56 protein-coding genes (2 of these 56 only partly in view) are annotated in these 57671 nt (G+C 43.8%); 35 read left to right on the forward strand and 21 right to left on the reverse strand.

What is annotated here, in order from left to right; all coding sequences use genetic code 11:
• From JUB15_RS23930 to JUB15_RS23945, 4 genes are all read left to right on the forward strand, one after another.
• On the forward strand, positions 1–839 hold the 3' portion of the coding sequence (locus JUB15_RS23930; RefSeq protein WP_207515180.1) for an acetamidase/formamidase family protein. It extends 217 nt beyond the left edge of the window; the window shows 839 of its 1056 coding nt (coding positions 218–1056); its start codon lies off the left edge, out of view; its stop codon occupies positions 837–839.
• Between the two features lie 26 nt (positions 840–865).
• Positions 866–1891: a sialidase family protein gene (locus JUB15_RS23935; RefSeq protein WP_207515181.1), complete on the forward strand. Its 1026-nt coding sequence runs from the start codon at positions 866–868 to the stop codon at positions 1889–1891.
• Positions 1892–2042: 151 nt separating this feature from the next.
• The gene (locus tag JUB15_RS23940; protein ID WP_207515182.1) at positions 2043–2849 is read left to right on the forward strand and encodes a hypothetical protein; all 807 of its coding nucleotides are present in this window, start codon (positions 2043–2045) and stop codon (positions 2847–2849) included.
• A gap of 244 nt (positions 2850–3093) precedes the next feature.
• Complete coding sequence (locus tag JUB15_RS23945) at positions 3094–3519, forward strand: small multi-drug export protein (RefSeq protein WP_207515183.1); 426 nt, start codon at positions 3094–3096, stop codon at positions 3517–3519.
• A gap of 81 nt (positions 3520–3600) precedes the next feature.
• Here the strand turns inward: JUB15_RS23945 and JUB15_RS23950 are convergent, their stop codons facing one another.
• A complete protein-coding gene (locus tag JUB15_RS23950) occupies positions 3601–4362 on the reverse strand; it encodes an MbnP family protein (RefSeq protein ID WP_207515184.1) in 762 nt (253 codons plus the stop codon).
• A gap of 120 nt (positions 4363–4482) precedes the next feature.
• On the opposite strand from JUB15_RS23950, the gene JUB15_RS23955 reads away from it, so the two are divergent.
• The 6 genes from JUB15_RS23955 to JUB15_RS23980 all read left to right on the forward strand — a co-directional run bounded on the left by JUB15_RS23955 (position 4483) and on the right by JUB15_RS23980 (position 8358).
• Positions 4483–4860 carry a hypothetical protein gene (locus JUB15_RS23955; protein WP_207515185.1) on the forward strand — a complete coding sequence of 126 codons (378 nt, stop codon included), beginning with the start codon at positions 4483–4485 and terminating at the stop codon, positions 4858–4860.
• Positions 4861–4912: 52 nt separating this feature from the next.
• Positions 4913–5056 carry a hypothetical protein gene (locus JUB15_RS23960; RefSeq protein WP_207515186.1) on the forward strand — a complete coding sequence of 48 codons (144 nt, stop codon included), beginning with the start codon at positions 4913–4915 and terminating at the stop codon, positions 5054–5056.
• Between the two features lie 143 nt (positions 5057–5199).
• Positions 5200–6003 carry an MbnP family protein gene (locus tag JUB15_RS23965; RefSeq protein WP_207515187.1) on the forward strand — a complete coding sequence of 268 codons (804 nt, stop codon included), beginning with the start codon at positions 5200–5202 and terminating at the stop codon, positions 6001–6003.
• Positions 6004–6008: 5 nt separating this feature from the next.
• Positions 6009–7034, forward strand: coding sequence for a cytochrome-c peroxidase (locus JUB15_RS23970; protein ID WP_207515188.1), 1026 nt, complete (start codon positions 6009–6011; stop codon positions 7032–7034).
• Between the two features lie 9 nt (positions 7035–7043).
• A complete protein-coding gene (locus JUB15_RS23975) occupies positions 7044–7694 on the forward strand; it encodes a DUF2911 domain-containing protein (RefSeq protein WP_207515189.1) in 651 nt (216 codons plus the stop codon).
• Between the two features lie 46 nt (positions 7695–7740).
• On the forward strand, positions 7741–8358 hold the full coding sequence (locus JUB15_RS23980; protein WP_207515190.1) for an SCO family protein: 618 nt from the start codon (positions 7741–7743) through the stop codon (positions 8356–8358).
• Positions 8359–8426: 68 nt separating this feature from the next.
• Here JUB15_RS23980 and JUB15_RS23985 read toward each other — a convergent pair whose 3' ends face one another.
• The 4 genes from JUB15_RS23985 to JUB15_RS24000 form a co-directional block, all read right to left on the reverse strand.
• Positions 8427–9203 (reverse strand): isocitrate lyase/PEP mutase family protein, encoded by a 777-nt coding sequence (locus JUB15_RS23985; protein WP_207515191.1) that lies wholly within the window; start codon positions 9201–9203, stop codon positions 8427–8429.
• Positions 9204–9547: 344 nt separating this feature from the next.
• Entirely contained in the window at positions 9548–9943 is a 396-nt protein-coding gene (locus tag JUB15_RS23990) for a hypothetical protein (RefSeq protein WP_242696493.1), read from the reverse strand.
• Between the two features lie 12 nt (positions 9944–9955).
• Entirely contained in the window at positions 9956–10405 is a 450-nt protein-coding gene (locus tag JUB15_RS23995; RefSeq protein ID WP_207515192.1) for a hypothetical protein, read from the reverse strand.
• Entirely contained in the window at positions 10405–10569 is a 165-nt protein-coding gene (locus JUB15_RS24000; protein WP_207515193.1) for a hypothetical protein, read from the reverse strand. Before JUB15_RS24000 ends, JUB15_RS23995 begins: the two co-directional genes overlap by 1 nt.
• 244 nt (positions 10570–10813) lie before the next feature.
• Here JUB15_RS24000 and JUB15_RS24005 point away from each other — a divergent pair, with 244 nt between their 5' ends.
• Positions 10814–11374 carry a helix-turn-helix domain-containing protein gene (locus JUB15_RS24005; protein WP_207515194.1) on the forward strand — a complete coding sequence of 187 codons (561 nt, stop codon included), beginning with the start codon at positions 10814–10816 and terminating at the stop codon, positions 11372–11374.
• Between the two features lie 256 nt (positions 11375–11630).
• Here JUB15_RS24005 and JUB15_RS24010 read toward each other — a convergent pair whose 3' ends face one another.
• On the reverse strand, positions 11631–12515 hold the full coding sequence (locus JUB15_RS24010) for an alpha/beta hydrolase fold domain-containing protein (protein ID WP_369411596.1): 885 nt from the start codon (positions 12513–12515) through the stop codon (positions 11631–11633).
• 83 nt (positions 12516–12598) lie between these two features.
• Between JUB15_RS24010 and JUB15_RS24015 the strand changes: the two genes are divergently transcribed.
• From JUB15_RS24015 to JUB15_RS24030, 4 genes are all read left to right on the forward strand, one after another.
• Positions 12599–13882: a hypothetical protein gene (locus JUB15_RS24015; protein WP_207515196.1), complete on the forward strand. Its 1284-nt coding sequence runs from the start codon at positions 12599–12601 to the stop codon at positions 13880–13882.
• 11 nt (positions 13883–13893) lie between these two features.
• Positions 13894–14592, forward strand: a complete 699-nt coding sequence (locus tag JUB15_RS24020; protein ID WP_207515197.1) for a DUF6320 domain-containing protein — start codon at positions 13894–13896, stop codon at positions 14590–14592.
• A 128-nt stretch (positions 14593–14720) separates the two neighbouring features.
• Positions 14721–15626: a YihY/virulence factor BrkB family protein gene (locus tag JUB15_RS24025; protein ID WP_207515198.1), complete on the forward strand. Its 906-nt coding sequence runs from the start codon at positions 14721–14723 to the stop codon at positions 15624–15626.
• 97 nt (positions 15627–15723) lie between these two features.
• Positions 15724–16620: a bestrophin family protein gene (locus JUB15_RS24030; protein WP_207515199.1), complete on the forward strand. Its 897-nt coding sequence runs from the start codon at positions 15724–15726 to the stop codon at positions 16618–16620.
• 30 nt (positions 16621–16650) lie between these two features.
• Here JUB15_RS24030 and JUB15_RS24035 read toward each other — a convergent pair whose 3' ends face one another.
• The 5 genes from JUB15_RS24035 to JUB15_RS24055 all read right to left on the reverse strand — a co-directional run bounded on the left by JUB15_RS24035 (position 16651) and on the right by JUB15_RS24055 (position 19726).
• The gene (locus JUB15_RS24035; protein ID WP_207515200.1) at positions 16651–16983 is read right to left on the reverse strand and encodes a hypothetical protein; all 333 of its coding nucleotides are present in this window, start codon (positions 16981–16983) and stop codon (positions 16651–16653) included.
• Between the two features lie 156 nt (positions 16984–17139).
• On the reverse strand, positions 17140–17442 hold the full coding sequence (locus JUB15_RS24040) for a hypothetical protein (RefSeq protein WP_207515201.1): 303 nt from the start codon (positions 17440–17442) through the stop codon (positions 17140–17142).
• A gap of 223 nt (positions 17443–17665) precedes the next feature.
• Positions 17666–18118, reverse strand: a complete 453-nt coding sequence (locus JUB15_RS24045) for a hypothetical protein (RefSeq protein WP_207515202.1) — start codon at positions 18116–18118, stop codon at positions 17666–17668.
• A gap of 226 nt (positions 18119–18344) precedes the next feature.
• Positions 18345–19199, reverse strand: coding sequence for a helix-turn-helix transcriptional regulator (locus tag JUB15_RS24050; RefSeq protein WP_207515203.1), 855 nt, complete (start codon positions 19197–19199; stop codon positions 18345–18347).
• A 170-nt stretch (positions 19200–19369) separates the two neighbouring features.
• Positions 19370–19726, reverse strand: a complete 357-nt coding sequence (locus tag JUB15_RS24055; protein WP_207515204.1) for a VOC family protein — start codon at positions 19724–19726, stop codon at positions 19370–19372.
• A 380-nt stretch (positions 19727–20106) separates the two neighbouring features.
• On the opposite strand from JUB15_RS24055, the gene JUB15_RS24060 reads away from it, so the two are divergent.
• Together JUB15_RS24060 and JUB15_RS24065 are read left to right on the forward strand one after the other, a co-directional pair.
• Positions 20107–20961, forward strand: coding sequence for an NHL repeat-containing protein (locus JUB15_RS24060; protein ID WP_207515205.1), 855 nt, complete (start codon positions 20107–20109; stop codon positions 20959–20961).
• A 343-nt stretch (positions 20962–21304) separates the two neighbouring features.
• Positions 21305–22291, forward strand: a complete 987-nt coding sequence (locus JUB15_RS24065; RefSeq protein ID WP_207515206.1) for an FHA domain-containing protein — start codon at positions 21305–21307, stop codon at positions 22289–22291.
• Here the strand turns inward: JUB15_RS24065 and JUB15_RS24070 are convergent.
• Positions 22278–22427 carry a hypothetical protein gene (locus JUB15_RS24070; protein WP_207515207.1) on the reverse strand — a complete coding sequence of 50 codons (150 nt, stop codon included), beginning with the start codon at positions 22425–22427 and terminating at the stop codon, positions 22278–22280. The genes JUB15_RS24065 and JUB15_RS24070 overlap by 14 nt on opposite strands.
• A gap of 219 nt (positions 22428–22646) precedes the next feature.
• Between JUB15_RS24070 and JUB15_RS24075 the strand changes: the two genes are divergently transcribed.
• The 4 genes from JUB15_RS24075 (at position 22647) to JUB15_RS24090 (ending at position 31121) form a co-directional block, all read left to right on the forward strand.
• Entirely contained in the window at positions 22647–24149 is a 1503-nt protein-coding gene (locus JUB15_RS24075) for a PP2C family protein-serine/threonine phosphatase (protein WP_207515208.1), read from the forward strand.
• 3 nt (positions 24150–24152) lie between these two features.
• On the forward strand, positions 24153–25916 hold the full coding sequence (locus tag JUB15_RS24080) for a serine/threonine-protein kinase (RefSeq protein WP_207515209.1): 1764 nt from the start codon (positions 24153–24155) through the stop codon (positions 25914–25916).
• A 136-nt stretch (positions 25917–26052) separates the two neighbouring features.
• Positions 26053–30063: an FtsW/RodA/SpoVE family cell cycle protein gene (locus JUB15_RS24085; RefSeq protein WP_207515210.1), complete on the forward strand. Its 4011-nt coding sequence runs from the start codon at positions 26053–26055 to the stop codon at positions 30061–30063.
• Between the two features lie 185 nt (positions 30064–30248).
• Positions 30249–31121 carry an FHA domain-containing protein gene (locus JUB15_RS24090; protein WP_207515211.1) on the forward strand — a complete coding sequence of 291 codons (873 nt, stop codon included), beginning with the start codon at positions 30249–30251 and terminating at the stop codon, positions 31119–31121.
• A gap of 315 nt (positions 31122–31436) precedes the next feature.
• On the opposite strand, the gene JUB15_RS24095 is transcribed toward JUB15_RS24090, so the two are convergent.
• Positions 31437–31844 (reverse strand): nuclear transport factor 2 family protein, encoded by a 408-nt coding sequence (locus JUB15_RS24095; protein WP_207515212.1) that lies wholly within the window; start codon positions 31842–31844, stop codon positions 31437–31439.
• Between the two features lie 566 nt (positions 31845–32410).
• On the opposite strand from JUB15_RS24095, the gene JUB15_RS24100 reads away from it, so the two are divergent.
• On the forward strand, positions 32411–32839 hold the full coding sequence (locus tag JUB15_RS24100) for a response regulator (RefSeq protein ID WP_207515213.1): 429 nt from the start codon (positions 32411–32413) through the stop codon (positions 32837–32839).
• Here JUB15_RS24100 and JUB15_RS24105 read toward each other — a convergent pair.
• Together JUB15_RS24105 and JUB15_RS24110 are read right to left on the reverse strand one after the other, a co-directional pair.
• Entirely contained in the window at positions 32836–33807 is a 972-nt protein-coding gene (locus tag JUB15_RS24105; RefSeq protein WP_207515214.1) for a Gfo/Idh/MocA family protein, read from the reverse strand. The two genes, JUB15_RS24100 and JUB15_RS24105, sit on opposite strands and share 4 nt — an antisense overlap.
• A gap of 2218 nt (positions 33808–36025) precedes the next feature.
• Positions 36026–37195, reverse strand: coding sequence for an IS4 family transposase (locus JUB15_RS24110; RefSeq protein WP_207515215.1), 1170 nt, complete (start codon positions 37193–37195; stop codon positions 36026–36028).
• Between the two features lie 1300 nt (positions 37196–38495).
• On the opposite strand from JUB15_RS24110, the gene JUB15_RS24115 reads away from it, so the two are divergent.
• From JUB15_RS24115 to JUB15_RS24170, 12 genes are all read left to right on the forward strand, one after another.
• Entirely contained in the window at positions 38496–38903 is a 408-nt protein-coding gene (locus JUB15_RS24115; protein ID WP_207515216.1) for a helix-turn-helix transcriptional regulator, read from the forward strand.
• Positions 38900–39241, forward strand: coding sequence for a HipA N-terminal domain-containing protein (locus tag JUB15_RS24120; RefSeq protein WP_207515217.1), 342 nt, complete (start codon positions 38900–38902; stop codon positions 39239–39241). The genes JUB15_RS24115 and JUB15_RS24120 overlap by 4 nt, the downstream gene beginning before the upstream one ends.
• Positions 39231–40184, forward strand: a complete 954-nt coding sequence (locus tag JUB15_RS24125; protein WP_207515218.1) for a HipA domain-containing protein — start codon at positions 39231–39233, stop codon at positions 40182–40184. Before JUB15_RS24120 ends, JUB15_RS24125 begins: the two co-directional genes overlap by 11 nt.
• Before the next feature lie 276 nt (positions 40185–40460).
• Positions 40461–40856 (forward strand): type VI secretion system tube protein TssD, encoded by a 396-nt coding sequence (tssD, locus tag JUB15_RS24130; RefSeq protein ID WP_207515219.1) that lies wholly within the window; start codon positions 40461–40463, stop codon positions 40854–40856.
• An 18-nt stretch (positions 40857–40874) separates the two neighbouring features.
• A complete protein-coding gene (locus JUB15_RS24135) occupies positions 40875–42542 on the forward strand; it encodes a type VI secretion system Vgr family protein (protein ID WP_207515220.1) in 1668 nt (555 codons plus the stop codon).
• 87 nt (positions 42543–42629) lie between these two features.
• Entirely contained in the window at positions 42630–43427 is a 798-nt protein-coding gene (locus JUB15_RS24140; protein ID WP_207515221.1) for a M35 family metallo-endopeptidase, read from the forward strand.
• Between the two features lie 10 nt (positions 43428–43437).
• Positions 43438–43839, forward strand: a complete 402-nt coding sequence (locus JUB15_RS24145; protein ID WP_207515222.1) for a hypothetical protein — start codon at positions 43438–43440, stop codon at positions 43837–43839.
• On the forward strand, positions 43839–44681 hold the full coding sequence (locus JUB15_RS24150) for a PAAR domain-containing protein (protein ID WP_207515223.1): 843 nt from the start codon (positions 43839–43841) through the stop codon (positions 44679–44681). Before JUB15_RS24145 ends, JUB15_RS24150 begins: the two co-directional genes overlap by 1 nt.
• A 36-nt stretch (positions 44682–44717) precedes the next feature.
• Positions 44718–45119, forward strand: coding sequence for a hypothetical protein (locus tag JUB15_RS24155; protein WP_207515224.1), 402 nt, complete (start codon positions 44718–44720; stop codon positions 45117–45119).
• Positions 45120–45487: 368 nt separating this feature from the next.
• Complete coding sequence (locus JUB15_RS24160; RefSeq protein WP_207515225.1) at positions 45488–45649, forward strand: hypothetical protein; 162 nt, start codon at positions 45488–45490, stop codon at positions 45647–45649.
• A gap of 369 nt (positions 45650–46018) precedes the next feature.
• The gene (gene ku, locus JUB15_RS24165) at positions 46019–46795 is read left to right on the forward strand and encodes a non-homologous end joining protein Ku (RefSeq protein ID WP_207515226.1); all 777 of its coding nucleotides are present in this window, start codon (positions 46019–46021) and stop codon (positions 46793–46795) included.
• A 232-nt stretch (positions 46796–47027) separates the two neighbouring features.
• Positions 47028–47306: a hypothetical protein gene (locus JUB15_RS24170; protein ID WP_207515227.1), complete on the forward strand. Its 279-nt coding sequence runs from the start codon at positions 47028–47030 to the stop codon at positions 47304–47306.
• Between the two features lies 1 nt (position 47307).
• Here the strand turns inward: JUB15_RS24170 and JUB15_RS24175 are convergent, their stop codons facing one another.
• The 6 genes from JUB15_RS24175 to JUB15_RS24200 form a co-directional block, all read right to left on the reverse strand.
• Positions 47308–48675, reverse strand: a complete 1368-nt coding sequence (locus JUB15_RS24175; protein WP_207515228.1) for a RagB/SusD family nutrient uptake outer membrane protein — start codon at positions 48673–48675, stop codon at positions 47308–47310.
• Between the two features lie 31 nt (positions 48676–48706).
• On the reverse strand, positions 48707–52111 hold the full coding sequence (locus tag JUB15_RS24180; RefSeq protein WP_207515229.1) for a TonB-dependent receptor plug domain-containing protein: 3405 nt from the start codon (positions 52109–52111) through the stop codon (positions 48707–48709).
• Positions 52112–52245: 134 nt separating this feature from the next.
• Positions 52246–53544 (reverse strand): FecR family protein, encoded by a 1299-nt coding sequence (locus tag JUB15_RS24185; RefSeq protein WP_207515230.1) that lies wholly within the window; start codon positions 53542–53544, stop codon positions 52246–52248.
• A gap of 145 nt (positions 53545–53689) precedes the next feature.
• Positions 53690–54229 carry an RNA polymerase sigma factor gene (locus JUB15_RS24190; RefSeq protein WP_207515231.1) on the reverse strand — a complete coding sequence of 180 codons (540 nt, stop codon included), beginning with the start codon at positions 54227–54229 and terminating at the stop codon, positions 53690–53692.
• A gap of 309 nt (positions 54230–54538) precedes the next feature.
• A complete protein-coding gene (locus tag JUB15_RS24195) occupies positions 54539–54916 on the reverse strand; it encodes a hypothetical protein (RefSeq protein ID WP_207515232.1) in 378 nt (125 codons plus the stop codon).
• A gap of 20 nt (positions 54917–54936) precedes the next feature.
• Positions 54937–56574 carry a FecR domain-containing protein gene (locus JUB15_RS24200; RefSeq protein WP_207515233.1) on the reverse strand — a complete coding sequence of 546 codons (1638 nt, stop codon included), beginning with the start codon at positions 56572–56574 and terminating at the stop codon, positions 54937–54939.
• A 537-nt stretch (positions 56575–57111) separates the two neighbouring features.
• Between JUB15_RS24200 and JUB15_RS24205 the strand changes: the two genes are divergently transcribed.
• Positions 57112–57671: the 5' portion of an RNA polymerase sigma factor gene (locus JUB15_RS24205; RefSeq protein WP_207515234.1), read on the forward strand. It continues 121 nt past the right edge of the window; only the first 560 of its 681 coding nucleotides appear in the window; its start codon is at positions 57112–57114; its stop codon lies beyond the right edge, outside the window.

Here is a 57671-nt window from a genome sequence, read left to right on the forward strand (position 1 = left end):
TAAAGAAGGGAGAAAGGGGAAATCCGTTGACTGGCCCCTTTTTTATCGAACAGGCTTCTCCTGGTGATATTGTAGCCGTTACCATAGTTAATCTATCGCTCAATCGAAATTATGCAACGACACTTAATGCGTTTATCCCAAAAATTCTTCCCAAAGCTGACGCCAAAAGATTGTGGAGGAACGCAAAGCTTGTGAAATGGAATTTAGATCTAATTAACAATACAGCAAGTCCGGCAAAAGAGTATGAACGTTTGTCCGCATTAAAAGTACCATTGCATCCTTTTCTGGGTTCTATAGGTGTGGCGCCTCCGGGAGCCAGTAGTATATCGTCCGGAGGTTTTGGCTCTTGGGGTGGTAACCTTGATTTTAGTGCAATAACGGCTTTGTCGACGCTTTATTTGCCGGTTTTTCATGAGGGGGCTTTGTTGTATGTAGGAGATGGACATGCAGTACAGGGTGACGGTGAATTAAATGGTGATGCATTGGAAAACTCAATGAATTTTACTTTTACAGTTCGGGTTATCAAGAATGAGGGCAGCCAGTTAAAATATCCAAGGGTAGAAGATTTGCGTCATATTATGGCTTTCGGTCAAGCGAAAAATTTAGACCTGGCATTAAAAGAAGCTACTCTGAATTTACTCAGTTGGCTTCAAAAGGATTATCAACTATCCATAGAAGAAGCTTCTCAATTGATCGGTCCGGTAGTTGAATACCGAATACCCAAAATTGCATCAACGGAAGTTGAAGTAGTTGCGATGATACAAAAAAAGGTCATTGAGGGATTAGTGAAAATAAATGGGACCGCTAACATTCAACATTCGCCTGTGAAGTCAAATTAATTGATAACCTTTCTAACAAATTGAGTATGGCATTGGCTTCAGCACTAAAACATTTGGTTCTGCTTGTTTTAATTATCATGAACGTTTGTTTTGGTCAGACCCGAAACAATACAAAAACCGTTTCGGCAAATGATGTTCCGCAAGTCAACCATTCGGACGGCGTAGTTTATTTTTCTTATGATAACGGATTAACCTGGCATGATAAAGGCTCAGGATTACCATCAACGGTTAATATTGGGTTGGGTGGAATTGCCGTTTCGGAAAACAAACTTGCCCTTATGTCAAAAGATAGCGGACTCTACTTTTTCAATACACAGAAAGACAAGTGGTTCAATATTGCCACAGACAAACAATTAATTGAAAGTAATCCGGGCGCTCTACTGTTTTTTAAAGACCACATATATGCAGGCACACAATCAGGCGGTATTTTTCGCACAGCGGATGAAGGAAAAAGCTGGGAAAAATCAAATGTCGGTCTGAATAACCTGACAATCCGAAGACTTGCCGAAATAAAGAACAGGCTCTACGCAGCAACAAATTCGGGGCTTTATTCCTATAACAATTTACTCAATCAATGGGAGTTGGAATATGGTAACACCACGCTACAGGTCAATGGGATAACGAGTTTTGATGGAAGTATTTTTATTGCTACAAATCAAGGTGCCTTTGCTTCGCCAATAGGGAAGAATGAGTGGAGTGAAATTTTTTCAAATGGTGCTTTACATAACATTAATTCAGATAACAAGGCAATCTACGCAATGATGTATAATGAACTATTTTTATCTTTTGACAAGGGACAAACCTGGCAAAGCATACAAGCCGGATTACCTGCTCAACTTTATACATTTGATGTGGTTACAACCGGCAACACACTTTTAGCAGCACAATGGGACGGTGTTTACAGAAAAGATACAAAAGCGCAAAACTGGAAAATTTCAAGTAATGGGTTACCTAAAAAATCAGCAATTACAAATATGCAGGTGTTTAACAAAATTATTGTCGTAAGTGGAAACCAAAGAAAACTAAGAACGGGGATGACCACAGATAAATAGTTGAACATTACCTGCGAACCGTTCTTATTCAGCCACCAGTTGCTGATGTAGTGGGTGCGGCCGCTATAATATCATCGCCCAAAAAAATATTATTTTTGATGTTAAATCAAATAATTGGAATACCATATACTTTAACCGAACCCTCTTATCAATGAAAAAAATCGCCCTTGTAGCCCTGGTCTGCTTCATTTTCTCTGCTTGTAAAAAAGATAAAGACGCTGCCGGCGTTGGCGTTATCATTTCTGGCGCCCTTGCGAAAGAGTACTACCATAAACAGGTTGACCAGGTACGAATTTTCTACTACAATAAAGACAAAACGCTAAAACAATATGAGTACTCTTTTGACAATAACGTAGCCGAACGAGTTGAGTTTCGTTATGTCGAGGGCCGTCTTGCAAGCCTTGACCTTTATAAAAAGGATAACAATACGTGGAAGCTGGTTAATCAGACAATGCCGGTATATTACAACAATAAACGCCTGTCAGACATTATAATCGTATATCCCGGGGACCCGGTGCCATCATCAGGGATCCTGACATGGCCGGCCAAATATACATTCCAGTATGAAAATGACACGTCGACAAGATTCAGCGCCTGTATAGTATACCATAGGGAAAATAACACACTCATTCCTAACGCAGAATATCGTTTTGAATACGATAGTCTGGGTAATATAACCGTTGAAGAGCAATACACTATTAACAATGGAACAAAAACCAAACAGTCGGTAACGATATATGAGTACCTGCAACAGAAGAATCCGAAATACCAAATGGAGGATATACTCGATTTCCAGGCATATAATTCTCCCAACATCTGGGAGCGAAAAACGGTTGGTTATTTAAGTTCGGGAATGATAGATGAATACAAACGCGTCTATGAATTCAATGCGGATAGTAAGGTGACCACTTTTACGGAACAACCCAGTAACGTTAAAAGATATTACGAATATTATTGATCTTTCCCTTATAACTGGTAAAATAGAACAGGTCAACACATACGATCAGTACAGTTGTTTTATCTGTTGAATCGTATGGGCCTGAACCATTCGTCAGCTATCCGGGCGTTGTATCGAATGATCTTCCGTTCTGTTATTGACATTTTTAAGTTATAATTCACGATTTATTTTGGCCGGAAGACCCTTCGGCAAATATTTATCAGTTAATTTCGCGCACCCTGAAGAAAACAGGCCTTATTTTGACATGTTTCTAAAAGCACTGACCGTAGCCGGCCTCGCCACTTTTGAGATCTATGCCGCCATCCCCGCCGGATTTGCCTTTGGGTTAACGCCATGGACAATTTTCTTTGCCAGCGTTATTGGTGGTTTAATTGGCACTTTTGTCGCTGCATTTTTAGGCGATAAGATCAGGGCTTTTTTTCACAAAAAGAAACCTACTAAAGACGCTGCTGAAAAAAAGCATCCCATGATGCTTCGCCTCTGGAATAAGTATGGCATAATTGGATTGGGATTTTTAGGCACGATGTCAGTTGGCGCACCTATAAGCCTGGCGGTGGGTATCGGGTTAAATGCTAATATTAAAAAACTGGTCACCTGGTGCTGTATCGGTGTCATTACCCGTTGTATTGTATTCACACTGATCGGGTTTTACGGATTAAAACTACTTTAGTGTTATGCAGAAGATACCTGCAGATCCCCAACTCAATTACCTACCAATGCATTAGATCCGTTCACAACGTACAGCAATCTCTCAAAATACATCTGTAACAGAAAACATGCCTTCATAATTGTCGGCTATGTCGTTCGCCAATTGGCCCGGTGAATGACAGGCCGGGTTTTTCGAAATACTTACCGGATGAATGCGGCTAAACCAGGTATTGATATCTGCATTGATCTTTACCGTAATTGAAGTATCCTTAACCACAACCAGGTTTTCAGGTAAGGGCAATCCGATCTGCCGGAAAGTTATGTAGGGCGATTTAAAACCGCCGACATGGAGCGTAAAGGCCTGGCCGCTTAATGGGGAAACGGGGGAATGGCCTTCCAGTTTTGCCATCACATACCCTGATGCCCAAGTCCAGAACATCCCATGTACCGGATCAAGGGCACCGGTTTGGGCGCCGCTGACATTTTTGGCGCTGTCAACACCCAGGATAAATGCAATACTTGTATAGCTGTCTACAGGGGCTGTCAGCCTGATATTCCTGCTTGCGGCATTTTCATGATCTACTAAAAAATAATCCTCGGATAACCCAACAGGTTCATTCCTGCTATTGATGAGTTTGATACCGTGTATATAATATTTGAACCTGTTGACAGTATAGGCTTCACCAAGATCATTGGTATATTGTCGGCCAAATACCAACGGTTCATTAAAAACAGCATGATCAAACGAAAACGTTATGCTGCCGGTTACCGGTTTTACATCGCCCTGGCGGCTTTTATCTTTTTGGCATGCATTCAGTATCCACACAAACGCCACCAGAACCATCCACCCGGCAGTTATTTTCATAATAGAAAGTTTTGACATGAGGAACCCCGTTTTATCCGCAGAAGCATAACCAAATTTCGGAAAAAACATTTTTTTTCTGGCATTTTGTTTATCTGCAATTACCTTTGCCCCGTAATGCACATGTTTATTCGTAAAACGGCAGTTTTCTACCTGTTACTGCTAGTGCTGTTAAAGGTACTAGCGGCGCCGGTTATATACCTGCAATTCGAATGGAACAAGGCTTATATTGCCGCCAATTTGTGTGAGAACAGGAATAAACCAATCATGTCCTGCGGTGGTAAATGTCATTTGAACAAGCAATTATCCAAAGCCACTGAAACTTCAGATCCTCAGACGCAAAAAGGAAATACCACTGTAGTGCTGCTCGACTATTGCGAATCGATCAAAGAGTTTTTATTCGATCCTGATCTTTCACTTTCCCAACCTTTTGAAACCTGGCTGCTCACCAATACTGCCAAAGGCCACTCCGGCAATGTTTTCCATCCTCCCATTGCTTAATGCCTCTATCATCTCGTAACAATTAACAGCGAATTATTCAACAATACACCGTATGGTCCGCCATCAACATGGGCATGATCCATACGTGCTGAGGAAGGTGCGTAAACGCCTCACCATTGCCATCTGGCTGGTACTGGCGCTTATTGTATACCTGCAGCACGATATACTCATGCGCCTGGTTCAAAACTTTTTTTAAAACAAACCGCTTTTAAGGCAGGCGTGACGTGTAGATAAATACTTGCCGCTTGCCCGGGCAGTTCCTCATTTGCATGGTGGCTTATGCCAGCATGGAGGCTGTGCTTTGTCTTCTATTTTTCAATTAAACAATATCAAAATACCATGATCACTATAGCAGCTTTTATTATCATGATGTCGCTTCAAGCTCATAAAGAAGAGCCAAAGGGTGCTGAACCAACTATTGGCGCGAAAGCTATCCTGTCAATAGAATTCGACAATATCGTGGGTGAACAAAATCTCCAATTAAACACCGGCGCCTACACCAACGGTTCCGGTGAAAACTATTCGGTGAGCCTGCTTCAATATTTTATCAGCAATATCAGCGTTAAAAAAGCCGATGGTACGGTGTATACGGTGCCGCAGGACAGCAGTTATTTTCTCATCAAAGAAAGCGACCCAGCAGCCCGCTATGCCAAAGTACAGGTGCCGGAAGGGGAGTATAGTTCCATAACATTCGTATTGGGGGTCGACAGCCTGCGAAGCACCATGGACATTAGCAAACGCACCGGTGTGCTGGAGCCTTCAGGCGGTATGGAAGACGGGATGTACTGGGGATGGAACAGCGGCTATATCTTCTTTAAATTCGAAGGTACTTCTCCACATGCCCCGGTAGATCCAACAGGGCAGCACAAGTTCAGGTACCATATTGGCGGCTTTGGCGGTTATGCCGCGCCCACGATAAACAATATCAGAACAATTACTATTGACCTTACAGCAGCCGGCAATGCAAAAGTCCGCAGCGGCCGCGTCAGCAATGTGCACTTACTGGTTGATCTTGCCAAACTGTTCAATGGCAGTACGACTGTTCGGATTGCTGCCAATCCCACCGTCATGTTCAGCGCTTATAGCGCCAATATCGCCGACAATTTCAATAACATGTTCCGTCACGACCATACCGAAAATTAACCGCTATGAACAAAAAACAGTTGTTGGTAATTGCCTTGGCCGCCGGTGGTTTGGCCTTCTCGAAGCAGGTAATAGATTCTTTTACCGGGTTTAAAAAACCCGGTAATTTTCCCGATGCCATTTATCATTTCAAAACAAACGCCATCACCGAAGCGAAGTTTGAGCTTGGGCGGAAGCTGTTCTATGAGCCGCGGTTTTCCCGCGACAATACCGTCAGCTGCGGCACCTGCCATATTCAATCGGCCGCTTTTACCCACCATGGTCATGATGTAAGTCATGGCATCGATGACCGGTTGGGAAAGCGCAATTCACCCCCGATCATGAACCTGGCATGGGGTAAAACATTTTTTTGGGATGGCGGGGTGTTTGATCTTGACCTGCAACCAATAGTGCCTATTACCAACCCGGTTGAAATGGATGAAACAATGGATAACGTACTTAACAAGTTGCGTAACCATCGGGACTACCCGGGGTTGTTTAAGCAAGCGTTTGGGTCTGCGGTGATCAATGCGGAAAGGGTCATGAAAGCACTCTCGCAGTTTATGGTCATGCTGGTAAGCGCCAATTCGAAATATGACAGCGTAATGCGCAAACAGGGCGTCCGCTTTACAGCTGCGGAACAACAGGGGTATGCGCTTTTTAAAACCCATTGCGGCAGCTGCCACAAAGAGCCCTTGTTTACCGACGAATCTTTCCGCGACAATGGTATCGGCGCCGGCCCCAACAACGATGAAGGCAGATACCTCGTTACCCTAAATGACACCGACAAATACAAGTTCAAAGTTCCCGGTTTACGCAATCTCAGTTATACAGCGCCTTATATGCACGATGGGCGTTTTATTACCTTGCGGGCAGTGCTGGAGCATTATACCAGCCATATCAAGAACACGCCGAACCTTGATCCCTTGCTTAAACCAACAGGCGCCCCCGGGTTAAAACTCACAGCGGCTGAGCAATCAAATATCATTACCTTCCTGTTAACATTGAACGATAAAGATTTTATCACCGATAAAAGGTTTTCTGAACCATAACATGAACCAATGAAAAACAAATCTGTTTATGTGTTGTTCCTGCTGCTCATAACAACCGCCTGCAATAACCAACCGGGCAGCAATAAGCCTGCAACCAACAGCCACGAACATCATAATAGCACTTCCAGAAAGGCCTATGGTGCAACACGCGACTATGCTGACAGTGTAAACGAGGGCATCATTGCAGTGGATACCCTGAAAGGAAGTCCCCAACGGGTCGCGATGGCCAACATTGGCAATGCCCATGTGCATATTGAGTACCATTCGCCCGGCGTAAAGAACAGGGTAATATGGGGTGGACTGGTGCCATACGACCAGGTGTGGGTAAGTGGCGCACACAATGCTACGGCTATTGATTTTTCGAAGGACGTAGTAATAATGGGTAATCCGGTAAAAGCCGGTACATACGCCTTCTTCACCATTCCGGGTAAAGAAAACTGGACGGTGATCCTGAACACCCGGTACGATCAGCACCTGGCCGATGAATACAATCAAAAAGAAGATCTAGCCAGGTACCAGGTAACCCCGGTTAAATTAGATAAACCGGTTCCTCGTTTAACGTATGGCGTTTACCGAGATACCGATACAACCGGTAGCATCGAGCTTACCTGGGAAAAAATAAAACTGGTGCTGCCTGTGACGGCTACGCGAAAACGGTAGCGTTGGGTAAATTAATGATACATCTTTCTTTATTTTAAGCGATACAATGACAAAGATCACTAAGAGTATTATAATAGGGTTCCTCATTCTTACTACGCTTGGACTGGCCGGGTTCTTATACACCCTGGTTATGCATACCAGCAACCTGCCGGTATTGGGCGAACCAGGCCATACAGCAGGCGCTTTTGCATTTTATAATCAGGCCGGAAAAAAGATAACCGAAAAAGACATCGCCGGAAAGGTTACTGTGGCTGAATATTTTTTCACCTCGTGCCCCGGCATTTGCAAAGTTATGAGTCGCCATCTTAAAGAGGTTTACCAGGCATTTAAGGACAGAGAAGATTTTGCCATTCTATCTCATACGGTAGATCCTGAAACCGATTCGGTACCGGTGCTCGCGAACTACGCCAGGCAGCTAAAGGCCGAGGCGCCTGCGTGGCAATTTCTTACAGGTAACAAATATGACTTGTATACAATGGCCAGGCAGGATTATCTCCTGGCAGTGGAAGATACAGTAGAAGCCGGTTCGAAGGAAGATTTTATTCATACGGAGTATGTGGCGCTGCTTGACAAAAAACGCCGCATAAGAGGTTTTTATGACGCCACCAATAAAAAGAGCGTTGATCAATTGGTGAATGATATCAGCGCTCTTTTGAAAGAGTAATTCATAAAAAAAAAGCTGCCATTGTTTGAAGTGTTCCTGGCAGCCCCGTTTTTCATGGCTACTTTTAATTAGTTCAACAATGCTCCAAAATTTTTTGCTTCCTGAACGGAACGCACTAAAACCGGCGCCTGGTTATACACCTTATTAAACAGGAACGGTCCCATACTTACCCGCTTTACACCCAGCTGCTGCAGGATATCGAAATCGGGCAGTCCCGGTATACACATTACATTGATGGGAAGTTTTGTATTCTTTACCGCCGCTGCTATGTCGGCCTCTTTACTGATAAAAGGTAAAAAGATGCCGTCGGCGCCGGAGCTTCCGTATAAGAGTAGCCGTGCAGCCGTTTCTGCCTGCGGGTTCGCCACTTTCAATAAATACGTATCGCAACGAATATTGATAAAGATCTCCAGCCCGTCGGCTGCCAGTTTGTTTTTGATAAAAGCAATCCTGTTGGCAAAAGTTTTCGCGTCCTGCAACACCCTTGCCGATCCTGCCATCATTGAATCTTCAATGTTGATGCCTGCTACACCCGTGTCGATCAGTTTACGGATGTTGGCATAAATAGCTTCGTCCGTATTGCCATAACCCATTTCCAGATCTACCGTCACCGGTATTTGAACCGTGGCGGTTATGCGCCGAATGATCAGTAAATACTCGTCAAAAGGCATAGCTTCGCCGTCGTCATAGCCCAGGCTGTTGGCTACTGCTGCACTGGACGTGGCAACAGCGGGATAATTTTCCTGTTGAACAAGCTGGGCGCTTTTGGCGTTCCAGGCATTGGGTAATACCAATAGCTCGGGTGAATAATGTAATTCTTTGAATTGTTGAAATGAGGATGTCATAATTTTCTGGATAAGTAAACGTATGTATTGTAATATGAAAACGTGCCGGACAATCCCGGTTACTTTCTCCAAAATTAGCCGCAATAAAAATAACACAATTGTATAAATCGGAAGCGTAGCTGCAGGCACGAAAACGTATCGATCACCTTCTGGTAAAAGAAAACGAACCGGGAGAAGTGATCAATGATTTCGTCTTCTCTAAATTGGAAGAGGCATTTGTAATTTGTGAAGGAATGCTTGAGCATTAACTTAGGCCGCACTATGAATACACAGACTATAACTTCCAGTTTGATAAGCCGCTCATTGATCGGCTGATCGGCCGGTATAAATATTACTAAGAAAGATCATTGAAAAAGCACAATACTTTCAGCCAGGAAACTGCTGCTTACTTGGAATGTTGCAGTTTGTTGGATCAGATCGGCATAACCATCATTCCTATGGTTCGTATAAACACCGTATGCATCCAGGCTATAACCTATAACGCCATCCTGGGTGAGAAAGAGATATATTATAGCTTCGTCCGCAGGGTCAGACGCACCCTCAAACCGGTAGGTTTTTATGATCTTAATGTCATGCTGGCTATAAGACTTCCCATTGAGATTTAACTGTCCGGCTCCATTGATGACAAATTCATTGTCCTGGTTTTTTAATTTCAGCTTATTAAGGACCGAACTTATTGTATCCATTTCGCCGGCGGGCATATCATTGACTTTATTAATGGGGTATGTTAAATTTTGCATCTGTAAAATATTTTAGTACGGTATGGTGTCGGTAGCTGTACGTTTGTTCATTCCGTCTCTTATCTGTTTATATAGTTTGACCTCATTGTCAGCGATCCTGTTCTCCAAATGACGGATATCCTTATTTAATTTGTCCAGGTTTTCTGCTTCATTTCTAGCATCCCTCGAATCTCTTTTGGCATCACCGGCTTTGTTCTTCGCTTTTCTGGCCAGTTTCTTATTATTGGGATCATCACTTAATTTATCTGCGGCGCTGGAATTTTTATGCGCAGAATTTTGTGCTTTTTCTGAAGCCATCCGTTTACTGCTTACCTGTTGTTCAAGCTGATTTTGGAGTTTGCCCAATTTTAATTGATCCTTACTTATTTCCGACACCAATGAAAGAGAATCCGTGTTTACCTGGCCTGATATTGACATGCAAAACAGCAAGCCACTCGAGATCAATAGCGATAGTTTTTTCATTAGGTAAAGGTGGCTTTCTTTTTCTTCCCGGTCATTATAAAATTATAAATAAGTATTACATCATTCACACATTTCGAAGCGGCGGCCGGCGTTGCTGCAGTAAAGCTGGTTTCTGCTCTTTGTTTCAGGATAAACTGCCCGGCCCTGGGAATAATTTTTCCCATTAAGTTGTGGCGGGTGCATCAACGATAATTTTTGTTAAAGTTTCTAAAGAAAGCGGTTCTGTGAGGCGATGATCGGGGAGGGTAGAGGCGGATTTGGATGAACTGAATCAGCGTCATTAATTCGCAAAGAGGATAAATAAGGCGGATTTTACGTACATTTAAGTACTGAACGCCGGTATGCCGGGGCTGCCTCTCTAAGTTGGTAAAATGAATACGTGCCTGTAATCTTAGTAAATATGCTTCATTGATCCTGTATATAAAAAATATGGTTTGTATCCGCTGTAAGACGGTCGTAAAAGATGAGTTAGCAAAACTGGGATTCCATTATACTTCAGTTGAATTAGGCGAAGTTGAAGTCATTGAGGAAATTTCAGTAGAACAACACGAACAGATAAAAAAAGCGTTATTGAGATCGGGCCTCGAATTAATGGACGACAAAAAGAGCATCCTGATCCAAAAAATAAAAAATGTCATTATTGAATTAGTTCATTATTCAGAGGAGCCTTTGACAATAAACTTTTCTGAATATTTAAGCCGGAAGTTACACTACGATTACACATACCTGGCCAATCTTTTTTCAGAAGTACAGGGTACCACGATTGAAAAGTTCCTGATCGCCCACAAAATTGAAAAGGTAAAAGAACTACTCGTATATAACGAGTTGAATCTAACCGAGATCGCTCACCGAATGCATTATAGCGGTGTAGCACACCTTTCGGCGCAGTTCAAGAAAGTAACCGGTCTTACTCCTTCCCATTTTAAACAGCTTAAAAATAAACGACGATCCATGCTGGATGAATTATGAATATTAATTTCTCTTCATGCTACTTAAAAGATCTTATATATATATATACCACTTTATTACAACTTTTTTTTGTGCATAGCATTGTCAATCATCTTGTTCATTATTCCGGTAATTATTTATACAACTTCCAGGGATGAAAAGGAAGCGCTGAAATAAAAGGGCCGTGAGCTGCTCATTTTATGAGGAGGCCCGGTTTTGCGGGATGAGGTGTATTATTCGTGTCGTTCGTGCCGGGCGAAAAATGGAATTAAAATTATCAGTGAAGTATAAGGGATATGATGTCCTCTTTAGCTTTTTTTGATTCCCGGAAATTTAAAAACATCCATCCGTGGAACATATTCTCATATTCCTGGTAATTGATCTCAATTTCTTTTGATGCTGCCAGTGCCTTTAATTTTCTTGTATCGGCTACCAGTATATCCTTTGTTCCAATAAAAACTGATATTTTTCCCAATCCTTCAAGCGGCCCGTATATCGGGCTTAATAAATAATGATCAGGGCTTGCGTCCCCGGCATATTTTTTTCCCGCCTGCCGAAGCCCTTCTATACCTAATAAAGGCTCAAAGCCGCTCACCTCATATATGCCCGGGTTGCTGAGTGTTATATCCAGCCAGGGCGACAATAGAATGATTTGGTATGGTTGAACTACCTGCTCATGCTTCAATTTTTGAGCCAGGGCCAGGGCAAACCCGCCACCCGATGAATCGCCCATAAGAATAACGTGGCGGTCGTTCCCCGCAGCAATCAACTGGTGGTAAAGAACGGAAGCTAATGAAAAAGATTCCTTATAAGTATGGTCTGGCGCCAATGGATAATCAGGTGCTGTAACCGTGCAGCCGGTCTTATTTACCAATTCCGCCAGGAACTCCCAATGAAAAATAACAAAGCTTTGCACATAAGCCCCCCCGTGTAAATAAAGGATGTGTTTAGCATTTTCCTTTTTGCTTTTTGGGCTTAAGGTAAACACATTTCGATTATTTATCTGAAATTCGTGAACGTGACAGGATCGTTTAATTTTAGATGGTGGTTTCGGGCAACTGAACAGGCCGGTTTTTCCAGACGCAAATTGCTTTCTGAGAAATCTTTTTTTACTGATGATGCTCAGGAGAAGATTGAATAATTTGCTTTGTGCACTTGCCACTGCTTAAAAGTTAATAGATCTGAATTTGTAAAAAGAATGATAAGATCCGGCCCGCAGGTGAAGATACATACAATAACCCAGCTATGGCGGACAATATTCAGCATACGAACGATTTCTGGCTCCGGCTTGATAATGCTGCCAAAATTTATCCGGCTATAAAAAACCGGGAACTCACTACTGTTTTCAGAATATCGGTTGAATTAAAAGAACGGATCAGGGTAAAACAACTTTTCGAATCGGTTCATGCCATCGAAGAGCGTTTCCCCTATTTTAAAGTAAAGTTAAAAGCGGGGTTTTTCTGGTATTACCTGGAACCTGACCAGGGGCCGATCATGGTAGTACCCGACAAGGGATTGCCCTGCAGAGCATTTAAGAAGGAGGAACTAATGTTCAGGGTACTGGCAAAGGAAAATAAGATCAGTGTCGAGTTTTCTCACATTCTGACGGACGGGACCGGTGCATTTGAATTTTTAAAGACCCTTTTGCTGGTGTATCTCGAAAAATGCGGGTTGCCCATTGCTGAAATCGTTCCTTTTTACCGGGTCCGGGGAATCCCATCAAAGGAAGAGCATGAAGACGCCTTCAACAGGTATTTTAAAAAGATCGATACACATACCTTAAAAATAGCGAAGGCATTTCATTTGCCGTTCAGGTTAAATAAAGCGCCAAGGTTGGGAATATTGACTGCCCTTGTACCACTGGCAGATATTAAGAAAAAAGCAAAAGAACATGAGGTAAGCATTACTGAATATCTCATTGCAGTGTACGTTCATTCACTGCAGCAAATTTACGAGCAGCAATCACCCTTCCATAAACGTATAGCCAATAAAATTATACGCATTCAGGTTCCAATTAACCTGCGCAAGCTCTTTCCCTCTCTTACCATGCGAAATTTCTCCCTGTATGTATTGCCCGGAATTGATCTTCGACTGGGCCACTATACATTTGAAGAAATAGTGAAAACAGTTTACCACCAGGTGCAGCTTGAAACGGATAAAAAACTCATTAGCAAAAACATTTCACGGAATGTAAGCGGTGAAAAAAGCGCATTCATTAAAAGGATCCCGCTTTTTCTTAAATCTTTTATTTTGACAAGACTTTACACGATGGGTACACAACAATACAGTGGGGTGGTCACTAACCTTGGGAAAATTGATGTTAATCCTGAAATAAATAACTTTATTGATAAATTTATATTCATTCCGCCTCCACCCAATAAAATAGTAAAGGTGAATTGTGCGGTTGCCGGTTTTGGTAACAATCTGGTATTGACGTTTGGAAATATAACCGTATCAAAGGAACTGGAAAGGCAATTCCTGGTGTTTTTAACAAAACAGGGTGTACCTGTTAAACTTGTGAAATATTAGCATCAAGGACCATGAGTATCTGTAAAAACTGCGGTGTAGAACTGGAAAATGATATGCAATACTGCCCTTTGTGTGGAGTTGGTGTATCCAGTGTGGAAAATGGTAAAACAACCGATCCTAAGGGACTGCCGGCATTTAACAAAGCAATGAGCCAGCCGCAGAAGAAGTTTACCTGGGAGATCGTTTCCCTGGTACTGCTCTCCTGCCTTGCAACCACCATTATTATTGATCTTATTACAAACAAGCGCATCACCTGGTCTGAATATCCGGTAACCATCAGCCTTGTCATTTTTTCATATGTATCCTTGTTTGCGTTCTGGCATCAGCAAGCGATCATTCAAATGGCTGGTAGTTTTTTACTATCATCCGTCTTTTTGCTAATACTCGATGTTCTCAAAGATGGCATCGCGTGGCCTGTTAAACTGGGAATACCGTTGCTTTTTGCAGGGAATGTAATAACAGCTATGCTCATCATGGTTATACGCTTATCAAAAGTTAAAGGCATTAACCTGATCGCCTATGCTTTTTTGGGTGCTTCTTTGCTGTGTATCTGTATAGAAGGGATATTGTCAATGTTTAAAATGGGAGTGATTTTTTTTAGATGGAGCATCATTGTTGCAGCTTGCTGTGTTCCTGTTATTCTGGTACTGCTTTTTGTGCACTTACGGCTAAAAAAAGGGCGCAGCCTGCAAAAGACCTTCCACATTTGATATTCCGGTTATTCGCAGGCCGGAACCAGCGGGCGAACAGCTCCCAGGGATGAGGATGACCATTGGGCAGGGCAGCACAGGAATGCGATTTGTAGTCATTGTGTTATGAGCTCTGTAATTTCGTCATCATGAAACGCATCCGGCACTTTTTTGCACAACTATGGGGCGCCTTACGGGCTACCCTTAAAACCTTTATTGCTGAAGATTACCTTCGCCTGAGCGCCTCGCTCTCTTATTATACCATCTTTTCACTGGCGCCTTTGCTGATCATTACCATTTCATTATTCGGCTATTTTTTTGGCAAACAAGCCATGGAAGGAAGGATCTTTTCGGAGATCCGCACACACGTGGGAGACGTTGCTGCCATGCAGATCCAGCAAATGATCCAGCATGTTTCAAACCAGGAGTCTTTTTTGGCAAAGGCTGCGGGAATAATAGTGATGGTGATCGGCATTATCGCCCTGTTTACAGAAGTGCAGGATGCCATCAATCAAATCTGGAAGCTGAAGCCGGTGCCAAAACTTAACAGAAAAAAATACTTTATCAAAAGAGTTATATCTTTAGGGATATTCAGCATCATTGGTTTTATACTTGTTTTATCATTAATAATCAATTTGTTGATCGATATCTTTGGTAATTACCTCGAGTTCTTTGCAGGCGGCGTTTACATAGTATTTGCAATTAACCGCATCTTTATCATCGCTATTGTGGCTACGTTGTTTACCTTCATGCTTAAATATCTGCCAGATGGAAAAGTGAAATGGAAAGACGCAATAAAAGGAGCTATATTTACTTCGATCTTCTTTATGCTTGGTAAAACCCTCATAGGCTATTTTGTTGGTCATTTAAATGTAACTTCAACCTATGGTGCGGCAGGAAGCCTAATCGTTCTTCTTCTCTGGATCTATTATTCGAGCGTCATTATCTACTTCGGCACAACATTTACAAAAGTATATGCCTATCTGTATGGCGGAAAGATCATTCCCATGTCCTATGCCGTTCTGGTAGAAACCAAAGAGTTTACGCCGGATTGATTCCGAGGCACTTTAGTAAATAATTTCCTTTTGCTTACCTGCTTTTACAACTGCGTTGTGTTGCCGTTCGCATTAATCATAATATAAATTAACAATCATGATCCTTGAATCTAAATTACCCTTTAAATATTTGATCGGCATAGTTAAGTATGAACTGGCGATCGTGTTGATGGTAGGAATAATAACCCATTTTAGCGCCATCCGGCTTACGGAATTCCTTCCGGTTATGCCGCTTGCCATACCCGCTTTTCTCGGGACCTCTATTTCTGTGCTGCTTTCTTTTAAGATGAACCAGTCTTATGACAGGTGGTGGGAGGCCAGGAAGATCTGGGGTGCAATTGTCAACGATTCAAGAAGCCTGGTCATCCAGTTACAATCGTTCCTGAGTTTTGAGCACACAGATATTATTAAGAGAATATCATACAGGCAAATCGCATGGTGTTATTCACTGGGAAGATCATTGAGGGGCAGCCCTAGGCCGATTGATCATTTAGATCATTTGATCACAACAACCGATGATGCGCAAATTTCAAAACACAACAACTGCAACCTCGCTATGTTGCAATTAACAGCAGCAGACATAAGGGAATTACGATTGAACAATGCCATAGATATGCACGGCCAGATCCACCTGCAGGAAACAATTATCCGTTTGACCGACTCAATGGGGGGCGCCGAGAGGATCAGCAAAACGGTTTTTCCATCCACATACCGTTTGATCCTTCATTTTATAATATATCTTTTCGTTATAACACTTGCTATTTCTTTGAAAGGCACTAATAATGTCTTTGTAATACCGCTGCTGTTACTGATCTCTGCCGGGTTCTTCTGTATAGAAAAAATAGCATTTCATTTACAGGATCCATTCAGGAATCTTCCAAGTGATATACCGGTAACAGATATCGCAAGAACAATTGAAGTAAATATCAGGCAGTTGCTAAGTGAAGAAATAATCCCGGCCGAGAGTAAGCCTAATGATTATTTTGTAATGTAATTGATTGTAAAAGGGTCCTGTATACGGTATCTAATTCCTTCCCGCCAACAATTTCTGGCTGATGTGATCTTCAAGATCATCAAGGAAGGTTTTATTATTTCGGCAGAAGTCAAATAATGATTCCAATTGGGAGGTTTTGAAAAAACCAGTGGTCATCAACCGGGCAAGCCCCGGATTGGCTTCCACCCAGTCTGTTCTCAGGGCATGGTCTTTTAGGTAAGATACAATGATCTCTACCCTGAAATAACGCGGAATATCGGCAATCCCCTGATTGATAACGGAAAGTTCATTCATCGCATCGGGGAAGTTCCGGGGACTGAACTGCTCAAATTCCTTAACAATAGTAGTGGTATTATTTGACATAATAATGTGTGATTAAAATAGCCGGTGATGCATTGACATGAAAGACTCTGATCGCGTTTTAGGGGCAATAATTTGACTGTTTGCTGCTGGTTAAAAAACACCCTGAAGTTTGAATTCAGGGCGGTTTCCCGTTTTCCCTATTGGTTTGCACGGATATTAACTTTCTTTGCTTCTTAATTCGTTCTTGCTGATAGGCACTTTGTGGCCTTTCTTATCGATCCAATAATAGTTTGAACGTTTGTCAATATAAATGGTTTTTCCATTCGGGCCTTCCTTATCCTTATAAACTTTGTCCGTGACCGCATTTTTCCCTTTAGAAGCCAGTTCGGCTGCTTTATTGCCGGTTTTTACTGCACCTTCCTTCACTTTTGTTGTTACCTTTTTAGTTGTATCCTGTGCGTTGGCTGAAGAAAATCCTACCAGCAGTGCCAGGATCGAAATACCTAATAACTTTTTCATATTTATCTTTTTGAGATGTTGCAGCGATTATTGCATGTGATCAATTTTTCTATTCCGCATACAACACAATGCAAAACTGCAGCTAATATTCCAGGTAGCTATTACATAATTACACAATTAAGTTATATCATTCACACATTGCAATTTGGCAGGCTTTCAAACAATGACCCTTACAGCGCAGGAACAAACGGCGCTTAAAGTTGTACGATCTACGAAGTGTAACTTATTTATAACGTTGAGGTGTTGTGGTGTCAGTTCTCCCGTTTTCTATGTACTTATTTAATTTGAATTGATTATCAGCAATCCTTCTTTCAAGATCGTAGATGGCCTTTTTCAAATTATCCAATCTTTCAGATTCTTTCCTGGCATTCTTGGAATCGCTCTTGGCGTCTCCAGCTTTATTGTTTGCTTTCCTGGCCAATTTCTTATTGTCAGGATCATCGCTTAATTTATCTGCTGCATCTGAATTTTCATTCGCAGATTTCTGTGCCTGGTCCAGAGCGTCTTCTTTGTTTTTTGTTTTTTGCTCAAGTTGATTTTGTAGTTTTCCCAGTTTCAATTGATCAGCGCTGATCTTGGCTACTAAAGCAAGGGAATCTGTATTTGCCTTTTGTGCAGAAACAGACGTACAAAGGAATAACAAACCAATCGAGGTTAATAATAATACTTTTCGCATAACGTAATTTTAAATGTCCATAAACCTTTAATGATATTTATCACCAAAGCACAAACCATGATTTTATAACTTAACCGATTGATTAAAACTTTGCGGAGAATAGAAAAAAAGAAGTGGGATAATGATCATTCCCTGTATTGGCAATCTTACTATATTCTGGGAAAATTTTAGTAAAGATACCTAAAAAATGGCATTTGATGTCGGGTAATTCATACCGTTCATATACTTATACCAACGACAACAGGGAGCTTTCCTTTGTGGGATGCTCGGCCTGGCTGGCGGCCAGCGTAACCGGTGAGTTGGCAGCTGAATAACTGGATGGCGTAACACCGGTAAACGTTTTGAATTCCCTGATAAAATGCGATTGGTCGGCATAGCCGCATTCGTATGCTATTGACGTTAATGACGTGTTCCGGGCAGCCACCAACTGTAAACTGTGCTGGAAGCGGCTTATCTGGCTGTATAATTTCGGTGTGAGTCCGGTGGTTTGTAAAAACAATTGTTGCATATACCGGGCGGTAATGCCATACCGCGAGGCAATGGTTTCCATCGTGGTAAATTCACCGGGTTGACGAAGTTCAAACATCAGCTTGTTCACCAGGGCCACTTTGTTCAATCTTTTTCCGGCCCGGGCTACCTGTTGCCATAAAAATGCTTCTACCAGGGCTATCTTTTTATTCCATGACCTGGTTTCCAGTAACCGCGCATGTAAAGTGTTTACGGCGCCACCGCCAATTGCGCCAAAATCGCTCACCTGGTTATTGAACCCGTTTATTTGATCGCTCAATAAACCGGCGGCTGCATGCGGATGGAATCGAATGCCAAACATGGTATTCCGGCCTACTGACCGGATGGGTAAGGGGCGGTTCAGCTGCCCCCATAACTCAATGGCGGGTGTGGTAACAAATGTTTCCCCCGTAAAGGTCTGCCAGTGCCCGCTGCCCAGGTTAAAGATCAGCTCCATACAACCGCTCGGGAACACTGTGTCCTCAAAAGCGGCACTCGTTGCGGACTCATACACATAATAACATTTCACATACGGTTGTAGTGCTTTGCCGGGCTTTATTTCATAGTAGGTCATGGTTGGTATCTTTTAGCGGATCACCGGTTTGCTGATTTAAAGATACAAAAGCCGGTCGATAGGTTTACCCGCACGTCCCTTTGCTGCTCCGGTTACCCGCCCTGCGAATGTAGCTGCGGCCGGCTTACCGGAATTGTATAAATCGGAAGAAACGCCCTTCAGCTTTCAGCCTACCTGGTCACCAGTCCAACCATATTGCCTTCCGGGTCGGAAAACCAGGCAAATTGCTTGTTATTGGGTAGAATAACCGGACCAACCATTTTCCGCCCGCCGGCCTCAATGATCTTTGTCAGGCTTTCGTTAATGTCGTTTACCTGGATATAGAACATCACATAATTCCGCGGGTCATGGCCCAACGAGGTGATCTGCCCCTGAATGCCTTCATCCGTATTGGTATTGATCAGCGAAGCCATGGGAATGCCAATGGGCGTCCAGCCAAACAGGTCCGCGTAAAATGAGGAGGTCTTCGGTAGATCTTTACAACCGATCTCGAAAAAAACAACCGGGTTGGTAATAGGGATTGACATATGCTATATATTTTTTTAAAATAATGTTGTTGGCGTTGTTTGCAGGAGTCGATCGTTGGTCGCGTGAAGGATAATGGAATGGTTGCTTACCTATAATTTACTGAATTTTATGCGATCTGACAATTCTATTATCCCGCGGCTGCTACAGCAGTTTTCCTGCTGTTACCTGAGTGTAAATGGTTTCTGTTTAACCGGCTGCGAATGACCGTATTATTTATGTATGTTTTATTAACAAGACTTTATAAATAACCGTTTTGCCTGTGGCTGTTACCGCTGCCCTTGTCCCGTATTTATCCCTGCTGAAAGTGCAATTTTTGGCGCTTTTTCCGTTATTACAATTGTACTGTTAGAACAGCTTAACGGTATTAAAATTTGTCTTGATGAAAACTATGATCTCCCTGTTGGCTGGTTTGGTGCTGGTGGCAAACGCCATTGCCCAGGAAAACCAGCGGTTGGCGCACCCTGAAAGTGTTATCTCCGATGGCCAGGTCCTGTATGTAACCAATGTTGGCAAACCCCTCGATCCCGCGGCCAAAGACAGCAATGGATACATCATCAGGTTATCGCTCGATGGCAAAATACTCGATACCCTGCTCACTGATGCAAAACTGCATGCGCCTAAAGGAACAGCCATCATCAGGGGCGTGTTGTATGTAGCTGACCTCGATCGCGTCATAGGGATCCTGATGTCCAACGGCAAAAAGATCGCTGAGATCGTCCTGGGCCAGTCGATCAAATTGGTCAACGACCTGGCGGTGAAAGACGATTTTACGCTGTTTGCATCGGCTACCGATCCGGGCAAGATCGTGGAGTTGAATATCAGAACGGGCCAGGTGCGTACCGTGACGAACCTCAAAGGCGCCAATGGCCTTAGTTACGATAAAACCACCAGGAAACTGTATGTATGCAGTTTTGATGCGCAGCACCTGCAGGGAGGCGAAGTAGGGGTGATCTCCTGGAACGGTTATACGCCTTCGTACGAGAAGATGGCAGGCATTCACGGCGCTTTTGACGGCATCGCCCTGGTCGACAGCAATACGCTGGTCGTTTCAGATTGGGTGGCGTTGGATAAAGCGGCCGGGACCATCCAAAAGATCGACCTTTCTACAAAAAAAGCTACTAAACTCGATATGCCCGCGATGTATGGGCCCGCTGATCTTTACTTCGATCGCAGGGAGAAGAAATTGTTCATTCCTGTAATGATGGATAGTAAAGTGGTTATACAACAACTGTAAGGCTGAAGGCTGATAGCTAAAGGCTAAACGCTGAAGGCAAAAGTCAATAGACAATAGGCAAAGGGCAATAGAAGAGCCCTCAGGATAATTGTAGTGACAATAATCCTGAGGGCTTTTTGTATTATTAACTGTAAACTGTAAACTGCGAACAGTTAATTCATAAAGCAACGTTAAACCGCTTGTTTCGATTTGTTAAATCATTTTTGGAACGGTTTTCTCCCTTACAAAGAGCATTCCAAACGGATGCATTTTTATGTTTTCTTTACGAAGAGGACGTTTCCAAATCAATTATTTTTAAATCGTATAAATGTTCGCTGTTTACCATGTAAAATCAGGCAAACCCATGAAGAAAAGATCGGGTGATTTTTTTTCAGCCCTCAAATCAATGATCCTGCCGGATACTAACGACCAACGCGCCGCTACCGGTCCGGTTACCAACAATTATATTTTGAAAGAATTGCTGGATTGCTTCGATAATTCCTGCAAGCGCGAATCGGTTGGTAAAAGTTTATTGTTCAACATGCATTACCTGATCATTCTTCACCCCGAAGTATATGAAGAACGGTTGCCCTCTCTCCCCATTATCGTGAAAGAAGCGCTGAAAGCTTTTTATAACAGGCTCAAATCCTATAAACGGAATTATGATGAATTGTCGCCTGTGTCGTTTCACTGGCAATTCCGTTTTGCACCGGGCACCGATTTCAACCAGGAAAAAATAACGGTAGAAGATGTGCGCGTCATCGGTATGTTAACCGGTGTGAAACCTTTGGGCAGCGGCGGCAGCGACCGCCACAATACGGCGAAAGTAACCATGAAATCAAAAGCCACCAATGTTTTTGATAAAATGGATATCAACCTCGATGTATTGCGGCACCTGCATTTTGCCGAGAACGGAACCTTTACGGTGAAGTTCAACCCTGAGCTGAATGTGACCAATGTAGCAGTTACCAATAATGCAACACAGAAAACAGTGCGTAATGCAGACAATGGGCTCGCCCGCATTGAATATTATACAGCCGATACCAGTAAAGATGCGGTGTACATTATGAAGGATACCGAGATCGTGATCGCCCGCAAGGAGCCGGAGAACCTGGGCTACAGCAATTACCTGTTGATCGAATCGGGTTTTGTTTCCAATCCGCATGCCCGCATCCGCTGGAATGAATCGCAGCAGTCGTTCCAGATCGCTTCCTTCAGCAACAACGAGACCCGCGTGAACGAAACGGTGATCGCCAAAAGCGAAGCCGGCAGTCCCCGCTGGTTCGACCTGCGCGATAAAAGCCAGGTGCTGCTGAATGGCATGGTAACGCTTACATTTAAACAATTGTAAAGGGAAAAATCCCAGGAACCAAATCCCAAGAACCAAATCCCAAGAACGAAATCACAAGAACCAAATCCCAAGAACCAAAAAAGCACCAATAACCGAAGCCTGTGATTTGAGATTTGTTTTGTTTTTGTCTTTCCATTTGCGATTTGAGTTTATTTGTGTCTTGCGATTTGTGATTTGAGATTTATTTGTGCCTTGCGATTTGTGATTTGAGATTTGTTTGTGTCTTGCGATTTGAGATCTGGAATTTGTTAGGTGATTTGCAATTTGAAATTTATGAACACCCTCTCATCCATAGCGCTGTTTGTCTTTGTGATCGTTTTATTAATTGGGCATTTTAAAAACCTGCCACGATAATATGAAAACTATGTTGATCAGTGGCAATACGCATCCCGGAATGCGGCGAACGGACAATGAAGATACCTATACCTGCCGGCAGTTATGGTCGCCCGATAAGGCGCTGCTGCTGGTGGTAGATGGGGTAGGAGGTTATGCCGGCGGAAAACGGGCGGCGGCTATTGCCAGGGAATCCATCGACCAGTACATGCAAACGCCGAAAGGCGATACGCTCACCATGTTGCGCGAAGCGGTGATCTTCGCCAACAACCGCATTGCCGAAGAGCGGGCCAATAATCCGAAGTATAGTGAAATGTGTTGTGTGTTAACGGCCGCCGTTGCAGATGCTACTGCCGGCACAGTATGTTTTGTGCATGTGGGCGACACCCGCATGTACCGGTACCGCAAAGGCGTCTTGCAAAAGCTCACCAAAGATCATTCGTTTGTTGGCCTCCGTGAAGATGCAGGCGAGATCACCGAACGCGAAGCCATGAGCCATCCCCAGCGTAACCAGATCCTGCGCGAAGTAGGCTCCGCCATTCATCGCATCGATGATGAAGATTTCATGCAATATGGTACCGAGGAATTGTTGCCGGGTGACGGACTGCTATTATGCAGTGATGGCCTTACCGACATGGTCACTGCCAAACAGATCGCCGAGATCCTGGCTACCAGTGCGGCATTAAATACCAAGGTCAACAACATCATTGCCCTCGCCAATGAGGCCGGCGGCCACGATAATATAACGGTCGTATTACTGAAGACCAAAAGCAGCAAAACGCCGGCACAACCGGTTAGCGGCGCCAAAGTGAAAAAAACAGTTAAAACAAAGACCGCTACCGCTGAAACCACACCTTCCATTTTACCCACAGAAAAAAAGAACGGGCAATCCGGGCAGCCGGGTACAGCGGCAATGGCTGCTGGTACAACCGAACCTGCAATCGCTGTTAAAAAAACAGGCAACAGTAACAAGTGGGTTCGCTGGAACGTACTGGTGGTATTGCTGCTGGCCGCCAGCTCTTGGTATTTTTTCTCCCGGAAGAATACCGGTTCAGTAATACCTGAAAACAATAACCCCAATCCGCAGGGAATAACCACCGTGGCCGACACTACGACCGCCAAACCGGCTTCCATTTTCAGTGGACAGCATGCGGCGCCTGCCGGACCGGCCACGGCAAAAGCGCCGGATACGCTGCGTTTATCCGCCACCAGGAATATTGTGGATATTCAACAATATGCCGACAGCACCGGTAACCAGTTGCTGTTGCTGCCGGCCAAAGGCAAAACAAATTTGTTTGCTGCGCTGGAAATTAACAAATCATCAGGCAAGGCAGGCGACACAATTGTCATCAAAAACCTGCGGCTGCAAGGTTTTGAGACGGGCATCAAAGTGAGTGTTCCGGTTCACGTAAAGTTGGAGAATACATTTTTTGAAAACATTAAGTATCCTGTGCGAAACTATGTTAAACCCGATTCTACAAACAAAAGTCTCTCTGTACAAATGACCAGTACAGTGATGCATTAATCTATGGCAACATCCATTTTTAAAGAATATTTCAAAGGATACGAGATCCTGGGTGAGATCGGCCGGGGCAATGCCCGCGTGCTGAAAGCCCGGAACCTGGTTGGCGGAAACCTGGTTGCCATCAAACATTTCGCCTTTAACACCGATGCCGATACCCTGCGCCGTTTTCAACGCGAGTCGGAGATCATGAAGAGCATTCAGCATGATCATATTGTAAAGATCGTAGACGTACACCTCGATGCAGAGCTGCCTTATCTCGTAATGCAACTGATAGAAGGTGGCGATGTGCGCCGCCTGCTCAAAGAACGCGGAACACTCGAAGTAGATACCGTGATCCAGCTGGCGCAGCACATGACCGATGCACTAGATGCCATTCATGCCAATGGCGTAGTGCACCGCGACATCAAGCCGGAAAATATCATGTACCGCCGCCTGCCCAATGGAGAACTGCATTTCCTGTTAACCGATTTCGGCATTGCCAAATTGCGGGAGCAAACCAATACGGTCACCGGCTCTTCCATGCTTACCTATGAATATGCTTCACCCGAGCAGTTCAGCCATGCGAAGAAAGTATCAACGCCTACCGATTATTATTCGCTCGGTATCGTGTTGTATGAATGTTTGACCGGCTCCGTTCCTTTTGCCTATAATGATGAAGACCTGTTATGGCATATCAACCGGGTGATCGAATGTCCCATGCCGGAGCCCGTATTACCGGCCGGCCGGTATTTGCCACCCAGCCTGCTGCAGTTGCTGCATGGTTTAACGGCCAAACAGGCGGTGCATCGCCTGAGCGAGTCGGCCCAGGTAAAACAACTGTTGCAACTGGCCGCCATTGAAAATGCACAGGCCCGTTTTCGCCAGCCAACAGCCGGAAAAACAAAAAAGGTTACGCAGGTCTTTACCAAACCATTGGTGCCGAAAGCGGTCGCCAATAAAAAGAAAGAAATTGTTTTCACCATCCTCGGAGTGTTCCTCTTCAGTGCTTTCATGATGGGAATGTGGGCGGTGTTCCCGCATCAGCAGAGTGCAGCGGCCGAAGTAAATGAGGCAGCGGTATTACCTGTCGATTCGGTTGCTGTAGAACAGGTGGCGCGTAAAAGCAATACGGCAAACAACAAATCGCTGGTAACGCCGGTAGCCAATACAGGTCCGGAACCGGTGATGATCCCGGCGGACGAACCGGTTGCGCAGGAAGATGCCGGGGTAAGCCTGCCCAATGGTACGTACTACGATGATTTCAGTGGCGAAGCTGAAAGCATCTGGGATATCGGGAAAGACGAGAACAGCGAATTCAAATTCTCACATGGAAAATATATCATCAAAGGATTAACGGATAGTTTGACCTATCACGCTACGGTAAAATTCGACCTCGATCTGGAAAAGAACTTCAGCATCTCGGCCAGCGCTACCCAATGGGGCAATGAACCCGATGAGGCGTACGGACTTAACTTCTGCGGCAATACCGACAGCGACGCCTACTTCGTGTATTATATCACGGCCAGCGGTTATTACGCTATTGGCGCCATGACCAACGGCGACTGGCATCCGATCATTAACTGGACGCACACGGCCAATATCCATCCCAACAATGAATTGAATACCCTGTCCATTGAAAAAAAGAACAACTCGCTGTTTTTTTACATAAATGATAAAGTGGAAAATGTGTTGCCGTTTACCGGTGGTTATGGCAACTGTTTTGGCCTGCGGGTCGATGGTGCACAAACAGTAGCGTTTGATAAGTTGGTTGTGAAAGGAACCCGCTAGGCCAGTTGCCGGTTACCAGGTACCAGTTACCGGGCTCAAACTTATGGCGGTTTGATTACAGGCGGTCATTCCGCATTAAAGGCCTGGTAACCGGAAACCGGTAACTGGTAACCGTGACCTAAATAAGAAAAGAAACATGGAAGCCCACAGAGATAGTATATATACAAAAGGCTTGATTTTACTATCAGGCGCTGCCGTTTTAATGCTCGTATTGTTCGTTAAACTGTTTTTCACGCTGTCGCCCGGTTTAACCCGTTCAACCGAAGCATTGCAGACAGGGCATGCCATTAAACTGGAAGCCGGTCTCAACAAAGATTCCCTTCGTCATTTGATCAGCGGTGGTAACTATTTTACCGATGACCGCGATGTTGATCTGCTGGTAGACTCTTTATACCAGCGCTTAAGCACTATCGGTACCCCCGATAACCTGGGCGCTGTTAATAAATCGGCATTCGGCCTCGTGGCCCCGCTCGACTGGAAAGCGCCCAACGGCGGAATCGATTTTCAGGGGCGGCTCGAATCATCGCGCCAAAGACTGGGCTTCGATTCCGTTTTGTACAATAAAGAACTGCATGACCCCACCAGTTATCCGGCTTCCGTGACCGTTTCAACAGGTAAACTCGAGATCAAAGGCCGCATTGTGTACGAAGGCGAACCCATGCCCGGCACCCTGGTGCAATTGCGGGAACATATTCCTACGCTCGATGAAGATACCCTGTACGATCACGTGTTGTATGCCCGAACCGACAGCGAGGGGGAATTTCAGTTCACTGGCTTACACAAAGATTCCGGCTACAGTGTATTGCCGCTGAAACCCGGCTTTGAATTCGGTGGCCGGCAGGGCAGCGCCAGTCTGGCGAAGAACAAGTCAGTAATCTTCACCGGCAAACCGCACAAGATCCGGTTGATCGGTCCCATCGCGTATGGCCAGATCAAAGAAGATGGTGTGCTGCTGATCAGGACCCCCGAAGAATTTATCACGGCTTACTGGCTGATCGCCGGCGGTTGTATCCTGGCCTTTTTTCTGGCCCATCTTATTTTATGGCTGCGGAAAAAACAGCCTGATGTTTTTATCTTACCGCTGCTGCTGATGTTATGCGGCATCTCCATTTTATTATTATTCAGTATTCAAAATCCACTCACCGATACTTTACATGCGGCCCAGGCCCTGCAGGGGGTTATTGTGGGACTGGCCGCTTTTGTCGTTTTTGCGCTGATCGATATCCGTAAACTATATACCCGCTGGTGGTTCGATGCCCTGTTCAATTCCAAACATAAAAATGTGTATGGCCTGCGGGGGTGGACCTGGCTCGTGCTCGCCATCAGCATGGCTTTGTTAACCCTGCTTATTGGTACGGGACCCGAAGGCAGTGGCGTTAAAGTGAATATTCAACTGGGTGGCTTTACGTTCCAGCCCAGTGAAATAACCAAATACCTCCTGCTCCTGTTCCTGGCTGGTTTCTTTGCGGCCAATGAAGAGAATATCCGCAATTTATCAGATATCCGCTGGCGTTTCCAGGTAAGCATCGGCGTGCTGCTGGGCACCGGCCTGCTGCTCGCCCTCTACCTGCTCATGGGCGATATGGGGCCTGCGATGGTCATGTGTTTTACGTTCCTGTTCTTCTTCAGCATTGCCCGTGGTAATCTATTGTTGACGCTCCTGGCAGGTGTGGTATATTGTCTGTTATTGACCTGGCTGCCCGGCTGGCTGGCCACTGCTATCAGTTTTGTGGCCGTTATTGTAACCATGATCATCCAGCGCCAGGTAAAAACGGTAAAGTGGTATGGCGCCCTGGCGGTGCTGGCCGATGCGCCGGTGATCGTATTACTGGTGATCGCAGCCTTTGCCTTTGGCGATCAGCTGCCCGGGATCGGCGACCGCCTGGCCGATCGCAAAGCGATGTGGTTAAGCCAGTGGGATAATGACGTTTTTGGCGGCGACCACCTCGCGCACAGTTACTGGACACTGGCCTCCGGCGGTTTAACCGGACAGGGGCCCGGCCGTGGTTTCCCCAATACCATGCCCGCAGCGCATACGGATATGATCCTGCCGAGTATCGGTGAAGAACTGGGCTGGCTCGGACTGGTCGCTGTCTTCCTGTTGTTCGGCATCCTCATCCACCGTTCTTTCCTGCATGCGCGCCGTGCCGGACAACCATTCAGTTTCTATTTATGCGCGGGTATCGCCATCGCCACCGGTATTCAATTCCTGCTCATCGCCGGCGGTTCCATTGGTCTGCTGCCATTGACCGGTGTTACCGTTCCGTTCCTGAGTTATGGTAAGATCTCGCTGATCGTGAACCTGGCCGCCATGGGTATTGTAGCTGGTATTTCTTCCCGGCCCGGCCTGGCCATTCAAACTGAACACCTGCGCAAGTATTATGATTTTGTACTGGGCACCGGCATCCTCTTCTTTCTGGCAGGTATAGCCGTATTAATGGTGAAGCTGTACCAGGTGCAGGTGGTGAATAGTAAAGAGATTCTGGTAAGACCGGCCCGCGTTATTAACCGGAATGGTTTGCCCATCTATAGTTATAATCCGCGCATCGATAAACTCACCCGGGTGCTGGCCGCCGGCAATATCTACGACCGCCATGGCCTGGTCATTGCCACCAGTGAAGCCAATACCATCAAAAGCCAGATGCAGTCGTATCTCGCCGCCGGTATCGATACGATGCAACTGCAAAACCTGGTGCAGAAACGGGTGCAGCGCTTTTATCCGTTCGAAGAAGACCTGTTCTTCTGGACCGGCGATTATAACTCGCGCCTTTTCTGGGGACAAAGCAATGGTTATTTTGCGGAAGCCCGCCACCTCACTGCTTTGCGGGGGTATGCTACCAGCCCCGAGAAACGCGATTATGTAAGCACAGAGTACCGCCCGGACCGGTTTACCAAACCGGTGCAAAAGACCATTAAACTGGTCAGCTATGATTATTCACCGCTGGTAGAAAGCCTGCAATCGGGCATCGACACCACCAATGAAGCGGTGCGAACGATCAAACACAAAGACCGCGATATCCATTTGACCATCGATGCGGCCCTGCAGAAAGAGATCCAGGACTCTTTGCAGAAAAGCAATTTTAAAAACAACCGCATTGCCGTTGTGGTAATGGATGCAGCCAGCGGCGATCTGCTGGCATCGGCATTGAACCCTTTGCCCAACCTGCAGATGCCCGACCTCATGTTATTGCCCGACCGCGAACGCAATAAACTGCCCAAACCGGTTACCGATCGCGACCTGGGTATGACCTATGCCACGGCCCCCGGTTCTACCGCCAAGATCTTGACGGGTATGGCGGCCTTTAACAAAATGGGCGCCGATGCCGCCAAAATAAAATACACCGATATCTACCGCAATGAGATCTTTCGCGATAATCCGACCGAGCAGGAGCCGTTCATTCCCAAAGTAAATTATGTCGACATGCGCGAAGCGATCATCAATTCGAGCAATATCTTTTTTATTCGTATGGCCAATGAGAACAGCCTCGAAGACCAGATGGCTGCCCTGTACCAGGCGACCGGTATGAATATCAATCAACGCGGCGGTTACGATTATGCACCCACGCCGAACAGGGAAAAACAGTCGGAAGACCTGGCCAACTGGCGCAAAGAGGTAATGAACCACGACCGGCGGGCGTATAACAATCCGCGCCTGCAGGGCACAAAGAACCGGTATCGCAGTCCGTTCTCGGGGCTGGCCTGGGGACAAAGCACCCTCACTGCTACGCCGGCTGCCATGGCGCGTATGGCCGGCGCCATTGCCAATAACGGGGTGCTGATGCCTACAAAATATGTCTTGAAAGAAGCAGGCATGCGGCCGCCGGCAGCGCCCGGTGTTGAGCTGGCTGAAGATACCGCCTTTGCGGGCACGCTTACGCGGTATATGATCGATCAGAGCAACCAGCCGGGCAAACAAAAAATTAAGAATATAGTAGTGGCGGGAAAAACGGGTACGCCCGAGCGGGTGATCAATGGCGAGATTGAATCCGACGGGTGGTATGTGTTCTTTGCGCCCACGCCGGATAAGCGGTCGCGCACCGTAACCTGCATCAGGATTGAAAGAGGAAAGGGTTCATCGAACGCGGTGCAGGTAGCCAATGCGATCGCGAAAGTGTTGGAGAAGCGGGGGTATCTCGTTTCGTTTTAACGCTTGCAAAGCTTGAGCACCCTGTGAAGGGTTGCCGGTTCCCGGTTACCTGTTTCCGGGCTTATAGTTCAACCTGCTGACAATTTGCTCGAGCACCGAAGTTCAGGGCCCGGCGACCGGTAACCGGCGACTGGAAACTGCTAAAAAAACGGGATCAATAAAATTAATAAACAACAATAACCGTAATGATAAACTTTTTAAAACGTCTGTTAACCAACCCCACGCCGGCACCGCCATCGGGCAGCGACGCAGCGCCGGCTGCAGGCAATCATCAGCCAGGCCTCAGCATTCCGGCTACCCGCAGCAGGCGGGAGGAGATCATCCGGTTTATCATCAATGCATTAAAACCATATATTGATGAAAAGGCACACACCATTGCGGGTTTGCGGTTATACGTGGTATGTACCGACAAGGAGCAGGAAGAGATCCTGGAAGTAGCGCTTTGCACCGATACGCCCGGCATGTTTAAAAAAGACCACCTGGAACGAAAGCTGGTGAATAACTTCATACAGTTGTCGCCCGACTGGTTCTTTGAATACCATGCGGTAAAAGATAGACTGCCCGACTATTGCATTACGCATGGCACTATGGGCCTGGAAGTGATCCGGCGGGGGCAGGACCTGGTGCAAAATTATTCTGTTGCGCGCCTGCAGGTGCTGGCCGGACAAACAGAGTTTACTGAATATGAGCTGAACCCGCAAAAACAGTTGAAGTTTTCGATCGGCCGCACGCGGCATCCGAAATTATCGTCGGGTAAAATACACACGAATGACATCGTTTTCTGGGGGCAGGATGATCCGCAGTTCGATGCGCAAAAAGCGGCGCCCAACCTGCATGTGAGCCGGAATCATGCCTATATACAATACAATCCGCAGCTGGATAAATTTTTCTTATTTCCCGACAGGGGCGGACTGCCGGAGAATGGCAACAAGACGAGGATCTACACGATCGATGACAAAGTAAAATCATTGAACGTACCCGGCGTGGCGCACGAGCTGCAAAGCGGAGACCAGATCGAATTGGGGGGTGCGGCGATTTTGATTTTTACTCAAGCATAAAATGAATGCTACTGGTACAAAACATGAATGTGCAGATGTGCTAATGGGCTGATGTGCTAATTGAAAGCAAAGCAGGCTGGAACGCCTTGATGATTGAAAAACCTGTTTTTTTCAGTCTATATAAAAAGACCTGTAAGATCTACGTTCACTCGTTTATCTTCCAGATCTTTTCATTAGCACATCAGCAAATTAGCTAATTATATTTCCATTATCACATTATCACATTTTCATTAGCACATTAGCCAATTAGCAAATTAGCTAATTGTCTTTCCATTATCAAATTATCACATCATCACATTATCACATTTTCATTAGCTAATTACTCATGGCTCTCATACATGCCAGCGTATCAAAGCAATCGCGGAAATGTGTGCATTGTCCTTCCTCATTGAATTCATACATCATGGCCCAGGAAGAGGAGAAACGTTTATTGGTATTAAGGGCCATGGCGGTGTAATGACCGGTGGCGATCACCAGGTTGCCGTTCTCCAGGATATGTTCCGGCGTCATTTCAGTGATCTGGAGTGTATTTGCCAGTTTGCCAAAGAATTCTTTGATGTCTTCCCGGCCATGATAAATGCCGGAAAAAGGAATATCAGGCTGCCCCATTACTTCCCAGATGCAATCGTTGCTGAGGTTGTTGAGAATGGTTTCGATGTCGCCCCGGTTAAAGGCGTCATACAATTGACTTACTTTCTGGCCATGGTGAACTAATGTTTCCATACAAGATTTTTTTGCGGTGAATAAATGGCATTACTACCTTTCAAAGGAGTGCGGCTTCCTTTGCCAACAGGAATTGTAAGTATATCAGGATTGGGTAAGAAATAAAAAAGGAGCGTTTATAAATATACTACAATTAAGAGGCGAACGATGCAAAAAAGCAAAGCTTTATTTTTTTGTGATAACGATCAATTCAGTTTCTTTCTGTACATATAAAACTATTGATGCGCAATTGATCAGATCAAACCGGAGTAATTCAAAGGCTTAACTTTAAATTACCGGTTATAGTACCGTAAAAAGACGGGATTTCAAACATTATTTTGTTAAACATTTTTATTTTTCACAGAGAAGATTTAATTTACTTCTTGATTGAGATTAACAACCCAAAGACCACTTTTCAAATAGGATTAAGGTTCTCTCTCTGATTATTAGTATCCTGTACCGGATTAAGAAACACTGTTATCGGAATGTTTTGCTGTAAGGATGAAAAACGCTGATTAGTGCTTCTCGCTGTGTAATTACCTCGTGTACTTACCTGATTTGTATTGTTTACAGTTATTACCAAAAAGATGAGTCAAAAACCTTTTATTTTGATTGCTGATGATGACCAGGAGGACCGTTATTTGTTGCATACTGCTTTTGAAGAGATTGGCCGGTCGAACGATATATACCTGGTTGAAAACGGATTGCAGGTATTCAAATACCTCGATATGTCGACCGAGCAGTCAGGCATGCCCTCATTGATAGTGCTTGATCTTAACATGCCCATCCTCGATGGCATGGAAACCCTTTCACGTTTAAAAGCCCACAAATTATACAAGAACATCCCTGTAATCATGTTCACTACCTCGGTGCATGAGGTAGAAAAGGCAAGATGCCTTGAAATAGGAGCGGTTGATTTCATCAAGAAACCAGCCCGCTTTCAACAGACGATCTCAACAGCTAAATTTCTGCATGAATCAGCTACCGGCAGCCAGCAGGCGGCCCTGAGGGGCTAACGCCCTGCATTGGCGAATACGGCTTCAATGACCTTCATATTGTTGATGGCGTCCTGTAAAGGAGTAGGTACGGGTGTGTCGTGTAAGACCGCCTGCGCAAACAGATCGCCCTGCAAGGTATATTGATCAATGGGTTCAAACTCCATTTCTTCAGCGCCTTCTTTGGTATGCAGCCACAGGCGGGTAGCCAGGTGGGGCGGCGCATTAAAAGGTATTTCAATTTCAACCCGGCCTTCGGTGCCCAGGATCTGCACGCGCTGGTAGGGCATTAGCTGGGTAGAACAGGTAAAGGTGGCTGTTCCGTTCACAAATTCAAGAATGCCCGATGCCATGGTGTCTGTGAGCAATACGGGGTCAATAGTAACATGGCCCAATACGCGAAGCGGCTCGCTGTTGAACAGGAAGCGGGCCAGTGACACGCAGTAGCAGCCGATGTCCATCATGCCGCCACCGCCCGTTTCTTTCTGGTTCCTGATGTTATTGGGATCGGCATTATAATACGAGAAGAAGGAATGTACGGTTTTCAGTGCCCCAATGCGGGCGTCATCAACCAGTTCTTTGGCCAGCACCCATTGCGGATGAAAGCGGTACATAAAAGCTTCCATCACTTTTATAGCCGGGTATTGCTGCGACACTTTAAGCAGCTGCATAGCCTCGAGCGCCGTTAGTGCGATCGGTTTTTCACACAGTACATGTTTGCCCGCCTGTATTGCCTTCGTTGCCCACTCTACATGCAAATGATTCGGCAGGGGAATGTACACAGCATCTACATTGGCATCTTTCAATAGTTCTTCGTAGGAGCCATAGACCGTAGGAATATGTAACCGGTCGGCCGTTTCCTGTGCCTGTGCTTTATTGCGCGAGGCAATGGCAGTTACTTCACAAAACCGGCCGCGTTGCAGGGCTGGTATTACTTTCTCCCGGGCTATTTTGGCAGTGCTTAATATTCCCCAGCGGATCTTGCTCATGATGAACGATATTAAAGTGAAAACTGGCCCGTCTGCAGCTGCGACAAACATCAGCGCCGGAGCACGAAGGCGGGATCAAATTTAAGGGAAACCATTTTTATACTTCAAAGTTGTTGCGCACTACTGGGGATTGGTTAAAGGTTTAACAGTGAAGTAGTATAAGCAGCCGGCGTTTAACTAATTATTACCATTGGTGTGTTGTTGCAACAATGTGATCAATAGATGCCACATTTGTGAAGGAGATTCCACGATGGGTTTTATGTGGATAAATGTTGATGAAGAAAAGGGAAGATCTAAGTCTTTGTGTATTAAAGTACATCCAGGGTTGGTACAGTGATTGTATTCTGATAAGTGCAGATCGTTTAAACAACTGGGTTAAAAGAGGGGCTGGATAGAGATCCGCCCCCGTTTTAATCCAAAAATACTCTTTGAAAAACTAATGTAACATAATTCAAATTACACGCCAATCGTATAATAAACTAGGTTTTGTATATCTAATTCGCATCAATGTGAATTAATTTCCTCATGAACGGGTAATTTTCTTCCTATTTATCATTCTCGCTTTGAACAGCCTGCTCCCATTCGCACAATCCCTGTAGTATACTACAATAACATTACTGTTATAAGCAAGGGGGACCGACCGTATTTTCCACATTATCTGTTGCTCTTGTTGAGGTCGCAGTTACTGCCTGTTACTCATAGACGCAAACAGGTAGAAAGAAGATGCATGACCCGCTATAAATAAAAACAGCTCAAACAGCCGAAACCTTAAGATTTTTTGTAAACAGTTCAGGAATTCACCGCTTTCTAACCGGTTTTTAATAGTCGGTAGTTGTGCTGCTGTACGTTTATTGAATGCGAGAACCATCGATGTTAATAACGTACCGTTCTTACACCATTGGTTAACCGGTGCAGGTAGATGAACCAGCGCATCGATGTTTGAAAGGGAAAGGAAAGACCGGCTTTGAATGGAGTAAAAGCTGCTTGGCGAGGCGCCTTTGGTCAGAGCCGGAACCCGCCGGAAAACCGCTTTTGGTACGAGGCGCAACCGGTTGCGTGAACAGGCCTTTAACGGCCAAATAGCCTTCCCGGGTTGCCTGCAACGGAGAGTAGGGCAGGGAAAAATGCGGCTGAAATGTCAGTTTGAAGGGCGAAAACAGTCAGGCAAATGTTAAAGAAAAGTAAAGGGTGCTACGATTTGACGCGCTTTGGTCACCTGGAATTTACGTTGGAAATCCGAGGCAAATTGGGCTGAAACCCTTGTGTAGCAGGGGTTTTGCAAAAGTTGAGCAGGTTTTGCCATAATAAAACAGTGAAAAACCTGATTATGAAAGGGCCGCTGCAGCCAGTATTTTTGCTTCATCAAACAACGGTAGCACGGTAAAGAAGAGAAAAGGAAAGAGCGCTACCCGAAGCCAAAAGCTTCAATTTAAATTCGACTTACGTTTTTTTTCATATGGCAAGCAATCGTTAGAGGTCGGCTGTTTCTACAGTGGACCTTTTTTTATGCCCCCCGGCCCCATGCCCCCTAACCCCCTAAAGGGGGCATGGGGCCGGGGGGCATAACACCCTTTTCAGCACATACCTCCCTAATAGAATAACTCAGGAACTGAACAACTGAATAACTCAGGAACTCAATAACTGATTTTATCAACGATAGCGTTACGTTATTAGTAATCAAGTTTTATTTACAACTCATGCAACCATTTCAAGGCATGATCGTCCACCAGCATGCAAACAACCGTTCCATCTACATTTAAAATCTTTTTTTCATTGCATTTTAAACGTTACAGATCATAGGCTATTATGCCTGAAGGTCGCGCTGCTTGTGGCTTTTGCAAAGCTGTAGTAACGTTAGAGATAATAATTTGGTGACAAACTGGATTATGATAGATCATGAGCGCGCTGTACTTTTACATCATCAACAACGGTAGCACGGTAAAGAAGAGAAAAGGAAAGAGCGCTACCCGAAGCCAAAAGCTTCACTTTAAATTCGACTTACGTTTTTTTCATATGGCAAGCAATCGTTAGAGGTCGGCTGTTTCTACAGTGGACCTTTTTTTATGCCCCCCGGCCCAATGCCCTCTAACCCCCTAAAGGGGGTATAATACCCTTGGCCATAACACCCTTTTCAGCACATACCTCGCTAATAGAATAACTCAAAAAACTAAATAACTCAGGAACTGAACAACTGAATAACTCCACTAGCGTTTTGATATTAGTCAAACATATTCAATTGGTTATGATTTAGATCTTTGAAATATTGTTTTTGAGTTTGTTGAAATAGTTGATTTATGGGCATTCTTTCAAAAATGGAGATGCTTAAAATTTGTATTATTTCGTAAAGCGATTGATGAAGCATAAATTTCTTCTTAGCAATGGCTACCAGAACATATACAGACACAGCAATCCATACTTGAGTTTTTACCGCATTTTCCGATTGTCCCCAAAACGACTTGATTTTTAAATGCTGTTTAATCCATTTAAAGAACAATTCAATTTTCCATCGATGCTTATAAAGCTGAGCTATCTCAGTTGCTTTAAGATGAAAATTGTTTGTAAGGAAAACAAATTGTATCCCGCTTTCATTATCATAGAATTTTATCCTGCGAATTTTCTCAGGATAATCTTTAGCAACATAGAAATTGTTAAGTAGAACGCTTTGATCACAGAGCACTCCATTGCTTTTGTCAGAAGAATAGGATTTAACCCGCCGACAGTTCATGTTGTCTTTAGCCCTGATGATATAAAATGCCTGACAACCATGAATCCGGTAAAGTCGCTTGTAGTCTACATATCCTCTATCCATTATATAAAAGCTATTGGCCTCATAAGAAATAAAGTCCAGTGCATTCATGTCATTAACAGAGGCTGAAGAAAAATGTATGAACTCTGGGATAGCGGTTTTCAAATCTAACTGTGTATGTAGCTTTATGCCTCCTTGTGTGCTTCGATGAGTTGCCCAATAAAACGTCGACAAGCATAAGTTAATCGTAGTTGAATCTATCGCAAACACATTGTTTTTAAGTTCTACGTCCAGGTTATTATCACCTAAATACAATTGCTTGGCTTGTTTTATTAAGAGCATTGCAAGGTCATAATAAATCAGGTACGAGCGATTTTCATTTGCAGTAGAAAGAGTGCTTTTAGCAACCACGTCACCTATGCCCAAGTGATACATTTTATCTGCATTTGCTTTTAAACACAAAATGGTATCGCTTAAGCTTTCCCGATGAGTGAGTTGCCCAAAAGCCATGCATAAAAACTGTTTCCAACAGCTAAATTCCTTAACCTTATAATCTCCTTTATAGCGCTTAACAAGGCTTTGAAACTGTTTGTGTGAAATTAGGCTAACGACTTGGGAGAAAATATATTTGCCCTGATTCATACTATTTGATAATCAATGAATTGTAAAATTCAAAGATTTCAAAAAACCAAATCGTTTCCAAGTCTATTTCCCCGCAAACTCAATACAGACAATACTTTCAAAGAACTTATTATTAAAACATCAAAACGCTAGTGGAATAACTCAATAACTGAATAACTTAATAACTGAACGATAGCGTTACGTTATTGGTAATCAAGTTTTATTTACAACACATGCAACCATTTCAAAGCATGATCGTCCACCAGTATGAAAACAACTGTTCCATCAACATTTAAAATCTTTTTTTCATTGCATTTTAAACGTTACAGATCATAAGCTATTATGCCTGGAGGTCACGCTGTTTGTGGCTTTTGCAGAGCTATAGTAACGTTAGACATAATAATTTGGTGACAAACTGGATTATGATAGATCATGAGCGCGCTGTACTTTTACATCATCAACAACGGTAGCACGGTAAATGAGGAGAAAAGGAAAGAGAGCGCTACCCGAAGCCAAAAGCTTCACTTTAAATTCGACTTACGTTTTTTTCATATGGCAAGCAATCGTTAGAGGTCGGCTGTTTCTACAGTGGACCTTTTTTCTTTTGCCTCCTAACCCTCAACCCCCCAGCCCCTTAAAGGGAGAGACCCCACGCGCAATACCCATCCGACTGAACAACTTTATAACTGAACAACTGAATAACGCGAGAACTGAACAATTCAAGAGCTGAATAGCTGTTTTATCAACGAAAATAACCTTATTAAATAGTCAGAAGTACGTATTAACGCAATAGGATGCTTATCAACAATAAAGCGTGAGTTTTGCTTGTCATTGTAAATGCCTTGGCTGTTTCTTCTACAAAATAATACTTTGTTGATACCGTCTTTACATAGTCGATGACTGATCAAGAATCCAGATGTGATTAAGCCACTTATGCTCGACGACCTTTTTTTGAACTCGATCTTTGCGGAATAAAGTTCATGGTCCTGCAAGCGGAATGGCGCCATGACTTCGTATGCTTTTCGGCTCAGTAATAATCCGTTTGCATTTATACTGGAATAGGAAGATCAGTCAAAGATGTTTGCATCCATCTGTAGCTGGAATGGTGTCAGGAACTTTTTACCGCCTGGTTCCACAATTGAAGTAAGGGTCAAAATTCCAGCGGAATAAAATTGGAAGAGATTCTGCCGCCCTGAATCCTTCCTTTTAGTAATTATCCCGATCGGGTCCACAGGACGGTTTTTACAAGTTCGTTATACCCGATCGGGACCATATAATCAAAAATTTGCTATATTTAAACCCGAAAGGGTATAAAAACTGTATGGAAAACTCTAGAATATCAACTTTTGTAAAATACAACAGGCAGCGCCTTGGCTTGTCCCAAAAAGATCTTGCTGAACGATCAGGAGTAGGTCTTCGCTTTATTAGAGACTTAGAACAGGGGAAAGAATCCTTACGGCTTGACAAAGTGAATCAGGTCTTATACTTGTTTGGTCATATAATGGCACCTGTACCATCTAAGCAGTTTGATCCATATGATATTCTTTTAAATTACTTGCAGCAAAATGTACGAATAGAACTTCGAAATAAAAAAGTAATATATGGGACTATCATTAGTGCCGTATATGATAACGGTAATATTTCCGGCTGGCGGGTGCATTCCGGGACAACCGAAGAGAAATTTGTTCCGCTTAACGATATTCAAGGAATTAAACTAGGTTTTGAATGAGAAAACAGGGAAAAGTTTTATACAAGAATCTTTATGCCGGAATTATATGGCAGGATGAAAACGGTTATGGCTTTCAGTATGATAAACATTATCTGAATTCACAAGCACCTTTTCCGGTAAGCTTGACATTACCACTAAGGGAAGAACCGTATTTGAGTAATACTATGATTCCATTTTTTGATGGATTGATACCTGAAGGATGGTTGTTAGAAATAACAGTCAAGAACTGGAAAGTAAACAGGAACGACCGGATGGAAATATTATTAATCGCCTGCAAAGATTGTATTGGTGCAGTTAGTATTGAACGTATAAAGGATGTAGCCAGCAATGAAGAATAAACGTTGTTTATATTGTTATCAACTATTGAGTGAAAATGAAATAGATTTTCACAGCCGCTGTAGCAGCAAAATGTTCAGTACCGCTGTTCCGCCCGTACTGGAATACAGCAAAGACAGTATGGAAGAAATAGCCCGGCAAATAATTCTTAGAAGTGTGGCCGTAACCGGAGTTCAATCAAAATTGGCACTGACAATAGAGCCACAACCTGGTGATCCAAAAAGGTCACGATTTACGATTGTCGGGTTATGGGGAGGTTATATACTTAAACCGCCATCGTCCGAATTTCCGAGCCTTCCTGAAAATGAAGATCTGACAATGCATCTGGCAACAATCTTTGGTATTGCAACGGCTGAACATGCATTAATCAGACTAGCATCGAATGAACTCGCTTATATCACTAAGAGGTTCGACAGGGTGGGAAATGAAAAGCTGGCAATGGAAGACATGTGTCAACTTACAGAAACACTTACAGACGACAAGTACAGGGGTTCCATGGAAAAGATTGGTAAGTATATTGAAAGGTTTTCCTCTCAGCCTGGCCTTGATAAAATTACATTTTTTGAAATGGCGCTTTTTTCATTTCTGACAGGGAATGCCGATATGCATTTGAAAAATTTCTCGCTGTTAACATCCAAAGACAATTTAGTACAGCTTTCCCCGGCATACGATATGTTAAACACAAAATTAGCATTGCCAAAGGACACAGAGGAGCTTGCATTGACACTAAATGCCAAGAAAAGAAAATTAAGCCAATCTGATTTCAACCGATTTGGGCTTGCTTTGAATATTCCCGAAAATGTACTGAACCGAACCTATAGCAGGTTTGCTAAACAATTAAATGTGGCAATAAATTTTATTAAGATATCTTTTTTAAGCCCAAAAGAGCAGAAGGCATATACGACATTGCTGCAGGAGAGAGCGGTAAGGGCAGGTATAAGTTGAAATGCTCATGAAGTTATGTCGGTAAATAAAACTACTAGGCTCGGTGCTATTATAACTGTTGACTATGTCTATAAAAAAATTATATAATAACTATTTCATCTAATCGAATAATACATATATTTGATTCAACATACACGACTACGTTAAGCATCTCTGATTTTTGTCGCACTCTACACACCCATTTATCCAGATCCAACCATTTCAGTGGCATTTAAAATAATGTTTATGCAGGACCATGTCTTGCAAATAGTCTTGTAACTGTTTAAAACATTTAATATGTCATTTATTGCCAAGCTGCAATTGCAGAATGAGGACGAGATCAGTGTGCTCAAATGTAGTTATCGTTTTTACCAGAATCTTGATCCCGGCGGAAGGGTTGCCACCTTGCCATTAGGTGGCATCATTAACCTTAGTCTGGTGAGTAGTACCAATCCCAGTTTATTTGAGTGGATGATTGAAAAGCATCAGAAAAAGAACGGGACGATCACATTTATCCGGTACGACACCATGAGTAAATTAAAAACGCTGGAGTTTGTGGATACACTTTGTGTGGAGTATCACGAAACATTCGATCCCACTGCAGAGCATCCCATGGTGTTACAGCTGGTGTTAAACGCTCACGTTATTAAGATGGAAGGGCTCGTTTTTAAAAAGCACTGGGCGCCTTGTTAAGTAAATCACTTATTATTTATGGCACGTACTATTCAAACGATCATTAATATCAATGGGGTTATAATCAGGGATCAGTCAGCACTCCATATCAGCCAGAAAATATTCGAGCATCATACATTTCGGTTTGTTTGTCCAACTGAAGGCAGAGATGAACAGTTGAATAGATTATTAAAGGAACCGCAAAAATTATTAGGCGCGCCCCTTCATATAAAAGTCGTTTTGACGAAAGATAGCCCGGAATTGTTGTTTTCAGGAGTGATAATGGAGGTGGAAAAAGCCAGCAATAATGAACATCCTTCCAATATTATAATCAAAGGGTATAGTCCAACTATTTTATTGGACAATGGCCGGCATTGCCAGTCGTTTGAACGCAAACCAATAAAGAAAATCGCAAATAAGATTTTACAAGAGTACCAGTCTGCGGGATATTCCTATAGCGTTGATCCATCTTACAAGGAAACGTTTCACTACCAGGTACAGTATAATGAAACGGACTGGCAGTTTTTAAAGCGGTTGGCCAGCACCTGGGGTGAGTGGTTGTATTACAATGGACAAAAACTGGTGCTGGGATCTGCAGATCACAAAAAGGTTAAGTTGACCTATAAAGAGCATTTATTCAGGTTTGGATTACAAATGTGTTTAAAGCCGGGCGAATGTAACATGAAGGCATACGATTATGTAGCAGGAGAAGTATATAATAGTCGCCTTGATTTGCAGGCAAATGCTGAGAAAAACGATTTGCGGGCCAACCTATTGGATCAGCGTCAAAAGTTTTATAGCGCAGCAGGGGAGGTCTGGTACAATCATGATGTAAGGAAGATAAGACAGGTCGATAACTTTTTAGATAAGCAGGCAGCTATACAGCAGAGCGATATGGTGCTGTTCAGAGGCAGCAGTGATATGCCCGCCTTTCAACCCGGTGATATCCTGCAGATAGATACCGGAAGCAAAAAAGAGGAAGATCAACCGGACAATGAATACAGGATTATCTCCATTGAACACTGTTGGGATGATGCAGGAAATTATACCAATGAGTTTGTCGCGGTTCCAGCAGCGGAAAAATCTCCGCCCGTTAAACCCGTACCGGAGCCTTATTGTGAAGCACAGCCGGCGGTGGTGGTTGAGAATTATGATAAAGAGGGCTTTGGCAGGATAACTGTGAGGTTCCATTGGATGGAAGGCACAGCGAAGACGCCCTGGCTTCGGGTGGTGTCGCCGTATGCAGGAAAAGGGAACGGATTGTATATTATGCCTGAAATAGGGGATGAAGTGATGGTTGCTTTTGCGGGTGGGCATGCCACGCAACCGTATGTAATAGGTGCGGTTTATAATGGCAGAGCCAAAACCGCCTTTGGGAATGAAGGAAATGATGTAAAGGCCATGCAGTCCCGGAGCGGTAGCCAGCTATTAATGAACGATGATCAGGGAAGTATTACGATGCAGGACAAGCAGGCCAACAGCATACTTCTCGATGGAGAAGGAACCATTAAATTCAAAGCAAAGGATAACATTATATTGGAAGTGGGGAACACAAAGCTTGAGATGAGCAAACATGGGATACGGATCTGTGCCGGCAAAGTCAAAGTCGAAGCGACGGAAGAATTAACAATAACCAGTGGCGCCAGTGCCAATATCAACGCAAAGAAGAATATGGATATAAAGGGGGCAAAGATCAACCTCAATTAATGCATTGTAAATATCTAGCTATAAATTGTAAATTTCAATAGGGTGGGCAAGCCGGCAGCACGAATAGGCGATAAACATGTATGTTTAATGGTGGCGCCAGGAGGTGTGCCACATGAAGGTGGACCGATCACTGGTCCGGGATCTTCCACTGTATTCATTGAGGGTGTTGCGGCAGCTGTAGCGGGGGATAATTGTATGTGTGTAGGAGCTATGGATACGATAATCTCAGGGTCGGGAAGTGTGTATATCGGCGGTAAGCCTGCAGCACGCAATGGAGAGCAATGTGCACATGGAGGTAATGTGTTATCTGGAAGCGGAACCGTATTTATTGGTGGAAGGACGGTGCGGATAACCTTTGAAATTAAGACTCCTGAGTTCGTTGAACCATCAGCAGAGCAAAAGGCGATATTAATAGAACAGGCGATTAAAGATTGTATTGTGTTACTGGAAAAGAAACTCGCTTTAATGGAATGCGGTGATGAAAAGACAATGTTGGCGTTTAAAAAGTGGTTTGGAAGGAATGATGCCGGGGCGGTATATAAAATATTGGATCGGATTAGGAAAGCTTTGGAGGTAAGTAAGGGGTTAACTGTCAATAATTTTAAGGAATTAGTAGATGAGAAAGAAAAAAGAGAAATATTTGCGATTTCATATCAAAATGATAAAGAATACAGAATTATGACCGGTATTGCTTTTTGGAAAGCTGAAGCTATAGGTAAAGATTCTAGAGCTGGAGCAATTGCGCATGAATTGTCTCATTTTGAGTCTGTAGGAAGTACAGAGGATGTAATATATGGAGAAAAGGACTGTTTAAAGTTAGCAGCGAGTGACCCGGAAGGTGCTTTAAATAATGCATCTACATTCGAACTTTTTATAGTAATGTAATATTAATTGTATGGAAAAGACATTTGCAGACGTTCAGTTGGATGTTGAAGTGAGAGGTGAAATCATGCTGGCACATCTAATATTTACTAATAGTACTTCAGATAAAATTTATTTGGATACAAAGACAATATGTACAAGCGGCAAAACGCGCAGAAATATTTTTAAAATTATGAGTGCAGACAATGAGAAGGTTAAATATACTGGTATGATGGAAAAACGGATTGTAGTTCCCGAAGATTTTATTCCATTAGATTCAGGAGATGAAATAAGAACAAGTGTAGAATTGAATCAGGTGTACAAGATAAATAAAGGGAGTAAATATATTATTCAATACTCGGTTTATCATCCAAGCTACTTGGATGAAGGACCCTTAAACAAGTTAGTATCCAATTCTATCGAAGTAATTTATTAATGGGCAAGCCGGCAGCACGAATAGGCGATAAGCATGTATGTTTAATGGTGGCGCCAGGAGGTGTGCCACATGAAGGTGGACCGATCACTGGTCCGGGATCTTCCACTGTATTTATTGAAGGAGTGTCTGCGGCTGTAGCGGGGGATAATTGTATGTGTGTAGGAGCTATGGATACAATAATCTCAGGGTCGGGAAGTGTGTATATCGGCGGTAAGCCTGCAGCACGCAAAGGAGAGCAATGTACACATGGCGGTAATGTGTTATCTGGTAGCGGAACCGTATTTATTGGTGGAAGGACGGTGCGGATAGCAATTGAAATTAAGAATCCTGAATTCGTTGAACCATCAGCAGAGCAAAAGGCGATATTAATAGAACAGGCGATTAAAGATTGTATTGTGTTACTGGAAAAGAAACTCGCTTTAATGGAATGCGGTGATGAAAAGACGATGTTGGCGTTTAAAAAATGGTTTGGAAGCGATGATCAGGGCGCGGTGAAGAAAATTTTAGATAGGATAAGAAAGGCGTTAAACGTTAGTAAGACTTTAAAGATTGACAATTTTTCCGTAATAATAAATGAAAAAGACAGAATGGGGCAGTATGCCAATTCTTATCCAAATGATCCAGAATATAGAATATTACTTGGGGATCGATTTTGGGAAGAAGACATACCAAATAAAAAAACAAAATCAAGTGTCATTATTCATGAGTTATCACACTTCAATGAAGTCGGAGCAACTGAAGATGTGATTTATGGCCACGAGCGTTGTTTAATCCTTGCAAATGATCATCCGCATTTGGCCATGCAAAACGCAGAATCTTTTGAATGTTTTATTATTGCCTGATGATTTAACAAATAAGAAAATTATAAAAGTAAACATATGGATCAGAGCTCTTTGAATATAAAATTAAATATTGAAAAACGTCAAGACTTATTGGTAGCGCATTTACTGTTCTCGAATAATACAACTGATGAAATTTATTTGGATAGACAAACTTTATGCACAGATTCAAAAACTCATAGAAATGTTTTTAAAGTGTTTGATGAAAAAAAGAATAAGGTTGATTATGTTGGTCGTTTTGTAAATCGAGAGGTGAGACCAGAGGATTTTTTTGCACTTAAAGCTGGCGAAAGTGTTCAAACAAGCGTGGTATTAAGTGAAGTGTATAAAATTACTACGGGAAATAAATACTTTATTCAATATTCGGTATTTCATCCGACATATATGGATGACGCTGGATTTACAAATCTCGAGTCCAATATTGTAGAGGTATCTTATTAATAGACGACCAGCAGCATTGTCCATTTACGCTGCTTATCCTAATCGTCATTATGTTAGCGCTCCTCATAATGCATGTAATTTTTATCCAAGAATGACTTCAGGCGGGCATTGCAGCCCTGCAATCAGCACCGAAGTAGATACATCAAGTACAATTCTCATCAACTTTTATTTGAATTAACCCACGAACGGGTAAAAAAATCTACTAATCCACATTACAGACCAAAGAAGTTAATTGTTGCAATGGAAACCATATCGCAAAGCGGTGAGGGTACCAAATTTGCAACTATTCCATTCCCTTACCGGGTGAAATAATTACCCTGCGACCTGACGATTGCCGCGAATGCACCTAAACAAAACGTAATGCGTGTATGAGAAAATATTATTGGGCGATGCCATCTGTGCCATTTGAATACGATGCTTTTACAGCCTGCCTGCCGGCTCCCTGTAATGGAATATCCTGCAGAATCGATACTTCGTTCAAGATCAATAATAGTAAAATCATTAATGGTTTAAAATCCGGCGATGGCTAATGCCGCCGGTATCAGGTGGTCCGTTCCAAACACGGGCGTGGGCCTCAAGGGTCCTGCTACGCCGCTGGCGGTAACCTCCTGGTCGTTGAATCACCTCAATATCCTGGGATCGTTTAAGATATGCCACATCTGTTCAGGCCGCCCTGCGGCAGAATGGTGTGGCATTCTTGTTTCTCAACCGATACTTTGGCTTGAATTCTGTACTATCTTTGGTCTGGAATTGTTCTCAACAATGGTTGCCAAACCGCATCCGTCCCGCGTACCTCCCGTATTTGTATGGCCATTCTATTGCATAGCCTTCAGGGAATCAAACTTATCTTTTGAATTGACGACGCTGTACCTCAAATAATAACATTAAAAGTGTAATGTATGCGTGCGATGTGGAAAGGGTCGATCGGGTTCGGCCTGGTTAACATCCCTGTGCGGATGTATGTTGCTACTGAGGAAAGCTCCATCCCGTTTGTGCAGCTCGACAAAAAGACCAACAGCCGCGTTCGGTATAAAAAGGTCAGCGAGTCCACCGGCAAGGAATTGTTCCAGGAGGATATTGTACGTGCCTACCAGATGGGCGAAGATTATGTGATCGTCGAGGATGCCGACTTCCAGAAAGCAGCTCCCGAAAAGATCGATCACCTCGAGATCACCCAGTTCATCAATGAAAAAGAAATAGACGCCGTCTATTACGAAAAGCCTTACTACCTCGAGCCCGATAAAATGGGAGCGAAAGCCTATGTGCTCCTGCGCGATGCCCTCAAAAAAGAAAACAAAGCCGCCCTCGGCCCCCTGGTATACCATAACAAAGAATGGATCTGCCTCATAAAACCGCTCCGCAAAGTGCTGGTCATGCACCGCCTGCGCTTTACCGATGAAATTCGAAGCGAAGCGGGTATCGTAGTCCCCGATACCGCCATTAAACCCGAGGAATTGAAAATGGCCAGTATGCTCATCGGGCAACTCACCAAACCTTTCAAGCCCGAAGATTATAAAGATACCTACTCGGAGAAATTAATGAAAGTGATCGAAGCCAAAGCAAAAGGCAAACCTACCGGCAAACCGTTGAAGGTGGCGCACAATGCTACCACGGTAGATCTTATGGAGAAGCTGAAGGCAAGCCTGAATGTAAAACATACCAAAAAAGCATCCTGATAACGGCTTACATTACTGAAATACACTTCTTAAAAGGATAACACATAATATAATCTATACGGTATTTGTTGTCATGACGAATACACATTTTTATTTCCTGCTTTTGTCAAGCGGCCGCCCCAATTGTTTGTATATATAAACGCATCTTTTAAAGGCCCGGGCTTCTTTGCTTTCCGTTCTCTTTGCCACATACTTGCAGCTTTCTTATTTCTAAATCCTAAACTGGTTTTTTATGCTAAAAATCAAAGTATGCCTTATTGCTGCTGCCATCGCTGGCGGCGTCTTCGGCGCCATTGCGCACAAACCTCAAGCTTTGTGCGAAGGACAACCCCAATATTACAAGTTCGGGAATACTTATTTCCCCGCCGGGGAGTACGGTGTTCATTATGTTTGTCAGGCGGCCGCCGGAACGTGCACCTGGTATCAGCCCAATCCTTTTAATCCCAACAGCTGGGCGCCCTGCCGCACCGGCGCCTTTTCTTGGTTGATCAATGCGCCGGCAAAGAAATAAGCTAGCGCGGATTTTGTTCTATATGATCGTTGAGGGCAATAACTTCGGGCGGAATTGGAAATACATAACGCTGGTCGTTCGGTGTAAGGGTATATACCTCTTGTCCAAAACTCCGTTGCAGGCTAATCGCAGCGCCCTCTTTGTTCAGGCGGCGGATATCAGACCAGCGCAGCCCCCGGAACACCAGCTCTTTGCGCCGCTCCGTTAATACCAGCTGTAGCACTTCTGCGGCTGTATTTACAGCGGGTGGGGTATAGGCGCCGTTTATCCATCTGCTCTTCAGTAGTCTAACCAGGTCTTGTAAAGCTCCGGCTGCATCCTGCAGCCGCGCTTTACATTCTGCACGAATCAACAATACTTCATCTACCGCCAGGCCGCTGAAACTGAATATATAGCCACTGTACCCATAGTTGCTAATGGGGAAACCTGCATTGTCTACGGAAAAGAACAGCACTTTTCGCAAGTCTCCTGCAGCATAAGATCGATATAATAAGGAATCGATATAGCAATTTCCCGAATATAGCATAGTGGCTCCGGAATACAGGTTGCTCTGGTACAAAACTTCCTCGTTATTGGCTGTAAACGGGTTCACGACCGTGGTATCGGAGCTATTATAATCCAGGAGTTTTGCATATAATAAGAGACTACTGTCTGCATACACCAGGGCATTTGTGTAATCTCTCATGCTTAGGTACACCCTGGCAAGTAAGGCATAGGCGGCCGTCCGGGAAGGCCGGTTTTTGCGAAGGGGGTCAGGAAGGGCCGGCAGTGAATGGGCTGCCTCTTTTAGATCCTTCGTAATTTGTTCGTAGGTGCCTCCTAATGTCGCGCGGTATATCGGTTCAAAAGGATCACCCGTTAACCGCAACGGAATACCTGGGTCGGCTGCATTATTTCCATCGTAAAGGTTTGCAAATTGCAGCGCTACATTAAAAAAGGCATAACTCCTGATAAACAGCGCTCGCCCTCGCAGGTGGCTGGTCAATTGAGGCTTATCGGTCGGCAGATCCGGCAGGGCATCGAGCACAGAGTTGGCATAATACACTTGTTTATAGGGTTGGTTCCAGTCATCTACGGGTAAATTGTCAGGGAAAATCTCACGCCGCCAAAAGTAGGCATTACGTTCCGCCGGGTAAAACCGGTTGGTATCAACGATATAAAAATTGTCGGCCGAGATCTCCGGTAATGCTGGGGTCTCGGCCATGACGATCATATTGTCCAGCAGGGCTTGAGCATCTTCTAAACTATTCAAGAGGTCCAAACTACTGTCCGGAATTCTTTCTAGTTCGCTCTGTTTAGTGCAGGTAATGGAGAGCAACAGCAAAACAAGAGGCAGGATGGTTGAACGGTTAGTGGGTTTGTTATTCATAACATGGGCTTTATTGCTGAATATGTTTACACTATTTAAAAGTTCCTCTAAAACCAATTGTATATAGCACTGGCTGGCGGTAGCGGGTATGTTGCTCGGGGTCAATACCCCATTTGTTGGCTCGCCAGATAATCCAAGTATTGCTACAGTTCAAAAATACATTGGCCATCCGCAGTTGTCCCTTTTTTAATGGCCGGTCTTCCAGTTCATAACTCAATTGAATATTCTGCAGCCGAAGGTGATCGGCCCTTTCAACAAGCACATTTGAATAGTTATAGAATATGTCCCTGTTAGGATCGGGAGCGGCAGTCACTGGTATGGATGGTACGGTGGTGGTTTTTTCATCACCAGGCTGGCGCCAGCGGCGGCTAAAGTCAGCAGATCCGGTTGGAACTCCCTGGTACAGGTCATAATAATTGATACTTTGCCTTCTGAAGTAATAGTTCAATTTATACAATACCGTTACTGACAGGTTTAATTGTTTATAACTAAAATCATTCGTGATACTTCCAAATACGGCTGGGGTGGCCCGACCATGATAGGTTAGGCTGTTGCTGCCCTTGGCCATGACCATATCCATGTATTGAGTGCCTTTTTCGCCGAGGGGATTGCCGTATGGGTCAAGGCCTTTAAAAGGAAAGCTGAACAGGCCATAGAGCGGTTTACCTATCACCGTGGTAAAGTAGTTGGGATCGCAATATTTCCAGGCTGCGAGTACAGTGTCTTTAACATGGGTTACCTTTTCGTTCACTATAGTCATCATAAAGCCGGTACGCCAGCTGAATGGCCGCATGATGTTTTTGCTTTCTATTACAATATCCAAGTTGCGCGACGACATATCGGCTACATTCCCAGTAAGATCAGTGCCTAGTGTGGGATCAAGGTCATTATAGCCAATCAGGTAGTGGGATGATTTGCGATACCAGTTTATGTTGAGCTCGATGCGGTCGTTAAGGGTTCTTAGATTTAATCCAATGTTCAGATTGCGAACCCTTTCCCAACGCAGCGTATTCTGAGGTGCATTAGTAAGAAAGGCAAAGGGGTTACCATTACTGTTCAAGCCGCTATAATCAACGGTTCGCCAGGCAGAGGCATAATAGGGCGGATAGCCCGTAGTACCATAGGTAGCGCTTAACCGGACAAATGGTAACCAAATACTGTGGTAAAAGCGTTCGGAACTTAACTGCCAGGCAAGACCCACAGATGTTAACGGCGAAAACCGGTTATTGATACGGCGCGCGAATAAATTGGAGCGTTCGTACCGTGCACTGGCCGTGAGATCATATTTTTCTCTCCATCTAAAAAGCGCATTTGAATAAGTAGATGCATAGATGTGGAATAGGGACTGCGACAATTGGGGAGAGGGGATATACATTTTAAACGCTGGAAAATAGTACATTGGATAAAGGGCCTTGTAGTCGATATTCGTTTTTCCGGCGCCGGTTGCTATATTATAGTCATAGATTCGTTCCCGGGTATGGGTTTCCTCATTAATAACTCGGTCTTTACCGGCCATCAGCACAAGGCTTTTGTTGTTCCATTTTTTGGTGTAGCTGAACTGCAAGCGCATATTGGTAGAGCTATATTTGCTTCTATACAAGTTGGCAATATCTCCTGCGGGAATGGGTCGGAATACGGCACCTGGTGTTAGTTGGGAATAACTGTTCACCAGGTCACGGGTAAAAAAACTTTCTTCTGCATGCACCTCCTTTAACTGATTAAATGCTCCCTGGTGCTGAAAATACGTATTGATCCCCAACCCCGGCACTATTTTACCGGCATCCCATTTAAGCGCTACATTGTACCTGTAGTCGAGTTCGGTAACGAAATGATTCCGCAAACGAAATTCTCGCAAAGGATAATATCTCCAGTCAAGCAGCCTGTTATTGCCGGCCGTATCAATATAGTTGTAGCGGTATTTATAGGGAATAGCCACCTCCATATTGTTTTTTTTATTATTATTGTCTAACAGCATTTGGTAAGGCAGCAATAATTCCGGAACGCCGTTCATATTCTTTTGTAAGTGCTGGGCCAGCGAAATACCGGTACCAATCTCCAGGGTCCTGAATTTAGTATTGAATTTTAGCAGGGATGTTGTGCGTTCTTCCCGGCTTAATTGCCATTCGGGGTGAATGCGGTCATAGCCGGTAGACATGTAGTAATTGTAGGCCTTGCCACCTCCTTCCAGTTGAATAAAGTAATGCTGTCGCATGCTCGGACGGTAAAAATAATTTTCCAGATCATTGCGGTTATCCAATTTGGCCAGCGAGTCCAAATAATTTAGTCTTTGGGTAGCTGGGACGTTTCTGTATAATTCTTCCACAACTTGCGACAAGGATGGGTGCGTAGGAAATCGAAGCAGGTGGTCGAAATATCTGCTTTTAAATACCGTCGTATCAAAGTGAATATGATCTGCGGCACTCATTCGGTCTGATGTAAAAAGGTTGGGTCTGGCAGCGAAGCTAACGGATGTATTAAACGATAGGCGGAACCGTTTGAAATAGTTGGAGGATCTGGTTTTAAGAATTACGACGCCATTGGCCGCTCTGGCGCCCCAAATGTTAAGGGCCGCTGCATCACGCAATACGGTAATGTCTTGAATATCATCCGGATTAATATTGATGAGATTCCCTTGCAAGGGAAAATTGTCAATAATAATTAGCGGGTCGGGGTTTAGGAGGCTGGTTCGGGCGCCAATAGAGAAATAGTCGGGCTGAAACAGGCGGGCGTTTTTTACAGGTAAAGCAAGGGCCGGTACGATGCCCTCTAGCCGTTGAGCTACATTTATGGATACGCGCTGTTGGAACAAGGGCAGATTTACAGAAAAATCGGAGCCCAGTTTGTTGTTTTTTTTAAAATGCTGGTAGCCTGTATTGATAGCTACTATCGCTACATTGTTCGTAAGATGCCTCTGTACCCTGATAGTGATCTTTTTGTGGTAAATCGTAGTGACAGGTTCTATGTTTAAGCCAGAGACTCTTATTTTTGTATTCGGTCCAATACTGTCCATGAAGAAATTTCCATTAGCATTGGTAACGGCCGAAAGGCCGTTACGTAAGTCCGTCACGGTGGCATTGGCAACAGGTTGTTCGTTTTGATCGAGTACCTGGCCCGCCCGCAAAGCTTCTTCATATTCTTCCCGAAGCACCACAATAATGGCATTGGCAAGTGTTAAATAAAATATCTGGTTTTTGCCCAGCAATTGCAATACGGAATATAATGTTGCCTGTTCAACATGAATGGAGACCTTCTTTGATTCTTTTCGCCGCAGCCATTTGTAAGTGTCAATGACCGGGATCTTTGTTTGTTGCTGAATAGAATCGAGCGCTGCTTTTACTTCACCTTTATCTATATGAAGGGTGACCAATTGGGCAAGGATCAATTGTGGCGCCAGCAACAAGATGGCTACAGCAATGACCTGGTAAAAAATCCTCATGGAACAATATTTTAATAAATGGAATCTCACGGCCTGGTGGCAGATAAGGCGCACTTAATTGATGTGGTTGAAGCAGGAGCAGGACGAGGTCAATGGTCAATGTATGCTGTGAACAGAGACAATGTGTGGCTGATCTAGTGCACGATGAGTCTTTTACCTTCGATTTTTACATGCGATTTGCCGTCTGAAGTTGTCAGTTGCTTAATGACAGCTTCAGCGCTTTTGGTTCTTAGTCCCTGGAACGAAACCTGCGTATGCGAAAGATTAACGCCCATCAGGGTAAGGCCGTACCAGCGGGCAATCTCTTGCGCAACCTGGTTCAGGTCATCTTTGTCGAAATGGAACAACCGGTTGGTATAGGCCACTACTTTGTCCCTATTATTCGTGTTGTACTTATTGATAGGTGATCCTTTTGAGAAGCGGGCAGTTTGACCTGGTTGCAAGATAGAATGATAGGGGCCGACAGCGACCAACAGGCTGTCGCCGGTCAATAATGTTATTTCTGTTTGTTCTTCATCCGGGTAACACCGCATATTGAAGGATGAACTGCCGATAGCTTCTACCCGGGCGCCATTTGCAGACACGATGAAAGGAAGGCTGTCGTTTTGAACAACAATAAAATGGCCTTCACCGGTGAGCTTAATTTTCCTGTTAGCCCCTTGGAACGGATTTGGGTAAAATATCCGCGACTGTGCATTGAGGGTAACAATACTTCCATCGGGCAGCATATGGTCTTTTAAGATAGAGCTGTCATCATTCAGGATGTCAAAAGGCTCTAGTGCTTTCTGCGGAAAATTAAAAGGGCCGTTGCGGCTGGCATAATGATTGGTGATGGGTTGGGGTGGTGCTGCTGATGCTGATGGCAGTTGCCGAAATGCCTCAGGCACATTCGCTGCAGTTACAGGCGGTGATTCATAGCCGGCCTCATATATTATTGGCGCCGCTGACGGTGTCCTAACCTGTTTCTGATGGGTATTGTCATTATGAACAGAGATTGGCAGCGGTGATTGTTTCGCCGCCTTTGCTTCCGGTTTGTTCACCGGCTTTGTTTTAGCTGGTGTAGTGTGTAAATGGGTCAACGATGGCGTTGTGTCAGGGGCGAGGTGTTTATGCAGCCAGATGCCGCACGACAATAAAATAATGGCGGCAGCAGACCAGATGACAATTTGCCGCTTCATGCGCTTCACTTTGGCCCTGTGTTCATATATATGTAGTCTTCGCTGAAAATCCCTCTCGCATGCATCCAGGTCCAAAGCTTCGAGTTCATTGATACCATCGATTATGAAGTCAGGATCATCGAACCGATCGAGCCATACCCTGTTGTCGACCGATAGTGAGGCCCATTCTTCCAGCTGCATTATTTCCGTAGGAGTAGCTTCCCCGATCAGGGAGCGCACAACCAGCGTTGAAATAGGTTTACGTATTTCTGACATATTTAAGTTATTAAAAGTATGGTTAAAAAAATTACCCCGGTGTTTTACTGGTCCGAAAGAAGACGTTCGAAATTTAAAAGGCGGACAAATTTTACCAGTTTTTTTACAATAATAATTTAGCGTCCGATCACTAATAGCATAGTTGTTATAGTGATATACAGTTGCCTAGCAGTTGCTTTAGATTTCGCAGGGCCAACACCTTTAGCCGGCCTACTGTGCGCACGGAGATATTCATTATTCCGGCAATTTCTTCATTGGTTTTTCCCTGCCAGTAACTAAGTCTGGCAACGCGCCGTTGCCTGGGATCAAGCCTGTTACAGGCATTTGTCAACTCGTTAAAAATTTCTGCTTCTTCCCAGGTCCGGGCTGCGTGTGGTGTTTCAGTGTCCTGTGTGGAAACCAACTGAAGATAGAGCTGTTGTAATCGTTTCTTCCTCAGTACATCGTAACACGCATTACGGGCAAGTACGTACAGGAAGCTCCTTACATTTTGTTCTGTTTCAAATCGGTCCTCGCATTTGCATAGTTTGTAGAATACTTCCTGGCTAAGGTCCCAAGCTCCGTCTCTCTCCCTAAGGAGACGCCAGGAAAAGAAGTAGATTGATGGAAAAAATTTTTTGTACAGATCACTGAAGGATTGCCAGTTGTGTTGATTAAACGAGCAATCTGAAATTGTATTTTGCATAGTATAGTACTGGTTTGCTACTAGTTAATAAAATTCGATGCTTGCTATCCTGTATATTTAAGCAAGCATATAACAGTATAGTTTAACCGGTACCAGTAAACGGGGTGCGTGATCACAGGGGGTATAACGGAATAATGGGCTCGAATGTAAAACATTTTAACATATTCTACTGTACAAAAAAGTTGTACTAAAATGCAAATGTTGTAGAGGATTGAATAAATATTAATGCAAAAATGAAAGGTTTGCATGCAATTTAACAAAGCAGCAGTGGATTGGAAAGTGTACAAGCTATAACCGGAACATTTATTTTTACCGCAATTGCCTATAAGCTGTTTTAAGGGGTGCAGCTACAGTTTGATGACTGTGGCCTAGCTTCTCCTCTACTTGAATAACAATATCCTGTATGCGGTATACAAAAAAAGTATCGGTTTTTATATTTACACCATAGAGTTTTAAGTAAGTCTTTGGTTTAAGCACTCTAAAATAAAAAATACCTTTCGAGTTAGTAGATGTGGAAAAATAAGTACTCAGGTTTACGACTGTAACATCTATAGCCGGTTCACCGTACTGGTTGATGATCCTACCAGTCGTTCCCGCTACTGCCTTCTCATTGATTTGAGCATGCATTAGTTTGAACAACAATAAAACTGTTACAAGAATTATAACCGGTTTATCTCGGAATCTCATGTATAGGGGTTGAGCTTATATTAATGGATAATCAACTCCGTGCCTTTCAGAGTTGCATGGCATTGGCCGTCGGAAGCAACCAGGTTTTTAATGACGTCTGCAACCTTCATTGTCCGCGATCCCTGGAAGGTGACCAGCGTATTCGTAGTATCCTTAATTACCAGTGTAAGGCTGTACCAGCGGGCGATTTCCCAAGCCACCTCGTTTAAGTTGTCATTATCGAAATTAAAAATCAGATCTTTGTAGGCGACTATCTTTTGAGCATTGATCGTTTTATACACTTCTATAGGAGGTCCTTTTTTTATGATAGCCGTTTCTCCTTCTCGTAGCATAGTTTGATATGGGCCGGCCGATACAGTCAGGCTATCGGCAGTAAGCACAGAGACTACTGTTTGTTTTTCATTAAGATATGACCGAACATTAAAGGTGCCGCCATTAGCTTCAATATGAACGCCATTGGCTGCAACAAGGAAGGGTAGGGCAGCGTTTTGAATAATGCTGAAATATGCTTCTCCGTTGATCATCGTCTTTCGTATCAAGCTGTCAAATCGATCCGGATATACTATTTGTGATTCAGCATTTAATGTAAAGGAACTTCCGTCAGGCAGTAAGTTATGTAAAACAGTTTTATCCTTAGTTATAATTTGGTGCTTTTTTAATCGGGGGCCAGTAACGGGCCAGGCGTACGGAGATTCCCGGAGAGTAAACTGTGCGTCCGGTTGTTCCAGGTCTTCTTCTTTTACCAATAGCTGGGCGACGTGTCCAGGGAGCCTATTGATAGCGTTTCTTTGCCCGCCTTTTTTTTGTGAACAATTGTTGTTATTTAATGTACCGTTCAGAGAAGAGGATGTAGGATTTGATGGATTGCGAACCGTTAAACTGTTGGTCGATGCGATTATTTTGGCAACTGATTGTTTAGGTTTTACATCACTAAAGCGATGGTTATATAACCAGTGAGCTAGGAAAAATAGTATAAGAATAGCGGCGGCAGAAGTATTTAATAATATGCGCTTCGCTTTTACCTCTTTGGCTTTCAGATAATTATTTAGCCGCTGTAAACAATCGTTGACGTTTGCATCCTTATATATTTGTTCCATCCGTCCAAGTCGCGTGATAATGAAATTGAAGTTATTGAAACGATTGAGCAAGTTCCTGTTCTCAACCGACAAAGAGGCCCACTCTTCAAGCATGATGATATCATCATCGGTGGCTAGCCTGCTTACATAATTGACTAAAAGGGAAGAAATACTTTTCTTATCTAACATGCTGTTCTCATACGGGCAATCGTGAAGTCGCAAAATATTTAGCAGCTCATTAAAAGTTGCCGCTTCTTCCTGGATCAAATGCGTATGTAGATTTTCTGTCGAATGCTCCCGCTCCAGGTTTTTAAGCCTTGTTTGTTTTGGATGATTATTGTAAAGCTGCTCGTAACAGGCACTCCAGGTGATGGTATATAGGTATTTCTTGACTTTCTGTTTACTGTTATGAAGCTGCTTGCTGGTCCCTAATCTCAGAAATGCGTTCTGCGTAACCGTTTCAGCTGCGTCCTTATCTTTTAAAAAGTGCCAGGAAAAGTACTTGATCTGTGGATAAAAATTGTTGTATGCATTTACAAAAGTTTGGTTCTTACTTTCATCGAAAGAGTAAACTTTGTTCACAATTCGCATATGTTAACATGATTTGGTTAAGCACCTTGAAAGCGTTGACAAGGTAAACTTTTTTGGTTCTTTTGCTGCCAAAAATGGACTGTTTTTCATTAAAGATCTCTTTGTTATCGTAACACATCATTTGATTATTCTACTAAAAGTTCTACATTAAATTTTATAATAAAATAGCTTTGGTCAATTTTTAAATAAGGCGGTTGGCTGTATAGAGCAATGCTGTAATATTGCACAACCTTTAAAAACTACTACCTAAAATAGCCTTCCAACAGCATTCCCGGTGTTATTCAGATTGCAAATTAAAACCCACAAGTTCAGCATGTATTCGAAAATCTTACACGAGATCAAATTCGTTTTAGTTTATCTGAAATTGGAAGCTGGAAAATTATAAACGTTCCTTTTTTTTATATAAATTGTAGAAGGCAAACCTGTATCTTCTACCCAACTCCTTATTCTTTCTTACTGCATATTTTACGACCGAAACTAATTAGTAGCTGCTGCACCAGATTGCAGCATAACGAAATCGTTTTGCCAGTGAATGAAATCCTTAACAGCCAAACGATTGGCGATTTTCAACGGGGCGATGAGAAAACGTTTAAAATGGTCTTCGACCATTATTACCCGGGGTTAATGCTGTTCGTTGCCAAATTAACCGGAAGCCGGGAAGAGGCGGAGGATATTTCACTCAGAACTTTCCAATCATTGTACAGCCGTTGTGCTGCTTTCCACTCCGAGATCAACATAAAAGCCTTCCTTTACATTAGTGCCCGTAATGCCAGTTTGAATTATTTAAAATCGCGGCAGCGGGATAAACAGCAGCTGCACCGTTTTGCGGCGCGCATGGAAGACGATACTTTCCTCGAGTATGAATTTGCTATTAGGCCCCCCGTTATTGCCGCTTTACACAAGGCCATTGAAGAGCTGCCCGGCGAATGCCGCCGCATTTTCAAGCTCATTTATTTTGAAGAGCGAACGCCTTTGGAAATAGCAGATATGCTGCACATTTCTGTAAGTACGATCTACAATCAAAAGATGCGCGCGTTGAATATTTTACGGTTGAAGTTGTCGGGCAGAACGAAGGCCATTATCTGGCT

This window comes from Longitalea luteola (genome assembly GCF_017356035.1).
Lineage (GTDB): Bacteria > Bacteroidota > Bacteroidia > Chitinophagales > Chitinophagaceae > Niastella > Niastella luteola.

Excerpts from the sequence above, each read along its gene's own strand:
- JUB15_RS23935 (WP_207515181.1), top strand. The coding sequence starts at position 866 with ATGGCATTGGCTTCAGCACTAAAACATTTGGTTCTGCTTGTTTTAATT.
- JUB15_RS23940 (WP_207515182.1), top strand. The coding sequence starts at position 2,043 with ATGAAAAAAATCGCCCTTGTAGCCCTGGTCTGCTTCATTTTCTCTGCT.
- JUB15_RS23945 (WP_207515183.1), top strand. The coding sequence starts at position 3,094 with ATGTTTCTAAAAGCACTGACCGTAGCCGGCCTCGCCACTTTTGAGATC.
- JUB15_RS23950 (WP_207515184.1), bottom strand. The coding sequence starts at position 4,362 with ATGAAAATAACTGCCGGGTGGATGGTTCTGGTGGCGTTTGTGTGGATA.
- JUB15_RS23955 (WP_207515185.1), top strand. The coding sequence starts at position 4,483 with ATGTTTATTCGTAAAACGGCAGTTTTCTACCTGTTACTGCTAGTGCTG.
- JUB15_RS23960 (WP_207515186.1), top strand. The coding sequence starts at position 4,913 with ATGGTCCGCCATCAACATGGGCATGATCCATACGTGCTGAGGAAGGTG.
- JUB15_RS23965 (WP_207515187.1), top strand. The coding sequence starts at position 5,200 with ATGATCACTATAGCAGCTTTTATTATCATGATGTCGCTTCAAGCTCAT.
- JUB15_RS23970 (WP_207515188.1), top strand. The coding sequence starts at position 6,009 with ATGAACAAAAAACAGTTGTTGGTAATTGCCTTGGCCGCCGGTGGTTTG.
- JUB15_RS23975 (WP_207515189.1), top strand. The coding sequence starts at position 7,044 with ATGAAAAACAAATCTGTTTATGTGTTGTTCCTGCTGCTCATAACAACC.
- JUB15_RS23980 (WP_207515190.1), top strand. The coding sequence starts at position 7,741 with ATGACAAAGATCACTAAGAGTATTATAATAGGGTTCCTCATTCTTACT.
- JUB15_RS23985 (WP_207515191.1), bottom strand. The coding sequence starts at position 9,203 with ATGACATCCTCATTTCAACAATTCAAAGAATTACATTATTCACCCGAG.
- JUB15_RS23990 (WP_242696493.1), bottom strand. The coding sequence starts at position 9,943 with ATGCAAAATTTAACATACCCCATTAATAAAGTCAATGATATGCCCGCC.
- JUB15_RS23995 (WP_207515192.1), bottom strand. The coding sequence starts at position 10,405 with ATGAAAAAACTATCGCTATTGATCTCGAGTGGCTTGCTGTTTTGCATG.
- JUB15_RS24000 (WP_207515193.1), bottom strand. The coding sequence starts at position 10,569 with ATGGGAAAAATTATTCCCAGGGCCGGGCAGTTTATCCTGAAACAAAGA.
- JUB15_RS24015 (WP_207515196.1), top strand. The coding sequence starts at position 12,599 with ATGGCGGACAATATTCAGCATACGAACGATTTCTGGCTCCGGCTTGAT.
- JUB15_RS24020 (WP_207515197.1), top strand. The coding sequence starts at position 13,894 with ATGAGTATCTGTAAAAACTGCGGTGTAGAACTGGAAAATGATATGCAA.
- JUB15_RS24025 (WP_207515198.1), top strand. The coding sequence starts at position 14,721 with ATGAAACGCATCCGGCACTTTTTTGCACAACTATGGGGCGCCTTACGG.
- JUB15_RS24030 (WP_207515199.1), top strand. The coding sequence starts at position 15,724 with ATGATCCTTGAATCTAAATTACCCTTTAAATATTTGATCGGCATAGTT.
- JUB15_RS24035 (WP_207515200.1), bottom strand. The coding sequence starts at position 16,983 with ATGTCAAATAATACCACTACTATTGTTAAGGAATTTGAGCAGTTCAGT.
- JUB15_RS24040 (WP_207515201.1), bottom strand. The coding sequence starts at position 17,442 with ATGAAAAAGTTATTAGGTATTTCGATCCTGGCACTGCTGGTAGGATTT.
- JUB15_RS24045 (WP_207515202.1), bottom strand. The coding sequence starts at position 18,118 with ATGCGAAAAGTATTATTATTAACCTCGATTGGTTTGTTATTCCTTTGT.
- JUB15_RS24050 (WP_207515203.1), bottom strand. The coding sequence starts at position 19,199 with ATGACCTACTATGAAATAAAGCCCGGCAAAGCACTACAACCGTATGTG.
- JUB15_RS24055 (WP_207515204.1), bottom strand. The coding sequence starts at position 19,726 with ATGTCAATCCCTATTACCAACCCGGTTGTTTTTTTCGAGATCGGTTGT.
- JUB15_RS24060 (WP_207515205.1), top strand. The coding sequence starts at position 20,107 with ATGAAAACTATGATCTCCCTGTTGGCTGGTTTGGTGCTGGTGGCAAAC.
- JUB15_RS24065 (WP_207515206.1), top strand. The coding sequence starts at position 21,305 with ATGAAGAAAAGATCGGGTGATTTTTTTTCAGCCCTCAAATCAATGATC.
- JUB15_RS24070 (WP_207515207.1), bottom strand. The coding sequence starts at position 22,427 with ATGGAAAGACAAAAACAAAACAAATCTCAAATCACAGGCTTCGGTTAT.
- JUB15_RS24075 (WP_207515208.1), top strand. The coding sequence starts at position 22,647 with ATGAAAACTATGTTGATCAGTGGCAATACGCATCCCGGAATGCGGCGA.
- JUB15_RS24080 (WP_207515209.1), top strand. The coding sequence starts at position 24,153 with ATGGCAACATCCATTTTTAAAGAATATTTCAAAGGATACGAGATCCTG.
- JUB15_RS24085 (WP_207515210.1), top strand. The coding sequence starts at position 26,053 with ATGGAAGCCCACAGAGATAGTATATATACAAAAGGCTTGATTTTACTA.
- JUB15_RS24090 (WP_207515211.1), top strand. The coding sequence starts at position 30,249 with ATGATAAACTTTTTAAAACGTCTGTTAACCAACCCCACGCCGGCACCG.
- JUB15_RS24095 (WP_207515212.1), bottom strand. The coding sequence starts at position 31,844 with ATGGAAACATTAGTTCACCATGGCCAGAAAGTAAGTCAATTGTATGAC.
- JUB15_RS24100 (WP_207515213.1), top strand. The coding sequence starts at position 32,411 with ATGAGTCAAAAACCTTTTATTTTGATTGCTGATGATGACCAGGAGGAC.
- JUB15_RS24105 (WP_207515214.1), bottom strand. The coding sequence starts at position 33,807 with ATGAGCAAGATCCGCTGGGGAATATTAAGCACTGCCAAAATAGCCCGG.
- JUB15_RS24110 (WP_207515215.1), bottom strand. The coding sequence starts at position 37,195 with ATGAATCAGGGCAAATATATTTTCTCCCAAGTCGTTAGCCTAATTTCA.
- JUB15_RS24115 (WP_207515216.1), top strand. The coding sequence starts at position 38,496 with ATGGAAAACTCTAGAATATCAACTTTTGTAAAATACAACAGGCAGCGC.
- JUB15_RS24120 (WP_207515217.1), top strand. The coding sequence starts at position 38,900 with ATGAGAAAACAGGGAAAAGTTTTATACAAGAATCTTTATGCCGGAATT.
- JUB15_RS24125 (WP_207515218.1), top strand. The coding sequence starts at position 39,231 with ATGAAGAATAAACGTTGTTTATATTGTTATCAACTATTGAGTGAAAAT.
- tssD (WP_207515219.1), top strand. The coding sequence starts at position 40,461 with ATGTCATTTATTGCCAAGCTGCAATTGCAGAATGAGGACGAGATCAGT.
- JUB15_RS24135 (WP_207515220.1), top strand. The coding sequence starts at position 40,875 with ATGGCACGTACTATTCAAACGATCATTAATATCAATGGGGTTATAATC.
- JUB15_RS24140 (WP_207515221.1), top strand. The coding sequence starts at position 42,630 with ATGGTGGCGCCAGGAGGTGTGCCACATGAAGGTGGACCGATCACTGGT.
- JUB15_RS24145 (WP_207515222.1), top strand. The coding sequence starts at position 43,438 with ATGGAAAAGACATTTGCAGACGTTCAGTTGGATGTTGAAGTGAGAGGT.
- JUB15_RS24150 (WP_207515223.1), top strand. The coding sequence starts at position 43,839 with ATGGGCAAGCCGGCAGCACGAATAGGCGATAAGCATGTATGTTTAATG.
- JUB15_RS24155 (WP_207515224.1), top strand. The coding sequence starts at position 44,718 with ATGGATCAGAGCTCTTTGAATATAAAATTAAATATTGAAAAACGTCAA.
- JUB15_RS24160 (WP_207515225.1), top strand. The coding sequence starts at position 45,488 with ATGAGAAAATATTATTGGGCGATGCCATCTGTGCCATTTGAATACGAT.
- ku (WP_207515226.1), top strand. The coding sequence starts at position 46,019 with ATGCGTGCGATGTGGAAAGGGTCGATCGGGTTCGGCCTGGTTAACATC.
- JUB15_RS24170 (WP_207515227.1), top strand. The coding sequence starts at position 47,028 with ATGCTAAAAATCAAAGTATGCCTTATTGCTGCTGCCATCGCTGGCGGC.
- JUB15_RS24175 (WP_207515228.1), bottom strand. The coding sequence starts at position 48,675 with ATGAATAACAAACCCACTAACCGTTCAACCATCCTGCCTCTTGTTTTG.
- JUB15_RS24180 (WP_207515229.1), bottom strand. The coding sequence starts at position 52,111 with ATGAGGATTTTTTACCAGGTCATTGCTGTAGCCATCTTGTTGCTGGCG.
- JUB15_RS24185 (WP_207515230.1), bottom strand. The coding sequence starts at position 53,544 with ATGTCAGAAATACGTAAACCTATTTCAACGCTGGTTGTGCGCTCCCTG.
- JUB15_RS24190 (WP_207515231.1), bottom strand. The coding sequence starts at position 54,229 with ATGCAAAATACAATTTCAGATTGCTCGTTTAATCAACACAACTGGCAA.
- JUB15_RS24195 (WP_207515232.1), bottom strand. The coding sequence starts at position 54,916 with ATGAGATTCCGAGATAAACCGGTTATAATTCTTGTAACAGTTTTATTG.